The organism is Microbulbifer variabilis ATCC 700307 (assembly GCF_000380565.1).
In the GTDB taxonomy this organism is placed as follows: Bacteria; Pseudomonadota; Gammaproteobacteria; order Pseudomonadales; family Cellvibrionaceae; genus Microbulbifer; species Microbulbifer variabilis.
Genome location: NZ_AQYJ01000028.1, coordinates 403,108 through 460,778 on the forward strand (window position 1 = coordinate 403,108; position 57,671 = coordinate 460,778).

At 48.0% G+C, this 57,671-nt stretch carries 53 protein-coding genes (2 of these 53 only partly in view); 31 read left to right on the forward strand and 22 right to left on the reverse strand.

Features of this window, described 5'->3' with window-relative positions; all coding sequences use genetic code 11:
- The 4 genes from G367_RS0117510 to G367_RS0117525 all read right to left on the reverse strand — a co-directional run.
- Positions 1–481 carry the 5' portion of an ester cyclase gene (locus G367_RS0117510; RefSeq protein WP_020414463.1) on the reverse strand. 50 nt of this gene lie to the left of the window's left edge, so 481 of the gene's 531 nt are visible here — the first part of the coding sequence; its start codon is at positions 479–481; its stop codon lies off the left edge, out of view.
- Positions 482–530: 49 nt separating this feature from the next.
- Complete coding sequence (locus G367_RS27005; protein ID WP_020414464.1) at positions 531–779, reverse strand: DUF6868 family protein; 249 nt, start codon at positions 777–779, stop codon at positions 531–533.
- Between the two features lie 96 nt (positions 780–875).
- Complete coding sequence (locus tag G367_RS0117520) at positions 876–1,304, reverse strand: N-acetyltransferase (protein ID WP_020414465.1); 429 nt, start codon at positions 1,302–1,304, stop codon at positions 876–878.
- 421 nt (positions 1,305–1,725) lie between these two features.
- Positions 1,726–2,337, reverse strand: coding sequence for a TetR/AcrR family transcriptional regulator (locus G367_RS0117525; RefSeq protein ID WP_020414466.1), 612 nt, complete (start codon positions 2,335–2,337; stop codon positions 1,726–1,728).
- 177 nt (positions 2,338–2,514) lie between these two features.
- On the opposite strand from G367_RS0117525, the gene G367_RS0117530 reads away from it, so the two are divergent.
- Both G367_RS0117530 and G367_RS0117535 read left to right on the forward strand, forming a co-directional pair.
- Positions 2,515–3,552, forward strand: coding sequence for an MBL fold metallo-hydrolase (locus G367_RS0117530; RefSeq protein WP_020414467.1), 1,038 nt, complete (start codon positions 2,515–2,517; stop codon positions 3,550–3,552).
- A gap of 42 nt (positions 3,553–3,594) precedes the next feature.
- A complete protein-coding gene (locus G367_RS0117535) occupies positions 3,595–4,389 on the forward strand; it encodes an SDR family NAD(P)-dependent oxidoreductase (RefSeq protein WP_020414468.1) in 795 nt (264 codons plus the stop codon).
- Positions 4,390–4,791: 402 nt separating this feature from the next.
- Here G367_RS0117535 and G367_RS24170 read toward each other — a convergent pair whose 3' ends face one another.
- The 7 genes from G367_RS24170 to G367_RS0117575 all read right to left on the reverse strand — a co-directional run bounded on the left by G367_RS24170 (position 4,792) and on the right by G367_RS0117575 (position 10,910).
- Positions 4,792–5,694, reverse strand: coding sequence for a copper resistance protein B (locus G367_RS24170; RefSeq protein WP_245556714.1), 903 nt, complete (start codon positions 5,692–5,694; stop codon positions 4,792–4,794).
- 298 nt (positions 5,695–5,992) lie between these two features.
- Positions 5,993–6,787, reverse strand: coding sequence for a copper resistance protein B (locus tag G367_RS0117545; protein WP_020414470.1), 795 nt, complete (start codon positions 6,785–6,787; stop codon positions 5,993–5,995).
- The gene (locus G367_RS0117550) at positions 6,784–8,532 is read right to left on the reverse strand and encodes a copper resistance system multicopper oxidase (RefSeq protein ID WP_020414471.1); all 1,749 of its coding nucleotides are present in this window, start codon (positions 8,530–8,532) and stop codon (positions 6,784–6,786) included. The genes G367_RS0117545 and G367_RS0117550 overlap by 4 nt, the downstream gene beginning before the upstream one ends.
- 9 nt (positions 8,533–8,541) lie before the next feature.
- Complete coding sequence (locus G367_RS0117555; RefSeq protein WP_020414472.1) at positions 8,542–9,030, reverse strand: DUF411 domain-containing protein; 489 nt, start codon at positions 9,028–9,030, stop codon at positions 8,542–8,544.
- Between the two features lie 142 nt (positions 9,031–9,172).
- Positions 9,173–9,523, reverse strand: a complete 351-nt coding sequence (locus G367_RS0117565; protein WP_020414474.1) for a hypothetical protein — start codon at positions 9,521–9,523, stop codon at positions 9,173–9,175.
- A 132-nt stretch (positions 9,524–9,655) separates the two neighbouring features.
- Positions 9,656–10,453 (reverse strand): oxygen-binding di-iron domain-containing protein, encoded by a 798-nt coding sequence (locus G367_RS0117570; protein ID WP_020414475.1) that lies wholly within the window; start codon positions 10,451–10,453, stop codon positions 9,656–9,658.
- A 13-nt stretch (positions 10,454–10,466) separates the two neighbouring features.
- A complete protein-coding gene (locus G367_RS0117575) occupies positions 10,467–10,910 on the reverse strand; it encodes a pseudoazurin (RefSeq protein ID WP_020414476.1) in 444 nt (147 codons plus the stop codon).
- A gap of 262 nt (positions 10,911–11,172) precedes the next feature.
- Here G367_RS0117575 and radA point away from each other — a divergent pair, with 262 nt between their 5' ends.
- Positions 11,173–12,567 carry a DNA repair protein RadA gene (gene radA, locus G367_RS0117580; RefSeq protein WP_020414477.1) on the forward strand — a complete coding sequence of 465 codons (1,395 nt, stop codon included), beginning with the start codon at positions 11,173–11,175 and terminating at the stop codon, positions 12,565–12,567.
- Positions 12,568–12,697: 130 nt separating this feature from the next.
- On the opposite strand, the gene G367_RS24175 is transcribed toward radA, so the two are convergent.
- Both G367_RS24175 and G367_RS24180 read right to left on the reverse strand, forming a co-directional pair.
- Positions 12,698–13,798 (reverse strand): YHYH protein, encoded by a 1,101-nt coding sequence (locus G367_RS24175; protein ID WP_020414478.1) that lies wholly within the window; start codon positions 13,796–13,798, stop codon positions 12,698–12,700.
- 42 nt (positions 13,799–13,840) lie between these two features.
- Entirely contained in the window at positions 13,841–14,095 is a 255-nt protein-coding gene (locus G367_RS24180; protein WP_020414479.1) for a hypothetical protein, read from the reverse strand.
- A 635-nt stretch (positions 14,096–14,730) separates the two neighbouring features.
- Between G367_RS24180 and G367_RS25305 the strand changes: the two genes are divergently transcribed.
- Complete coding sequence (locus G367_RS25305) at positions 14,731–15,546, forward strand: alpha/beta fold hydrolase (protein ID WP_020414481.1); 816 nt, start codon at positions 14,731–14,733, stop codon at positions 15,544–15,546.
- 56 nt (positions 15,547–15,602) lie between these two features.
- Positions 15,603–16,217: a cob(I)yrinic acid a,c-diamide adenosyltransferase gene (gene cobO / locus G367_RS0117605; RefSeq protein ID WP_026305216.1), complete on the forward strand. Its 615-nt coding sequence runs from the start codon at positions 15,603–15,605 to the stop codon at positions 16,215–16,217.
- A 163-nt stretch (positions 16,218–16,380) separates the two neighbouring features.
- Here the strand turns inward: cobO and G367_RS0117610 are convergent, their stop codons facing one another.
- Both G367_RS0117610 and G367_RS0117615 read right to left on the reverse strand, forming a co-directional pair.
- Positions 16,381–17,436, reverse strand: a complete 1,056-nt coding sequence (locus G367_RS0117610; RefSeq protein ID WP_083922771.1) for a helix-turn-helix domain-containing protein — start codon at positions 17,434–17,436, stop codon at positions 16,381–16,383.
- Between the two features lie 743 nt (positions 17,437–18,179).
- On the reverse strand, positions 18,180–19,781 hold the full coding sequence (locus G367_RS0117615; RefSeq protein ID WP_020414484.1) for an AbgT family transporter: 1,602 nt from the start codon (positions 19,779–19,781) through the stop codon (positions 18,180–18,182).
- Between the two features lie 331 nt (positions 19,782–20,112).
- On the opposite strand from G367_RS0117615, the gene G367_RS0117620 reads away from it, so the two are divergent.
- Positions 20,113–20,814 carry a GMP synthase gene (locus G367_RS0117620; RefSeq protein WP_020414485.1) on the forward strand — a complete coding sequence of 234 codons (702 nt, stop codon included), beginning with the start codon at positions 20,113–20,115 and terminating at the stop codon, positions 20,812–20,814.
- Between the two features lie 635 nt (positions 20,815–21,449).
- Positions 21,450–24,437: a TonB-dependent receptor gene (locus G367_RS0117625; RefSeq protein ID WP_020414486.1), complete on the forward strand. Its 2,988-nt coding sequence runs from the start codon at positions 21,450–21,452 to the stop codon at positions 24,435–24,437.
- A gap of 123 nt (positions 24,438–24,560) precedes the next feature.
- Here the strand turns inward: G367_RS0117625 and G367_RS0117630 are convergent, their stop codons facing one another.
- Positions 24,561–24,881: a hypothetical protein gene (locus G367_RS0117630; RefSeq protein ID WP_020414487.1), complete on the reverse strand. Its 321-nt coding sequence runs from the start codon at positions 24,879–24,881 to the stop codon at positions 24,561–24,563.
- Between the two features lie 1,503 nt (positions 24,882–26,384).
- On the opposite strand from G367_RS0117630, the gene G367_RS0117645 reads away from it, so the two are divergent.
- From G367_RS0117645 to G367_RS24195, 3 genes are read left to right on the forward strand one after another with little or no spacing between them, the layout of a single operon-like run.
- Positions 26,385–27,485, forward strand: coding sequence for an HlyD family secretion protein (locus G367_RS0117645; protein WP_020414490.1), 1,101 nt, complete (start codon positions 26,385–26,387; stop codon positions 27,483–27,485).
- Positions 27,482–30,238, forward strand: a complete 2,757-nt coding sequence (locus tag G367_RS24190) for an ATP-binding cassette domain-containing protein (RefSeq protein WP_020414491.1) — start codon at positions 27,482–27,484, stop codon at positions 30,236–30,238. The genes G367_RS0117645 and G367_RS24190 overlap by 4 nt, the downstream gene beginning before the upstream one ends.
- Entirely contained in the window at positions 30,228–32,357 is a 2,130-nt protein-coding gene (locus G367_RS24195; protein ID WP_020414492.1) for an ATP-binding cassette domain-containing protein, read from the forward strand. Before G367_RS24190 ends, G367_RS24195 begins: the two co-directional genes overlap by 11 nt.
- A 1,565-nt stretch (positions 32,358–33,922) precedes the next feature.
- Here G367_RS24195 and ettA read toward each other — a convergent pair.
- Entirely contained in the window at positions 33,923–35,587 is a 1,665-nt protein-coding gene (ettA, locus tag G367_RS0117660; RefSeq protein ID WP_020414493.1) for an energy-dependent translational throttle protein EttA, read from the reverse strand.
- Between the two features lie 181 nt (positions 35,588–35,768).
- Here ettA and G367_RS0117665 point away from each other — a divergent pair, with 181 nt between their 5' ends.
- From G367_RS0117665 to fnr (G367_RS0117685), 5 genes are all read left to right on the forward strand, one after another.
- Positions 35,769–36,875, forward strand: coding sequence for an enoyl-CoA hydratase/isomerase family protein (locus tag G367_RS0117665; protein WP_020414494.1), 1,107 nt, complete (start codon positions 35,769–35,771; stop codon positions 36,873–36,875).
- Positions 36,876–36,945: 70 nt separating this feature from the next.
- On the forward strand, positions 36,946–37,854 hold the full coding sequence (gene mmsB, locus G367_RS0117670) for a 3-hydroxyisobutyrate dehydrogenase (protein ID WP_020414495.1): 909 nt from the start codon (positions 36,946–36,948) through the stop codon (positions 37,852–37,854).
- 404 nt (positions 37,855–38,258) lie between these two features.
- Positions 38,259–38,957, forward strand: coding sequence for an OmpW/AlkL family protein (locus G367_RS0117675; RefSeq protein ID WP_040629129.1), 699 nt, complete (start codon positions 38,259–38,261; stop codon positions 38,955–38,957).
- Positions 38,958–39,078: 121 nt separating this feature from the next.
- The gene (gene hemN, locus G367_RS0117680; protein WP_157533605.1) at positions 39,079–40,464 is read left to right on the forward strand and encodes an oxygen-independent coproporphyrinogen III oxidase; all 1,386 of its coding nucleotides are present in this window, start codon (positions 39,079–39,081) and stop codon (positions 40,462–40,464) included.
- Positions 40,465–40,534: 70 nt separating this feature from the next.
- The gene (gene fnr / locus G367_RS0117685; RefSeq protein ID WP_020414498.1) at positions 40,535–41,263 is read left to right on the forward strand and encodes a fumarate/nitrate reduction transcriptional regulator Fnr; all 729 of its coding nucleotides are present in this window, start codon (positions 40,535–40,537) and stop codon (positions 41,261–41,263) included.
- A 63-nt stretch (positions 41,264–41,326) separates the two neighbouring features.
- Here fnr (G367_RS0117685) and G367_RS0117690 read toward each other — a convergent pair whose 3' ends face one another.
- Complete coding sequence (locus tag G367_RS0117690; RefSeq protein ID WP_020414499.1) at positions 41,327–42,349, reverse strand: adenosine deaminase; 1,023 nt, start codon at positions 42,347–42,349, stop codon at positions 41,327–41,329.
- A 212-nt stretch (positions 42,350–42,561) separates the two neighbouring features.
- Here G367_RS0117690 and G367_RS0117695 point away from each other — a divergent pair, with 212 nt between their 5' ends.
- The 3 genes from G367_RS0117695 to fnr (G367_RS0117705) all read left to right on the forward strand — a co-directional run bounded on the left by G367_RS0117695 (position 42,562) and on the right by fnr (G367_RS0117705) (position 44,284).
- Positions 42,562–42,963, forward strand: coding sequence for an SDR family NAD(P)-dependent oxidoreductase (locus G367_RS0117695; protein WP_026305219.1), 402 nt, complete (start codon positions 42,562–42,564; stop codon positions 42,961–42,963).
- Entirely contained in the window at positions 42,941–43,246 is a 306-nt protein-coding gene (locus tag G367_RS0117700) for a hypothetical protein (protein WP_026305220.1), read from the forward strand. Before G367_RS0117695 ends, G367_RS0117700 begins: the two co-directional genes overlap by 23 nt.
- A gap of 300 nt (positions 43,247–43,546) precedes the next feature.
- Positions 43,547–44,284, forward strand: a complete 738-nt coding sequence (gene fnr, locus G367_RS0117705; RefSeq protein ID WP_026305221.1) for a fumarate/nitrate reduction transcriptional regulator Fnr — start codon at positions 43,547–43,549, stop codon at positions 44,282–44,284.
- 101 nt (positions 44,285–44,385) lie between these two features.
- Here the strand turns inward: fnr (G367_RS0117705) and G367_RS0117710 are convergent, their stop codons facing one another.
- Together G367_RS0117710 and G367_RS0117715 are read right to left on the reverse strand one after the other, a co-directional pair.
- On the reverse strand, positions 44,386–44,829 hold the full coding sequence (locus G367_RS0117710) for a SpoIIAA family protein (protein ID WP_020414501.1): 444 nt from the start codon (positions 44,827–44,829) through the stop codon (positions 44,386–44,388).
- A 40-nt stretch (positions 44,830–44,869) separates the two neighbouring features.
- Positions 44,870–45,445, reverse strand: coding sequence for a hemerythrin domain-containing protein (locus tag G367_RS0117715; RefSeq protein WP_020414502.1), 576 nt, complete (start codon positions 45,443–45,445; stop codon positions 44,870–44,872).
- A gap of 506 nt (positions 45,446–45,951) precedes the next feature.
- Between G367_RS0117715 and G367_RS0117720 the strand changes: the two genes are divergently transcribed.
- From G367_RS0117720 to ribA, 13 genes are all read left to right on the forward strand, one after another.
- Complete coding sequence (locus tag G367_RS0117720; RefSeq protein ID WP_020414503.1) at positions 45,952–46,443, forward strand: outer membrane beta-barrel protein; 492 nt, start codon at positions 45,952–45,954, stop codon at positions 46,441–46,443.
- Between the two features lie 182 nt (positions 46,444–46,625).
- Positions 46,626–47,120, forward strand: a complete 495-nt coding sequence (locus G367_RS0117725) for an outer membrane beta-barrel protein (protein ID WP_083922772.1) — start codon at positions 46,626–46,628, stop codon at positions 47,118–47,120.
- 219 nt (positions 47,121–47,339) lie between these two features.
- Entirely contained in the window at positions 47,340–48,608 is a 1,269-nt protein-coding gene (gene glyA / locus G367_RS0117730) for a serine hydroxymethyltransferase (RefSeq protein WP_020414505.1), read from the forward strand.
- 170 nt (positions 48,609–48,778) lie between these two features.
- On the forward strand, positions 48,779–49,246 hold the full coding sequence (gene nrdR / locus G367_RS0117735) for a transcriptional regulator NrdR (protein ID WP_020414506.1): 468 nt from the start codon (positions 48,779–48,781) through the stop codon (positions 49,244–49,246).
- Positions 49,243–50,388 (forward strand): bifunctional diaminohydroxyphosphoribosylaminopyrimidine deaminase/5-amino-6-(5-phosphoribosylamino)uracil reductase RibD, encoded by a 1,146-nt coding sequence (gene ribD, locus G367_RS0117740; RefSeq protein WP_020414507.1) that lies wholly within the window; start codon positions 49,243–49,245, stop codon positions 50,386–50,388. Before nrdR ends, ribD begins: the two co-directional genes overlap by 4 nt.
- Complete coding sequence (locus G367_RS0117745; protein WP_020414508.1) at positions 50,388–51,050, forward strand: riboflavin synthase; 663 nt, start codon at positions 50,388–50,390, stop codon at positions 51,048–51,050. The genes ribD and G367_RS0117745 overlap by 1 nt, the downstream gene beginning before the upstream one ends.
- Positions 51,051–51,150: 100 nt before the next feature.
- Positions 51,151–52,263 (forward strand): bifunctional 3,4-dihydroxy-2-butanone-4-phosphate synthase/GTP cyclohydrolase II, encoded by a 1,113-nt coding sequence (gene ribBA / locus G367_RS0117750; protein WP_020414509.1) that lies wholly within the window; start codon positions 51,151–51,153, stop codon positions 52,261–52,263.
- A gap of 58 nt (positions 52,264–52,321) precedes the next feature.
- Positions 52,322–52,792, forward strand: coding sequence for a 6,7-dimethyl-8-ribityllumazine synthase (gene ribH / locus G367_RS0117755; protein WP_020414510.1), 471 nt, complete (start codon positions 52,322–52,324; stop codon positions 52,790–52,792).
- A gap of 65 nt (positions 52,793–52,857) precedes the next feature.
- Positions 52,858–53,301, forward strand: coding sequence for a transcription antitermination factor NusB (nusB, locus tag G367_RS0117760; protein ID WP_020414511.1), 444 nt, complete (start codon positions 52,858–52,860; stop codon positions 53,299–53,301).
- A gap of 8 nt (positions 53,302–53,309) precedes the next feature.
- Positions 53,310–54,257, forward strand: coding sequence for a thiamine-phosphate kinase (thiL, locus tag G367_RS0117765; RefSeq protein WP_020414512.1), 948 nt, complete (start codon positions 53,310–53,312; stop codon positions 54,255–54,257).
- A 54-nt stretch (positions 54,258–54,311) separates the two neighbouring features.
- Positions 54,312–54,800 carry a phosphatidylglycerophosphatase A family protein gene (locus tag G367_RS0117770; RefSeq protein ID WP_020414513.1) on the forward strand — a complete coding sequence of 163 codons (489 nt, stop codon included), beginning with the start codon at positions 54,312–54,314 and terminating at the stop codon, positions 54,798–54,800.
- Between the two features lie 18 nt (positions 54,801–54,818).
- Positions 54,819–55,454: a retropepsin-like aspartic protease family protein gene (locus tag G367_RS0117775; protein ID WP_020414514.1), complete on the forward strand. Its 636-nt coding sequence runs from the start codon at positions 54,819–54,821 to the stop codon at positions 55,452–55,454.
- 17 nt (positions 55,455–55,471) lie between these two features.
- Positions 55,472–56,089, forward strand: a complete 618-nt coding sequence (gene ribA, locus G367_RS0117780) for a GTP cyclohydrolase II (RefSeq protein ID WP_026305223.1) — start codon at positions 55,472–55,474, stop codon at positions 56,087–56,089.
- A gap of 125 nt (positions 56,090–56,214) precedes the next feature.
- Here the strand turns inward: ribA and G367_RS0117785 are convergent, their stop codons facing one another.
- Both G367_RS0117785 and pulA read right to left on the reverse strand, forming a co-directional pair.
- Positions 56,215–57,489: a metal-dependent hydrolase family protein gene (locus tag G367_RS0117785; protein WP_020414516.1), complete on the reverse strand. Its 1,275-nt coding sequence runs from the start codon at positions 57,487–57,489 to the stop codon at positions 56,215–56,217.
- A gap of 152 nt (positions 57,490–57,641) precedes the next feature.
- Positions 57,642–57,671, reverse strand: the 3' portion of a protein-coding gene (pulA, locus tag G367_RS0117790; RefSeq protein WP_020414517.1) for a pullulanase-type alpha-1,6-glucosidase. It continues 3,297 nt past the right edge of the window; the window shows 30 of its 3,327 coding nt (coding positions 3,298–3,327); the start codon falls outside the window, past its right edge; it ends in the stop codon at positions 57,642–57,644.

Consider the following 57,671-nt stretch of genomic DNA (forward strand, 5'->3'; position numbering starts at 1 on the left):
CTACGGCATCTGCGCCAACAACCGGAAGACCTTCTGGGTTTAATAGGCCAAGCTGGACCAGAACACTTGCCTGGTCCCACAGAATATGCTCGTAAGCTACCTTGTCATTTTCAACGCCCACAATAACAATAAATATTACTTCAACTCGCCTTCCGGTTGGTTCAATTCCCGGTAGCATGTGGTCCATCTTTATAGTATGAGTGAATGATATGATCAACTCATCGACGAGTCGCTCTTCGCTGTATGTTCTAGAAATAGTTTCGAAAGTAACATCGGGTGGAAAAAACTGCCCTATAAGATGTTTGGAGTAAAATGTACGGATGCTCTGAGGGCCTTGACCACCTAGCATGGTTGGTATATTTACGATATGAGGATTGGGCGCCATAGTGGACAGGGTTCCATCGAGATCGCCGGCAAGTTCAGCCTGTACATGCTTGTCGAATATCGCGTCAAGTTTTGACTTTAGATCTGTGGTAAGCATTTTATTGGTTCTTTAGGTTTAAATGAAATTTGGCAGTTTGTTTGGATAATTACTGACCCATAATTTTCAGAGCGATATATGGCGCCACGATAAATACCAGTGTCACGATTTTGTAAATACTTAGGAAGTCAAAGTACTTGGAGTTCAACTCCCCAGCCTTTAATCTAAATAGCTTACTATGAATAGAAGATAACCACTTATTCATAAAAGAAATAACTATTGTTGCCAGGAGAAGGTAGGCAATATTGATTATTGATGCCCAGCCAAGTAATTCTGTTAACTGTGGAAGTGTAATCATAGCATCGTCCTTGTCATTGCTTCATTTTTTTCGTATTGGTGCAATAAATAGAAGCTATCCGAAGTGAGGCTCAAAAAAGGTAGACAGTAGGGTGGCTTATTGTGCTTTATTACTCATTAGATATTCAATATGTCCCGTATGTTTATCTAGCTGTTCCTTTATTGGTAGGAAACCTTGAGAGAGATAAAAATGATAACTGGGTGTATTTTCTTTATAGACGGAGAGTGTCAGATGAGACCGTTGAGACTTTGCATGAGACAGAAGTTGCTTTCCTATACCTTGACCCTGGACGTGTGGATAAACAAAGATTGCAGCCAATGAACTACCATTGAGGGAATAAAACCCAGCTACTTTTCTGTCTCTCTCAAAGACATAGGTTTCTGAGTTTGGGATATAGATATCGCGCATATCTTCCAGCTGTGATTCCCAGAACTCAGAAGAGATAAATCTGTGTGAATTGATCGAGGCTGTTAACCAAATATCTAAAATGATGTTCAAGTCACTCAATTTGTACTCTCTGATCATATATGTCTATTCCCTTTGTTCGTAGAAACTTTATATCGAATACATAGGCCGTATCTAAGTTTATTAATCTAGTAGTGGGTGGAGTAGGCGGCCTTATCTAGGTGAAATGTTAATACATTTTTCCCACTATGAATTTTAGGGGCTTCTAGATTTATTTCATGAAAAGGCTGATTTTAATTATTGATATCAATATCTTATCTTCCCGTTGTTCATAATGAAATAATTTTCATAATCAATTTAGATCTCGGGAAACTTCCAGTGCCACATTTATATTGAAGCGGGTTTCTGCCATAGCGCCTGCTCTTGCTTCAATAGCGAGAAACTAAGCCACTAAAATTTTTACGATTAGTGGGTTAGATAATTTCTATAGGCGGACCCAGGAGGAACTAAGTGCTTTCATTGATATTTAACACTATACCTTTTAAGCTCGATAATGACTCAAAAACATAGCTGTAGTGCGCTCGGCCAGAGCTTCTTGCTCAGTAGGGGTCGGTTGGCCAGAAAGCTGGAGCAGCTGTGGCCAAAAGCAACTTCCCTTTATCAAATTGTGTATCTGGCCGCTGGCGATCTCTAGATCCAGCTGCCTCAAACGGCCATCGGCTAAAGCAGATTTTATCCAGCGCTGTACGCCGGTTTCATTAGCTTTGAACTTTTCCATCTCTTTGCGCAGGGCTTCCGGTTGGTGGAAGAAGTAGTCGAAAGCCATTCGGTTCAATTCAATATACTGGGGGTTGCAGATGGTTTTAATCTCCAACTCGAGCAGGGCGCGCAACTGTGTATGGAGGTCGCTGTTCGGATTGTATTCGCAGCCAGGGGGTTGGGTTGCCTGCTGCCAGAGTTCGCCAATCAAAAACATAACCAGCGCTTCCTTGCTGGCAAAGTGATTGTATACAGTGCGCTTGGATACTTGAGCACGGGCTGCCAATTCATCCATGCTGGTACCCTGAACACCGAGTTCCTGAAAAGCTTGTTTAGCGGCATCAATAATGGCCTGGCGCTTCAGCTCACTTCTGGTTGGCTTCTTTTCGTTCATATGACTCTCGGTACTTCTGATTGCACTAGGAAATCCGCCTGGCGGTGAATCTTACTTCACAATTAATTTTACACTAATTAGTTTACTTTTGTATCTTTCGGCAATAAACTGCACTGTATAGTTTACTTGGTGGTATCTATGAAAAAACACTGGTGGTTATTATTAGGAGTGGTAGGTATGTCCGTTGGTCTGTTTAACAGCTGTGCTACTCAGCCGAATAAGTTTCAAAACTCAGAAGTCGACTATAAAGCCGGGATGGGTAAGGTTGTTGAGATTATCGGTGCCTACATTCGCGCAGAGAGGGCTGCGCCGTTACCGAAAGCGCCCCTTCCTCTGCAGCCGATTACAAAGGAAGTACTTACCAGTAACGAGAATCAGCCTACAGTCTATCGTTTGGGACACTCATCAGTACTGATCCGTCTTGATGGAGAATACGTGCTTACTGACCCGGTATTCAGTGAGCGAGCCTCACCAGTGCAGTGGATGGGACCGAAGCGTTTTCACCCGCTACCTCTGTCTCTGCAGGACTTACCAGCACTAAAAGTCGTAATAATAAGCCACGATCACTACGATCATCTGGATAAAGCCAGCGTGCGTATCCTGGATGAGAGAGTAGAACGATTTCTTGTTCCCACGGGGGTTGGCAATTATTTGCGGGACTGGGGGGTTGCATCAGACAAGATTACCGAGCTTGACTGGTGGCAGTCATATGCTGTTGGCAGCTTGCAATTTACTGCAACTCCGGCTCAACATTTTTCCGGACGCGGCCTTACTGACCGTGATAAGACTCTGTGGGCCAGCTGGGTGATTGCCGGGCGCGATGCCCGAATTTTCTTTAGCGGTGATAGCGGCTATTTCAGTGGTTTTCGGGAGATAGGTGAGCGCTTGGGCCCGTTTGATCTGACCTTGATTGAAACTGGTGCCTACAACGATCTGTGGAGTGAAATTCACATGATGCCGGAAGAGAGTGTGCAGGCTCACCTGGATCTGCGTGGTCGCGCTATGGTGCCCATCCATAACAGTACTTTTGATCTTGCCCTGCATGATTGGTTTGAACCTCTAGAGCGAGCGCTAGCTGCTGCAGAACCCCATGGGGCGGCGATCCTGACCCCCATTATTGGTGCCCCGGTTGATGTGCGTATGCCGGCTCCGACTCTTCCCTGGTGGAGGAAGTTTATTGCAGAAGGACAGGTTGAATTGGTTGTGCAACCGTGATTATGGCAATTCAGTTGAATTTCTTACAAGGGGAACATACAGATGGATAAAAAAGTTGTATTGATAACCGGCGCCTCCTCTGGTATCGGCGAAGCCTTTGCTTATGAATGTGCAAAGAAAGGCGCGAACCTCATTTTAGTTTCCCGTAACTATAGGGCTTTATCGGAGATAGCCAGGAAGATTGAAGGGAGATATTCAGTTAAAGTGGATATTATTGAAATTGATTTAAGCGTGGAAGGTGCCGCACAGAAACTATATATCGAAACCCAATCGCGGGGATTGGCAATAGATATCTTAGTCAACAATGCAGGATTCGGTAAATGGGGGAATTTCCAAGACTTTGACTTGAAGACATACAGAAGTTTACTTCAGCTTAATATTAATACCTTAACTGAGTTATGCTATTTATACCTTCCTGAAATGAAGTCAAGAAATACAGGGGGGATTATCAATGTGGCTTCCAGTGCAGCTTTAACGCCAGTACCCTATGCAGGGGTTTATTCTGCATCTAAAAGTTATGTGTTAAATTTCTCAGAAGCTCTACATAATGAACTGCTTGGAACGGGAGTCACTGTTACCTGCCTCTGCCCCAGTGGAACCAAGACAAATTTTGCTGAGGTGGCAAATAATAAGGTAAGCGTTGATGAAAATTTATATGAAACCGCTGAGCACGTTGCTCTGGTTGGAATCAATGGATTCTTGGCAAAGAAAAGTTATGTGCTTTCGGGTAAGCAAAAGTGGACGCTTGTTTTACTTCCTAGACTATTGAGCCGAGCGATGTTGTTGAAGCTATCGGGCAGAGTGTTTAAAGGTATTGTAAATAACAAAAAGGCTTAGCTTTTAAGGATTATTTTGATAGTGGTATTATAGGTTTTTTTGGGTTTCCAGCAATTGATGACTTTCGTTGCTTGGAAGCAAATCGCGCGCAGGTAAGAGACGCGTAATTTCCCTTGCCTTAAACTGTCAAAGAAAAAATACAATGACGAAAATCACTGAAGAGTTCCCGCGGTAGGATACAGCATCGGAGTTAGAGAAATATTTAAGGTAGATTAGAGCGTCAATTGGCTGTCTGTATTCTGGTCTATTGATTTCCTTTGGGTACCCTTAAAAGTTCTTCTTACTAGCAACTTAGTGTGGGGCGGTTTGAGTTGATGCTGGGATATTCGTGAGGATGAGATTTTAGAGGGCTTATTGGTTTAGTGTAGATACTAGGCATTCGGAGAATAGTACTCTTCGGCCTTATAGCCAAGCCCTAAATCCAAGAACCCATACAGTATCGTATACCATTTCTCCTTCTTCGCGTTCAAAGTCAGCCGTATTACCGGTATTTCGATATTGATGAATGCCAATATAGGGGGAAAACTTGGGGTGAATTTCATAACGTAAGCGCACGCCGATTTCTATTTCGGATAGACCAGAACCGCCGTCCACACTCGCATCATTTTGCCCAAAGAAATCTAGCTCAGCACGTGGTACTAAGCTCACTTTTTCTGAAATTTTGAACGTATACTCCCCTTCTATACGAAGGGCTGTGCTACCACTTCTACCAAAGAAAAGTACAGCATCCATTTCGAAAGAGTAGGGCGTTTCGCCAATAACTCCAATGGCAAACCAGTTACGGCTGGTGTTCTCTAACTGAAAATCATGGCGTATTCCGGTAAGAACATTCCAGTTGGCAGAAACTGAGCGGCTATAAACTCCCCATAATTCATTTTCATCAGTTTCTCCATTGGTGCGTTCATAATCAACCTCTATTGATATCTTACTTTCATCTGTGCCATAGCTGAAGTCACCTTCGATGGTGGCTCCGTTATTGCCTTGTAATTCGAATTGGTCAAGACTGAGCTTGGCTATCGGCTTGTCTTCTCTTATGTTCGTATCATTCAGTGTGGAGCGGTACTGGATAGAGTGATGTAAATCTCCTTGAGACTGTCCTTTGGCAGGCTGCATTCCTATTAGTAATAAAAAAATAATTACTGGTGTTATTGGTGCTTTATGTGAAAGAGGTTGTCTTATATCTTGGCAGGACTTCCATATGAGGGTCAGATATCTAGTTAAATCTACGGTGGTGAGTGCAAAAAAATCTTTGCAAAGGTGTGATGAAGGAATATGGCACTGAGCTGTAGGATTGAAGTGCGACACCTTTAGCCCTTTTTAACCTCATTTTGTCTGATATGGAATTTTCGTTCATCCACCGCAAAAGATATTTATGACGCTGATAATTTACAGATTTTAGGTTTGTAAATTGTAGGGAATTAATAATGATTATAAGTATATTGCCTGTCTAAACTCTCGATTTTACTGAGGTCTGTCTGTTAATCCACTATGAGTAAGAAAATGTCGTGTATTTAAACTACCATGATGAATTATTTAGAATGTCTATTGAATTTTCTCGACGAACAGTAGTTTGTTGTGAAAGAAATTATTGGTAGGGTGGGGATTAAAACCAAGCACGAATACCGATAACCCACACGGTAGTATATACTTTTTCTCCTTCTTCACGGGCAAAGTCCGCTGCATTGCCCACTTCTCGCTCATGATGAACCCCAACATAAGGGGAAAACTTGGGATGAATCTCATAGAGAAGGCGCAAACCTAATTCTGCTTGAGATAATCCCGTACCACTACCGGCGATTTCGTCATTTTGACCGAAAAAATTCAGTTCTAGGCGCGGAATCAGAGTGACTTTCTCTGCGAGTTTGGCCTCATATTCCGCTTCCAGACGGAAAGCTGTGCTGCCACTTTTCCCAAGAAATAACACCGCATCCATTTCTAATGAGTAAGGTGTTTCTCCGATTAAACCAACCGCCAGCCAGTTACGGCTGGTACTCTCTCTCTGGAGGTCGTGACGTATGCCGGAGAGGAAATTCCAGTTTTTGGAAATAGCGCGGCTGTAGACCAGCCATCGCTCATTTTTTTCTGTTTCACCTCCTCCCCGCTCGAAATCGATTTCCAGCACCAGCTTATTAATGTCGCCTCCATAACTGAAATCCCCTTCAATTGCTGCGCCATTTTGGCCGCGCCGCTCGAACTGGTCGAAACTGAACTTGGCTGTAGGTTTATCTTCTTCCCCAGCGATGCCATTACCTTCTCCAACGGTAGTTTCGTTGGAGCGAGACTGGATGCTGTGGTGCAGATCTTCCTGATTTTGGGCTAAAGCTGCTTGAAAACTCGGCTCGGAGCATAGGGCAATGAGGGCTGTTGTTGTGGCTTTTATTATTGTGTGGTGGTTCATACCACACGGACCTCACGGAAAATGCCGTGAGCGCGATAGAGCATTTGGCAGTGTAATGCCCAGCGCCCTCGGGTATCGGCATTTACCAGAAAACTGATTTTGGCGCCGGGCTGCACTATCACCGTGTGCTTGCGTGGCAGGTACTCTCCATCGCCGGTTTCCAGCTCACTCCATAAACCATGCAGGTGCATGGGCTGGGTGAGCAGAGTGTCGTTTACCAGAGTGATACGAATGCGCTCGCCATAGGTTAATAGTATCGGTGTGGCATTCCTATATTTAACGCCATCAACTGACCATAGATAACGTGCTGGATTACCGGTGAGGTGTAACTGCAGTTCCCGCTGCGGTTCGCGTTGGCCTAACGATGGAGTGAGGCTGCGAAGATCCGCGTAACAAAGTACGCGGCGGTTGTAGCGCTGCTGATGTTTACGCAGTCCCACGCCGGGATCATACACTCCATTTTTTGGAGTGAGCGCGCGCAGGGCTACGCCATGACCTTTTTCTGTTGGTTGGTGAATGATAGAGCTATTGCTTCCCAGGCCGGCGGGGGCCAGTTTGCCACTGTGTTCTTCAGCGGAAGGCTGTCTGCCGGCGGCTTTAGCGCCACTGGCAGGAGTGAATCCCAGATCGCGCTCATCAAGTATTGGGATTGGGTCCATGGAGGGAACTTCGGCAGTGAATTTCTGATTTGGCGTTAAAGTGCCACGAGCGAAACCACCGCGGTCTATCGCTTGGGCAAACAGAGTGTAGGCTCTGTCCTCTTTAGGCCTAACTACCACATCGTAGGTTTCCCCGGTGCCAAGGCGGAACTCATCTACCCGCAGAGGCTGAATATTCTGGCCATCGGCACTGACCACTGTCATATCCAAGCCAGGAATGCGCAGGTCGAAGATTGTCATGGCTGAGGCGTTGATAAAACGTAGCCGTACTTTTTCTCCGGGGGCAAATAGGGCAGTCCAATTGTCCTCCGGGGTTTGTCCATTGATCAGGTAGCTGTAGGTATCGCTGGTGATATCAGATACGTCCCGATCAGATATGCCAGCGAAGTTCCATGGATGACGTTCGCGCCAGGTTTGCTCTATACCTTTTGCGCGTACATCTCGCCAAAGATCTGTGGTGGTGCGGCGGCGGTGGCGGTTGTAATAGTGGCCATCTTTCTTCAGGTTAGAGTAAATCCGCTGGGGGGAATCGTCGCTCCAATCGGAAAGCAACACCACATAGTCCCGGTCATAGGCCACCGGGTCTTCGTCAATTGGATCAATGACGATGGCTCCATAGAGTCCTTGTTGCCTCTGGAAGCTGGAGTGGCTGTGGTACCAGTAAGTGCCGCTTTGTTTTACCTTGAAACGATAGCGAAAGTTTTCCCCAGGCCTAATTCCAGGAAAATTGAGCCCCGGCACTCCATTCATATTGCTCGGCACTCTGATACCGTGCCAGTGAATCGAAGTATCCTTGGGTAACTGACTGAACACATTCAGGGTGACAGTTTGCCCTTCACGCCAGTGCAGAACTGGGCCGGGAACTGAACCATTAACTGAAATAGCGTTGCGTCGTTGGCCGGTGAAGTTGACCGGTCTTTGGCCCACTTTCAGGGAGAAATGCTCGCCACTTAGTATCGTGGGTGGAGGCACCCTCGTTCTGGCGGCGAGGGGAAGACTAGATAAGCCTAATAGAGCTGCGCCGGCGGTAAGGCCGGTCACAAAGGTGCGGCGCGAGATCGCACCACACCATGGGGGGTTTGTCATCGACAGCCCTCAGAACTGTTCTCCGGCAGAGTTAATCGCGGCATAAACCACGCTGCTGCCATCTTTGTTTATTTGCATTACCTGGTAGGGGGTAAAGCGATCGCCTACCTCCATGCCAGGACTTCCCAGGGGCATACCGGGAACTGCCAGCCCCAGGGCATTTTTCGGTGGATTCTCCAAAAATTGGTGAATCATTTTGGCTGGCACATGCCCTTCGAAAACATAGCCTTCCTTGGACACACTGGTGTGGCAAGACTGGTAGCGGGGTTCAATTCCATGCTGCTTTTTGACGCTGTTAAGGTCATCGACATCTTTCGCTACCACATCGAAGCCAGTTTCCCGAGCGTGATCAACCCAGACTTTGCAGCAACCGCAAGTGGCTGACTTGTAGGTGGTCAGGCTGGGGCTTTGTGCCGGTGATTCAATAGACTCGGCACAGGCGCTCAATGCCATGGGGATAAAGATAGAGGCTATAGCAGCCAGGAAAGTTCGGTACATGGAGAGTCTCCTTGTTTTCAAAATTGATTACGCGTCATGTGAAAAATGCACGGGGCTCTGGGCACGCGGAGATCTGTTCGCGCGTGAAAAATTTCCTGGTGGATTGTCTGGGTCAGGAGAGCCCTGTGGTGCCTGTTGCAATTCAGGAGTGAATAGGAGGTCGCAACTCGGTATCTGGCTCTGGAGGGGAGTTGAAACGGAAATAGGCTGTATTACATGAGCCCTGCGTAATAAAAATGGGCTTGCTATCAGAAGGGGCAGCGAGGTTATTGCCAAGCCCAGGACAGCAGCCGCACTCAATACTGCAATTGCCGGCGTGCTCATTGCTACAGTCGTCAGGCTTCTCTGAGGAACAGTGACTCTGTTCGTTGGAATCAGCGCTCATTAAGGCCGGTGCTACCTCACCACGCTCAATACAAGGTACCGCCGAAGCCAAGCCGGCAAAGGCAAGGAGCAGTATCAGTAGCAGTGAGCGTAAAAATCCGGGGTTCATGGCTTCGGCCTGAATAAGTACAGGGACGCAGTGTATGAGCTGACACTTAGGGGCGCAACAGTGACCGGGGTGTTGGTTAATGAGGTGAAACACTGGTGGCGTTGCAGGCGCCACCAGTCAATATCTCTGGGTTCAGGACTTGCCGAGGGGCAGGCGGAAATCTTGATGGCGCAATAGATCTGGGCCGCACTCCAGCTTCTCCAGCCAACCTAGGAATCGGTTTTTGGTTTCGTCCGAGGAGAAATAGCCGCCGTGCTGAGGCACGATCATAGACGGGTTTAATTCACGCACCATCTTGGCCCAAAGCCGGCAGGCCCAATTGCCTCCCATATAGCGCTGGTGAAAACCTTCCATTGATGGGATATGTGTGTCGAAATCTAACACCTCTCCCTCTTCGCCACCGAGGGAGGCACCAATATCTCCGGAAAACAGGATACGGCTAACCGGATCATAGAAGCTGAAATTGCCACATGAATGCAGAAAGTGAGCGGGCAGGGCCCAGATTTCACTATCGGCAAAAGGCAGTACTTCGCCTTTATCATTGAGCGGTACTATGCGGTCCTGCCATTTCTCACTGCCCGCCCGAGAGGCTACGAAGCCAGATACTAAATGTGGCAAGAAGCGCGACCAAAGTTTTGATACTGCCACCTTACAGCGGGAATGCAGCATCCAGCGCGGCAACGAGGCGATAATATCCGGATCCTGGTGTGAGGCCAGAATGTATTCAAGATCGCTCAGGTTAAGGTGGCGGCTGAGCTCGATAGTCAGGGGTGTATAGGTTAGATCGCCGCCGGGATCAATGAGCGCTCCCTTGGTACCGCGGCGAATTACAAACTGGTTGGCCTGAACGCCGTCGCTGCCATTCTGCTCATTGACCAGATCGCAGAAACGCGCAACCAGGTGGTGGCCTTTTTCAAATAGGATGTCCACGCCGCGGCTCTCCTTATTTCACCAAGCCGAGGTACTGTTGCAGTCGCTCCTTATTTACAGCAATACGATCATTCATCCCTTCGGCGTGTTTCTTGGCCTCCTCAAGGTTGCCGGCTTCGCCGACCTGAATTACCCCAACCATACCCAGTGGTAGATGTGGGTCACACTGGTATAGGTAAACACCCTCTTTGTTCAGGGTTACAGTCACTTTTTCCCCCATAGTGCCGTTCCAGGAAGCGCCCTCTGCTGGGGAAAATACGGAGCGGGTGTTGTGGGCCATATCAGTGGGAAGAAAAGTTACTGTGTCGCCCAAGGCAACGCTTAGGAAGGCTGGTTCAAAAGTCATCATGCCATCCTTGCCCTGGTTCAACATTTTAACTTCGTGGTCTGCTGCCAGGGCGGAGGTCGAGGCCAAGGCGAGCGCTAGAATTGCGCCGCGAAGAGAAATAGACGACATGCTTACTTCCTGTTTGGTGATTGGTCAGTGTGAATGAATGCCTCCCCATTAGTGGGTACAGGCAGCGGCGGATATTATCTCGGTGGAGACCCAGGGAATTGATCTAGATCAATCGCGTAGACGGCGTAGATTAAGGAAGTAAGTGCCATTGCGTTGGACCGATACAGGTGAGTCATTTATGTCTGCTCAGCGCTGCCCGTTGTTCCCTGATAAGGGGTAAACTGTACGCCAAATTATTCGGGCAACTGTTCGGGAGATAACCTTGGCCGCAAAACGCAAAACTGCCTATGTATGTAATGAATGTGGTGCGGACTACACCAAATGGGCAGGGCAGTGCAGTGCCTGTGGTACTTGGAATAGCCTTTCAGAGGTACGGCTTGGGCCTGAACATAAGGACAGCCGTGCAGCCAATTTTACCGATGCGCAGAGCGGCTATGCCGGCACTGCTGGTGCTGGCAAGGTGCAAAAGCTCTCGGAAATTGACCTGAGCGAATTACCGCGAATTCCCACTTCCGCCTCTGAGTTAGATCGTGTGCTGGGCGGGGGTCTGGTGCCGGGCTCGGTAGTGCTGATTGGTGGACACCCCGGAGCCGGTAAATCCACGGTACTACTACAAACTCTGTGTCATTTGGCTATCTCCATGCCAGCGTTGTATATCACCGGGGAGGAGTCCTTACAGCAGGTGGCTATGCGGGCCAAGCGCCTGGGCTTGCCTACAGACTCCCTGCAACTACTTAGCGAAACTGATGTAGAGCGCATCTGCCTGGCGGCCAGGGAGGTGAATCCGCAAGTGATGGTGGTGGACTCCATCCAGGTCATGCATATGAGCGATGTACAGTCCGCACCAGGCTCGGTAGCTCAGGTACGGGAGAGTGCAGCCTACCTGACCCGCTACGCCAAGCAAACCGGCACGGCACTGATTCTTGTGGGCCACGTCACGAAAGATGGCAGCCTCGCCGGCCCCAAAGTACTGGAGCATATTATCGATTGCTCCATTTTACTTGAAGGTACTCACGACTCCCGTTTCCGCACTTTGCGCGCGCACAAAAATCGATTTGGTGCGGTCAATGAGCTGGGGGTGTTCGCTATGACCGAACAGGGTCTTAAAGAAGTCTCCAACCCCTCCGCTATTTTTTTGCAGCGCGCAGAGGAAATCGCCGCGGGTTCGGTGGTAACTTCTGTTTGGGAGGGTACTCGCCCACTTTTGGTGGAGTTGCAGGCGTTAGTGGATGACAGCAGTTTGGGTAATCCGCGCCGTGTGGCGGTGGGGCTCGACCAAAACCGTTTGAACATGTTGTTGGCAGTGCTGCACCGACATGGTGGTGTATTGGTGGGCGACCAGGACGTATTTATCAATGTGGTAGGTGGGGTTAAGGTCATGGAAACCAGTGCTGATCTGACTTTGTTATTGGCTGTGGTTTCCAGTTTCCGTAACCGCGTTCTGCCCCGAGATTTGGTGGTGTTCGGTGAAGTGGGCCTGTCTGGCGAGATTCGACCTGTGCCTTCAGGCCAGGAGCGTTTGCGTGAAGCGGCCAAGCACGGTTTCCGCAAGGCGATAGTGCCCGCCGCAAACCGCTTAAAAAATGATATCGAGGGGATGGAAATGCACTCGGTAAAAACTCTGGCGGAAGCCCTTTCCGTTATAGATATGAGCTGAAACTGCTAAATTTTTTCAGCAAATCATTGTAATTTGTTGTTTGAGGAGAAACTGCTGTTGATTCAACTGTTACCCGGTTAGCGATCGCCTTTAAACGTATTGTTTAAATAAATTGGCAGGTTTGGTTGAGTCAGCCGAATCTCCTTCCCGCTCCTCTGTCGCGGGGTGTTCTCTGTGGGCCCCGGCGAAAATCTTCTGAAGGCGTACCCTTGTAGCAGCGCGGAATAATTGGCCATTCTTCAGTGAGGAAGTAGGCGTAGGTGCCCTCGGGAAAGTTGGGGGAGCGCACGAAACGGCCGTTGCACTCATCAAGGGAGCCTGAGCCTTCCACATACTCGTAGTCAGCTACGAAAGTACCATCATAGTAACCGCCTGGCTGATTGCTGCCAGCAGGACGCTGCCCAGCTTTCACTTGATAACTGGACCGCATTTTTGCGATACCGGATTCACTATTTTGGCCATCTTGAAAACCGTACAAGGCATAAATTGGGAAGCCATCTGCAGCCCAACCAATTAGCGGTGAGTGGTGCTCAGAGGTTACTTGCAAGCGTGCCAGAAGTCCGGTCGGCAGGCCGTGGTAGTGGTAGGCTCCGCTAGGCTGCACATGCGCAAAGTTATCATCCACACCTAAGGAGACTGCACCTGATAACGCTTCATATCGCCAAGGGCCACGATTACCCAGATACCATTCTGCTGCACTTGGATCAAAAGGCACACCGTTAATGCCGATGCCGAAATTCTGCAGTGTGACGGGTGTGACTTGTGCTGCCACTTTGGGGGTGGCTGGAATTCTGTATTTATAGCGCTGGGTTTCAATTCTGTGTGGATTACCTGCGTTGGGAAAAGCGCCTGTTTTATGGGTTGAGATACCATTGGCTTCAATCACTCTCCAGGGGCCCTGCACAGACACCGTCACCACACTGGAGGCGATAGGCGTACGATTTGCAGGAACAGTGCTTTGCAACCCATCTGACTGTATTGCTAGGTGTTTGCGAGTGGGAGGTCTGCCTGCAATACGGTCTTTGGAGGGGGCCTGGGCAATATTCAATCTCTCCGGTAGGCAGATGAGTGTCTGGGACTCTGTTAAGTTAAAACACTGGCCAATACTATGCCCGACAGCACAACTGGCACCGGGAGTGAGGCTATGGCAGGCTTCAGTTGCTGTTTCTGGTAAATGACCTAGAGCAGTCGGGGCAACAAAGACAAGAGTTAGTAATAACCACTTTTTCATACGACAACCTAAAACTGCACGGCCCCTGACAGATCGGAAAATTTATTCGGAATCCGCTTCTTTGTCCCTGCGCGGTCTGTGGCCCTCCATTTTTGCCGGTACGCAGACCAGTTGCTCTTCCCTGGGAGGGATACGGCAAGTGCCTTCCAATGTACCTCGTGGAGTTTCAACGGTGCAGGAATCCCCTTCCGACATTTCATTACATGCATCAAAGGCCTCCTGAGGCGGTTTGCGAGGTTGTGCCGTTGCTGTAGAGGCGATGGCTAGCATAGCGATGGGAATCAGAATTTTATTCACAGTGCTCTCCTTTTTGGATTCGACTGAGTGGATTGTTGCTATCAGTATTTCATAACTGGTGTGGAGCCTTATCTTGGGAAGGAGGCTTTTTTCACTAACCGATGAGAGCCAACATAGTTCAGGAATGCGTAAGGAATGTGGAATTTATGTAAAGAAATGTGGAAGTAAGCAAGGGCGCTGGTACCAGGTAGAGCTTCATGTTTAACCGCGTGTTTGACCGGCCTGTTCATTATGGTCGGACTGTCGCGCTATCATACTTGCTGTTGCTTTGTTACCCAGTAGTGGATGTTTCACTTTATTTGGGTAAAGGAGGCTCGTTAATATTTTTGAAACAGAATCCAGTCTGTCTTTATAGTGGCCAGCCATTTCACGTCGCAGTAAAAGTGGAAAGTCTCACATCGGCTTCATTACCGATTCTGGTGTGTATATGGTGGAGAGCAGGTAAATTTATAAAAATGAGGTGAAGTGGTTTATAGCTGCTATTTCAGGCCTTTCTTCCTTTTCACCCGGAAAAGGTGCCATTTCCCTATTTATTGGGATTAAGGTGAATCTCTTTGTCACTCACTTTCTGCTGCTGAACTATACCTTTGTAGTTATTCTTACTACAGCTATCTGGTATTTGATGGTGGAACTGTATGTCGGTATTTAGCCAGGATGGCGTGAGCCTGTACTTTGAGCTTCGCGGGAATGGTCCTCGCCTGGTATTCCATCCCGGTACTCTCAGTGATCTCAGAGTACATCCGACTGTATTTGATTCTCCATTGGCACGACATTTTGAAATACTGAGTTTTGATCCACGAGGAATTGGGCAATCCAATTCTCCCGATGCGTCTCCTACGATGTTTGACTATGCCCAGGATCTCAAGCGTTTAATGGAGCATATAGGTTGGCAGGATGCACTGTTTATTGGCGAATCTTTTGGTGGAATGGTATTGCAGGAGTTTGCGCTTCTCTATCCACAAGCTGTGCAGAGACTCGTTTTGATAGTCACCAGTTCTGGGGGGCCGGGAGGAGCTTCATTTCCTCTCCATAAATATGATATCGAAGCAATGAACGTCGAGGAAAAAGTTAACTTTTTCATCTCGGCTGGAGATAGCCGTATGCCGAGTTCCAATAATGAACAAATAGAAACGGCGCTCTACACACCTCTGCGGAATTACTACAAGCAAGTTTGTGAGATTTCTATAAATAAGCCGGAAGGGGCTTTATGCCGTTCTCGACAGCTCCAGGCAAGAAAGGGACATGATACCTTTGAACGCTTGCCTGAGCTCAGGGTTGGGACACTTATTTGTGGTGGTCGCTATGACAGAATCGCTCCTTTTGAAAACCAGAAGGCTTTATTCCAGCAAATAAATGAATCTCGCCTGGGAATTTTTGAAGGTGGGCATCATGTACTATGGCAGGACACTTTGATTTGGGGTTTCATTTTGAGTTTTCTTAAGTTGACTTAAATATTGCTATCAATTTGTTTACATAGTTATGTGCCTAAATATTTATTGGTTTTTTTATGAGCTCTAAATTTCAGGATGAAAGTAGACAATACAAGGAGCGTATGCGGAATCGCAAGCAGATCGTTGATGAGACGGTATCTAGAGCGCAGGATGAGCGTGGAACTGTAATTTTATATACTGGTGATGGTAAAGGTAAAACCACAGCAGCTATGGGGTTGGTAACAAGGGCTCTGGGTTATGCTTTCTCTACGGTGGTCATACAGTTTATAAAAGGTACTTGGGAGTGCGGGGAGAAGAATTTATTGATGGGATCTTCCCGCCCTTTGCAGTGGTACCAGATGGGTACGGACTTTACCTGGGAAACCCAGAACTTTGATGCAGATAAGGCCGCAGCACAAGCGCTATGGGAGAAGGGGTTGATGGCCATGCGTGATGAAAGCGTGTACTTGGTTGTTTTGGATGAATTGACCTATGCATTAAATTTTCACTGGCTGGATAAGGCTGAAGTATTGGCAGCTATACGGGATCGCCCCAAGGAACAGTCAGTTATTATTACCGGCCGTGGAGCTAAACAATATTTGAGGGATATTGCGGATACCGTTAGTGAAATGCGCGCGGAAAAGCATGCCTTTGCTAGTGGTCTCGCAGCACGTAAAGGTATTGAATGGTAATGAAGCAACTGCAGGCATAGGCCTAAACCTTGCGGGTAAGGATTGAGCCAACTGGTTTTGATTATTAGCACCTACTGATTATATATTTACAGCTTAATGCGCTGAGGCCGACAGGGTGATGTTATCACAATAAGCACCCTGCCATTTTTGGTGAAGGGTCCAATTACTCGGTTTCTGCTACTTCTCTGGCAGCGATGCTGGCTATCATTTGGCGTCTCACACGCATCGGCGTGGTTCCAAACCAACGATAACAGGCGCGGTTGAAAGAGCTCTGCTCACGGTATCCCAACATATTGGATATCTGTGACATGGGCGGCTGTTTGGTACTCAAGTAGTATTCGGCACGCTCACGGCGAATGCGATCCAGTAAATCTTCAAATACGAGATTGCGGTCACGCAGCCTCCTTTGCAGGGTGCGCTTGTGCATGCCAAGTTGGTTAGCAACTTCTTGCAGGCTGCAACGCTTCAGCGGCATCAGGCAATAAATAAGCTGCTGCACTTGCTCTATCAGACTGGCTTCCCCCTGTTGTAGGAGCTCTTCAATATATGTCTTTAGCAGTGGACGTAGGCTCGGGTTACACTTTTCAGTGGGGTGTAATAGGGAGCTACTGCTCAGGATAAGTGCATCTTTTTCCCGCCCAAAGTGTATCGGGACACCGAAGAAATTTTCATACTGGTCATGCAGGGGGCGCTCTGTTTGCAGATGCACGGCTTCCAATTGGAAGTTTTCTCCGCAAAGATTCTGTAATGCGACCATGGAGACCCCGAGGAGAAATTCTCGGCACTGTTCCAGGTCAAAAGCGGGGGCTCCCCGCTCCTCTGTTTGGAGGTCGTCTATGCAATAAAAATAAAGATATGTGTGTTTGCCTTTTTTCTGAAGTTCCACACGCAGGTTATAGGGTGGCTCTCCGAGCTGCCTAATTGCTGCGTTGAGGAACTCCCCCAAAGTTAGGGACTGCAGTACCGCTGCTCCCAGCGATCCCAATGCAGCCGCCCCCTGGCTGTAAGCAAGGCGCAGTCCAAAATCTGCACAGTTGAGTTGATGCGTAGCTCTGTTCATCAGGTCGTTTACGGATCTCAAGGGTAGGTAACCCTCAAGGCTTTCAACTTGCTGGGGATTTATTCGGGCATTTATTAGCAAGGCCTCAGGGCTGCCATTAAATTGGCTCACCAACTCATAAAAGCCCGTTAACAGCGTAGTTCTTATTTGTTGAGTCAATTTCTTAGAATCCTGTATACCACTCGGATAAATGACGTTATGAACTTGTTCCGAGTTAAATAATTCAATCTGGCGTTAGTGAAACGACTGTTAGCAGAACCCAGGGATAATAAAAAACGGAGCCTTGTGGCACGTTATTTATGGTTTTCTTCTAAGGGTTATTACTGTGTCTGTTATAAGGACAATCTTGTCGGCGGAAGTCTGCTCTGTTTTGACGTCCGGATATGTCAATGGATGGATGGGCAATAACAGTCACTGCCTTATAAGAATAAGGTCAGTGCAGGGCACAACCATGGTGCTCATCCTGAGCGGATAGTGAATGATAGTTCGATCAGGGCAAGGCGCTGGTGGCGATAATCCGCGTATTGATCTCCGCTTAACGTTATTACAAGTATCTATATTACTTGTTTTTTTTAGGTCTTTTGAAGACTGTTAATCGATATGTGGATTTAAACCTTGTCGCCTAATGAAAAAAAATACCCGTATGCTTGGTCATTTAAGAAAAATATTCCTTAAATTCTTATAAATGCATTTTTTGTTTTATGGCGACTAAGCGATTGGGAATAATAGTTTTTCAGAAAAATTTGTCAGAAATCGATTTTCGTTAAATATGTTCTCTGCAAGAAGCCTTGCCCGCCCGAAATTGGGACATACGTACTTTCTTTGGTGGCTGTAGTTAGGATTAGGACAAAGGGTTGTAAAAAAAAAAGAGCCCGCATAGGGCGGGCTCTGGAGTGTATGGTTTAGCCGCCGTAATAGGTTGCGGCTCCTGGACCAACAGGGAGGCCCAGGGCAAAAACCCAAATGTAGAAGAGGGCAGTCCAACCGATAAAGAAGAAAATAGAGTAGGGGATCATAGTGGCGATCAAGGTGCCCATGCCTAGGTCTTTTTTGTAGCGGGCGGCGAAGGTGATGATTAGGCCAAAGTAGCTCATCATTGGCGTAATCACATTTGTCACAGAGTCACCGATACGATAGGCCGCTTGAATAACTTCGGGGGCATAACCGAGCAGCATCAACATGGGTACAAAGATCGGGGCGGTTACAGCCCATTGGGCAGATGCGCTACCGAGCATCAGATTTACAAAACCGCACATCATGATGAAGAACAGGAACAGCAGTGGCCCGGTCAGGCCAATGCTCTGTAAAGCGTCGGCGCCCAGTACAGCAAAGATAGTACCGAGATTGGTGACTTTAAAGAAGGCAACAAATTGTGCTGCGAAGAACACCAGCACGATATACATGCCCATGCTATTCATGCTCTTGGCCATGGCATCGATCACATCGCGGTCATTCTTCATGGTGCCAACCACTTTGCCGTAAACAAAGCCAGGGATGGCGAAGAAGACGAGGATCAGGGATACAATACCTTTCAGGAATGGGGAGCCGGCTACCAAGCCGGTTTCCGGGTTACGCAGAACTCCCCACTCAGGTACAACAGAAAGAGCAAATAGAGCGGAAACGGCTAAGACAGCGAGACCCGCGTATTTAAGTCCCCGTTTCTCGTCATCGGTCAAAGTGCCCAGCTTGTCCTGGCTTAAATCTACCGAAGCTTCATTTGGGTCATACTTACCCAGCTTGGGTTCTACGATTGCCATTGTGACCCAGCTGCCGACAAGGGTAATCAGGAAAGTACTGACGATCATAAAGAACCAGTTTACTTCCGGACCGACGCTGTAGGTCGGGTCAATCATATGGGCTGCTGATTCTGTTATGCCTGAGAGTAGTGGGTCCACAGTGCCCAGTAATAGGTTGGCGCTGTAACCACCAGAGACGCCGGCAAAAGCAGCAGCCAAACCCGCCAGGGGATGACGGCCCAGGGAGTGGAAGATCATGGCTGCCAGAGGGATCAGCACAACATATCCGAGTTCTGAGGCGGTGTTAGAGATAATACCGGCGAAGACCACGATCACTGTGACAGTACGCTTGGAAGCCTGCAATACCAAGCCGCGTACTGCGGCACTCAGCAGGCCTGAATGCTCAGCAATCCCTACTCCGAGAAGAGCGACCAATACTGTTCCAAGAGGGGCAAAGCCGGTGAAGTTTTTCACCAGGCTGGTGACGATCATCCTAAGGCCGTCACCGCTCATCAAGTTGAAGACTTCAATGACTCCATCTGGGTCACGGCCAGCTGCGCCCACAGGGCGGGGATCGGCGACGGACAGGCCAAAGTAGGAAGCTATGCCACTAAGCACTACCACCCCAACGGCAAAAAGTGCAAACAGGGTAATGGGGTGGGGAAGCAGATTACCAAGCCACTCCACTACATCTAGGAAGCGAGTAAAAGCCGTCTTGCGCCCAGGCGAACTATCCTGCTGATCGCTGGGGGAGGTCGTTGTGGTCATTGTTTGTCCTCAATCATTTTGGTGTCGGCTGCTCCTAATTGCCTCTGGAGCGTCCGTTAGCCGAATAATTGGCTGAAAAATGTGCTAAGGCGCGATCATACACAAAAGTCCTTTGGGTAAGAATGCCTGAGGGGGGAATGTTCCCTACGGGTGGATCGGTAATCACCAGTCAGATATACACTGGGGAGGGTGTTTTAAAGAAACGGCACCTCTATTTCGGTCACCAAAACTGTGAGTTTGTGACAGTCTTTTAACAGGTCAGCTTAAGAGACCTGTCATTCTTGAATATGCCATAATCCCAACACTCAGCAGTCAACTCAGCGGTGAAATAATGAAAATTGGAGTGTTAAAGACCGACGATGTGCGCAAGGAGCTGGTGGGCGAATTCGGCGAGTATCCGGAGATGTTTGCCGAGCTATTGCGCAGTCAGGATTCAGGGTTGGAGTTCGCTACCTACGAGGTACAGCACGGTCAATACCCGGAGCAGATAGATGAAGTAGATGCATATCTGATCACTGGTAGTAAAACCGGTGTTTATGATGATAAAGAGTGGATTCCGCCGCTGATGCAATTTGTGCGCAAGTTACACGATGTAAAGAAGCCCACTATTGGCATTTGCTTTGGACACCAGCTGATTGCTCAGGCTCTGGGAGGAAGAACCCGCAAGTCTGACAAAGGTTGGGGATTGGGAGTGCATACCTATGAGATGCAGGAAACTCCCTCCTGGATGTCTGAGCCGCTGAATAACTTTAGTTTGTTGGTTACCCACCAGGATCAAGTTGAAGCGCTTCCCCCGGGCGGCCGTGTGCTGGCTTCCAGCGATTTTTGCCCTATGGCTATGTTGCAAGTGGATGACCATATGCTCAGCTTTCAGGCTCACCCAGAGTTTACAAAGCCCTATTCCAATAGCTTGATGGAGTTGCGCCGGGAAGCTTTCGGCGAAGAAGTTGTGCAGAAGGGGCAGGCTTCTTTACAAAATGATATCCATGAGAATGTCGTTGCCAAGTGGATGTTGGAGTTCTTGCGCAAATAATATATTTCAAGAGGGCGGGTTTCTCGTCCTCTTATCTTGCCTCTTCATCACTTTAACCCTACCGCAGAATTTTTTATTTTCATCAGTCTTGGTCAAGATATATATCCTTTGATTGCAAAATCAAATTTGGGTTTTGAATAAGAAGATATTGTGTAAGCAACCTTGCCAGTAATGTATTGATTTTGATGTAAATAATAATTTTTTAATTTGATAAGAAATAATCATTTTTAATTTGTGGTGATTGTTAGGGTTTTCATATCAAGCTTATAAATTCCAGAGTCTTTTTAATTTTTCTGGGACAAATTACATTTTCAGTTATCTATTTTATTTGGTTATTGAGTGGTTAGCACGTTCTTGGCGTGATTCTCTCTGATTTCTAACAAATGCAGAGCTAAAGAGATTGTTTTACAAAATATGAAGGAATAATGTGTGTCTCAGTCTCTTCAAAGTGGACGTTTGCTTTTGATCCCATTTTAGGATTTCTATGGGTCGGATGAGTTTATAACTGGTTGTTTAGAAGGAGTGGAACGTCTACTTGGTTTGATATTGGAGGCTGTGGTAGCGGGGTAGATATTTTGAGCCTGATATAAAAGCCGATAAATTATAAATAAACTGACAATAAAAAGGGTGGCTTTATGACCTTATTCAAGAAGACAATAGTAGCTGCATCTATTAGCCTGTCGATTTTGGGCAGTCAAGCCATAGCTGCAGGAAATGTTAATGGAACGATTGATGGTTCAATTTTAGGACATAATGGAGCTGAGATAACTGACGCCACCATTATTATCGAGAATGAGAAAAATGGATTTAAAAGAACAATATCTACTGGGGTGAATGGGGATTTCAGAGTTAACCTTCCCAGTGGGGCCTATAAAGTTACGGTGCAAAAACGTGGTTATCAACCTACGGTTATTGAGAAGGTTTTAGTCTCGATTGGTAGTTCGGCCAGCTTGGATATACCTTTGTCACTGGGTGATCTTGAAGAGGTTGTAGTCTTTGGGGAGGTAGCTCCGCAAATACGTAGGGGAACAGCGGAATCCTCACTTAATATTGGGTTGGCTGATATAGAGATGCTGCCTGTTTCTCGTAACATTGAATCGGTAGCTTTGTTGGCGCCTGGGACAGTTCTGGGGGATTCCGGCTTTGGGGAAGATAAGGATCTGATTTCTTTTGGTGGCGCCTCTGTAGGGGAAAATGCATATTATATTGATGGTCTCAATGTTACAAATTTCCGAAATGGACTTGGTGGTTCTTCAGTCCCCTTTGAATTTTATGATCAGTTTCAAATAAAAACTGGGGGATATAGCGCTGAATTTGGTCGTTCACTTGGTGGGGTACTGAATGCTGTTACTAAAAGGGGAGGTAATGAATTTGAATATGGAGTGGTTGCTTATTACGAGCCTGCGGACCTTCGCTCAACTAGTCCTAATACAATATCCACTGATGGCACTCTTTATGATTTAAATTCCGAAAACGAAAAATCAAGATATACGACTGACTATTATGTCAGTGGGCCGATAGTTCCTGATAAACTATTTTTCTATGCCTTATATGAGCAACAGGAAACGATTGAAGAATTTACAACAAGGGCTGATCCGGGTACTTTCAATGATAGAGAGATTGGTGATGATTTCTGGGGAGTAAATTTAACCTGGAATATTACTGATAATCATATATTTTCCTACGTACATTTCTCAGATGAGCGCACCAGAGAGAACAGGCAATTAAACTATGACCCTTACAATAAGGATGATCAAGGATATAAAGGTACAGTATGGGATGAGCGAGGAGGAGAAAACTGGCTTGTTCGATACGACGGGCAAATAACTGATAACTTTAGTGTATCACTTCTCCATGGTGAGAATGAATATTCCCTAACCACTACGAGCACTACCGATACAGAATGCCCATATGTTGTTGATACAAGTGATGGAGCAATACCGGGGAATTCTTCTACATTTCCTGGCTGTGAGGCTAGTGCCAGGCCTCAAACTGGTGGTGATGAGCGCGTTGCTGATCGTATAGATTTTGAATGGGTCTTAGGGGATCACACCTTACGATTTGGTTATGATCAAGAAAATAACTCCTCAAGTTCTGCAGAAACTTATTCGGGTACTGGGTTGCGAGCAGATGGAGGTGTCTACTATAGATATTATACTTTTACGCCAGGTGCAGAACTATCAAATGGGGGGATCGTTCCCGATATTCATGGGGATGGATCAGATGTCCACATTGTTCGATATCGCCTGGGGGAAGTGTCAGGTGACTTTGAAGTGGAGTCTAAAGCATTTTACATTGAGGATACTTGGGATATCACTGACACCCTTACTATAAGTGCAGGGCTTCGCAATGAGACCTTTTCTAATTATAACGGTGAGGGAGATGTATTTATTGAAATTGATGATCAGTGGGCGCCCAGGCTAAGCTTTTCTTGGGACCCCTTTGGCGATGGTGAATCTCGTTTGTTTGGTAATTGGGGGCGGTACTTTATGCCGATTGCCTCAAATACCAATGTGCGTTTGTCTGGTGGTGAATTAGGGATACAGCGCTACTTTATATTTGATGGGGATTATGACCCCGTCACTGTTGCTCCATCTAATGTAGGTACCGATGGTATCCCTCTCTCTGAAGAAATAGGCTCCACTCAGATAACTTCCAGTGGCGAAGTTCCTGATAGCGCGCAGCTATCGGATCGGGATCTAGAGCCGATGTATCAGGATGAAATTATTTTTGGTTATGAAAAGGTTTTAAACAGTGATTGGACTGTTGGGTTAAAGGCCACTTACCGTGATTTGAAATCCCATATTGATGATGTGAGTATTGATCATGCTGTTGATGCTCTGGGTTATGAGCATACTGGAGATGCTCATGGATATGTACTAGCTAATCCAGGTAATGATATTACTATACCTTATGATAGGTACGGAACTGGCGAGCTGGAGATGACAACTTTTCCTGCAGAGCTATTAGCTTACCCTGAGGCAAAACGAAAATATAAAGAGTTGGAGGTCTCGACCAAGCGAGGATTTGATGGGGTCTGGGGAATCAGTGCGAGCTATACCTGGTCTGAAAGTAAGGGGAATACTGAGGGTTATGTAAAGTCAGATAATGCACAAGATGATGCGGGAATAACTCAAGACTTCGATTTCCCTGAGTTAATGGATGGAGCCGATGGCTTTCTTCCTAATGATCGTACCCATAAGTTTAAAATATATGGTAATTATCAAATAATGGAAAGCCTACTCTTAGGGGTCAATCTACTTTGGCAATCAGGGCGACCTATTAACTCTTTTGGTGCGGGGCATCCTAATGGAACTCCTTCCTATGGGGATACTTATTATCTCACGGATTCCGATGGTAATTTGATAAAAGCAGAGCGTGGCAGTAGTGGACGAACTGGTTGGGTTAAACAAATAGATTTATCATTGGTTTATACTACTCGAATTGGTTTAGCTGATCTAGAATTAAGAGCTGAAATTTTTAACCTTCTGGATGCAGATGCTGAGACTGAAGTATATGAATTTGCCGAATTGAGTCCAGGGATTGCTGATCCGAATTGGGGTATCAATCAGGTTTATCAAACTCCTCGTTACTTACGTTTTGGAGCAAGTGCGCGCTTTTAAAATAAGAGGAGTATTTTTAGTAGGGGCTGTCTTCAGCTGAAGAGGAGGCGGCCTCTGATGTTGCTATTTATAGTTTTGGCTGATTGTTAATTTTTTCTAATGGTTATTTTTGTGGTCAAAATGTTAGTTGATTCCCGACATTAAGTCTTCATCAAACAATAAAATTCTTACTGTGATAGGATCTTCGATTTGAAAAATCCTTCTTGCTGTTTCATCAATCCGGATAGCAAGTTTTTGCAATATTTCATGTGTGCGTGCAGGCTTTTTACTGCATATTATTTCGATATAACAGCCAGCGGGTTCTACATAATTTGATTCAACCACCGCTGTAACTGCATGCTCTCCTTTGGCTTCAAGCCCCTCGATAAGAATTTCATTAAATATGGCTGGCACAGAATCTGGAACCAGTTTTGAGGACTCTATAAATATCTTGCAGCTGGGCATGTGCTTCTACCAGAAAGGGTGATGTTGATTAGATGCTTTAAGCTGATATAACTTCATGACTGGCTAGCCGATAGATACATTTCTCAATAATTCTCAATATGAAAATCTCAGCTGATTACATTATAGCTGTTGACCTTGAATGCTGCTTTGGCGCTCTCGGAAAAAGAAGAGGGTATCGAACAGGTGAGAATATAGGTGTTAAAAAAGCATGGCTATAGGCTTAGTAAAAGACTGCTAACAATGTCAGGATTAGTAATAGGGGCGCTATGGCCTGTGGTGATTTCTATCATTTGCCAGCCAGCCAGCCAGCCAGCCAGCTTTTTGCCCATGTTCGACTTTGTGCGCGAGAGGAGTGTACAGGATTTGTACAAGTAACATATACGCAGCCCAGATCTTTCCGGCTTACTTAGATGTATTGGGTCAAGATAGATTTTTACCGGATGGGGAGTCAGGTGGCGCTCAACCCAGGCTATATCCTTGGGTTTTATAATATTAAATGACTGGGCAGGTATGGTTAGGAAACACTCAGTACCCCTTGCCAGCTTAGCTTGGGCCAGCCTCATAGCCCGGTTCGGATCTGGTCACTGTTCATAGAAGCAGTGCCCATTATGGGCAACTGCTGCATCTAGGTAGCTTAGCTTTTTATGCGCTTCCTGACTCTGTCTGCCTCAGCTGTACCAGTAATACAGGCAAAGCTATGGCCAACCAAGATGATATTGTCAAGCTCCTCCCATTCAATGACGCTGACTATATATTCAATAAAAGTTTCGATACCAATACCGGGGTGGATTAGATGGTGCTTTTCATCCAAACCTGTCGGGGTAGAGCTGAAGGTGCGGTGTCAAGTTGCGACCAGCCTTTGGGCAACCCGCCACCAGCACCAGCCACCATGGAATAGCCCGTGTACTAACGCATAGGTTTTTTTGCTCTAAAGATTCCATGACGATTAATTTAGTGAGGTGTAAAAAATATACGTGTTTTTCTGTTCTATCGATTTCATTTATGTATTGGTTGGGGAGAAATTGTTCGAGTAGGGGAGCGGCATACAAGTTAGGAAAATGACTGTAAGGTTAGGTATTAATAGGCTGCTTTAGATTAAAAATATAAAAGTAAGTTATGTTTTTTAATTTCTAACTTTAATAACAGTTCTTCAGTAGGTCGTCTCTATAAGAAATTTTTAGAATTTTACTAGTTGATAAATGTGAATTTATTTTTGTGCAATGTTGGATTTTTGATCATATAGGCAAGAAAGACAGCGATAAGTTAGTTGAATAGTTCAATATTTATCGAATTTGACTATCTGTTATAGGGCATTTAGATTTGGTTCCGCGATAAACAGCCAAAGGCTGTACGCATATAAAGGTGAAATATAAATAGTACTGGCCATAGTTGGTACAAATTAGGTGAATCGCATTGCCAACCCCCTTCATTAATACAACTCGATCTATCTCTGCGGATACTTTTTACTCGTTAGCATGGGCTACAGCTCTTGGTATATCGCTGATGGTGGCTTGGATAGTTTGGTTTCTGACAAAAGATATCACTACATACAGCGTTAGTGATCAAGCCAGGCTTGAGCAGGAGCAAAATACCGTACATGTGAGCACCCAAAGAACAGGGAGAGTAGTGTCTATCCAGGCTTCTCTGGGGGATATCCTCAAAAGGGGAGATATATTGGTACAGCTTGATACTGCTGCGTATGATCTTGATTTGGATGGGAATAATAAAATTTCCCAGAGCCTTGCAATACAGCTTGAGGCGATCGGGCGGGAACAAACCCTTCTGGATAAAAAGTTTGAAAAAGATAATAAAGCTCTCAACGGGCAGTTAAAACTCATTCGCCAGCAGTACCAACTTCAGATAAGTAATCAGAGGATACAGGCTGATGTGGCAGATCGTTATGAGCGATTATTGAAAAAACAGCAAAGCTCTGAATTGGATTATTTGGCAGCAAAGCGAACTTACCAGCAAATGGCTATGGCAACTCTGGCTTCAGAAGCCCAAATTGAGGCGACCGTTGATCGGTCTGAGGAAATTGCCAGTGAATATCAACTTGCTCTTAGTGGGTTAAAGCAGCGTCGGGCGGATATTCAAAGTAAGCTTGCAGAGGTGGATACCCGCATACAGCGGAGTAACTTGGCTGTGGATGAGCAACAGTTACGTGCTCCAATTTCGGGTAAGCTCGCTTCTTTAGCGGATATTCGTGAGGGAGAGGTTCTGGTTGCTGGCCAACAGATTGCCACAATGCAAGCAAAAGGCATGATTAGCGTGCAAGCCTTTTTTCCTCCGGCCATGGCTTTAGGGCATATTCGTGAAGGGCAAAGTGCCCGGGTTAAACTAGATGGCTTTTCCTGGGCGCGCTATGGGCAGCTTCATGCTCGTGTAGAGAGGGTTGCCAGTGCTGTTCATGGAGATCGAATTTTGGTCGAGCTATCTCTTCAAGGCGAAGTGCCCCAACAACTACCATTAATGCATGACCTGCCCGCGAGAGTAGAAGTTGCTACCGGGATAAAAACTCCTTATCAACTGCTACTACAGCGAGTTGGAGATATGTTGACAGGGGAGCCAGATAGTAAGCTAAACAATGCGAGGTTTTCTCAGTGAGGCAGAAAATCCGCTGGCTAGTACCTGAAATTGTACAGACATCTAATATGGACTGTGGTCCGGCATCTCTGAAAAGCCTGTTGGAGGGGTTTGGAGTCAATGTCCACTATGGCCACTTGCGCGATGCTTGCCAGACCGATGTGGATGGTACTTCTATAAATACGCTGGAAAAAATTGCTGTTGAATTAGGATTAGATGCGGCTCAAATGGTCGTACCAAAAGACCACTTGCTAATGGATATTCCTGGTTATTTACCTGGGCTGGTGGTTGTGCGTTTACCTAATGGGAATACTCATTTTGTTGTTGCCTGGCGTAATCACGGTAGTGTTATACAGGTAATGGACCCAGCCAGTGGCCGACGTTGGCCCAATGTTCATCGCTTCCTCGAAGAATTGCATATTCATACTATGCGTGTTCCCCCCCAGGGGTGGCGCGCCTGGGCGGGAGGAGATGACTTTATGAATCCCCTTCGCACAAGAATAGTTCGCTTAAAAATTTCCGAATCACTCTGTGCGAAGTTTTGTCAGTTTGCACTGAAGTCAGACAGTTGGCTACCTTTAGCGTTTCTTGATGCATCTGTCCGTATGATGACCGCCCTGGTGTCCTCCGGGGCATTACGCAGAGGAAGCGAAGTTAGTGGGATACTACAAAAGCTGGTGGATGAATTTTCTGAAAGCTCTGCTGATGCTTTTAATTTGGTGCCAGAGAGTTATTGGTGTGCCCGTCCTCATTGTCCACCTGGTACTGACTTAAATACACCTTTCGAACAGTTTCCAGAACAATTGGAGTTCAGCGGTGCAGTAATAGTAAGTGTTAAAGGCTTACGTAAAGATGCTGAAGTGAAACCAAGCTCTGAGAACTTATCCAGAGCTTTAGAGGAGCCTCCTGTTCGTCCATTGCAGGAGCTGTTTGGAATGTTGCGGGATGATGGCTTACTCGCTCCACTCATAGTTATCCTGGCGATGATGGGAGCCGTATTTGGCTTAATGGCCGAAGCGTTGCTCTTTCGGGGGCTGATCGATATCCATAGTGAGCTGGGTACTGAAATACAGCGGACGGGTACTGTGGTGCTATTGCTGGGTTTTATGTTGACTGTAGTTCTCATTCAGTATCCTGCAGCAAAGATTCAACTGATGATTGGGAGGCACTTGGAAAACCGTTTTCGTATGCGTTTTCTCACAGCATTGCCGCGTATCCCGGATCACTTTTTTCAGAGTCGCCCAACTTCAGATACTGCCGAGCGCAGTCACCGTATTAGTGCATTACGAGAACTCCCTGTGCTGGGAGGTGGTATTCTTTTTAAAGTAGTTTCTTTGTTTGCTACGGCTGCTGGAATTATATGGATTGCGCCGACTGCTGCGCCGCTTGTAATTCTGATGGTCGCTGTCCAGGTATTGATTCCCCTGGTGTTCCAGCCTTTACTTAACGATCATCACATGCGTGTCCAGACACATGCGGGTGCCTTAGCTCGATTTTATATGGATGCGCTCTTAGGGCTTGTTCCGATTCGAACTCATGGTGCTGCCGAGTCAGTGCGCAAAGAGCATGGGAGCTTACTTACCGAGTGGGTGAAGTCCAGTTATCTTTCTCTGCGTTTGCAATTAAACAGCCAGGCGGTGCAGATGATTATAAATTGTGTACTTGTCTGTACCCTGGTGGCTTACTGCATCCAAGTTCGTGGAGCGAGCCCTGATCTATTGCTATTGATTTATTGGGTTTTAGCCCTTCCACCTCTGGGAGAAGATATTGCCGTATTAATGCGGGAGTATCCAAGACAGCGAAATACTTTACTGCGCGCCTTAGAACCTTTACTGGCGGTTAATGATAAAACAGAGGAAGGAGTAACGGATGACAATGAGAAAGAAGAGAGCTTTTGCCTGACGCAACCGGCACATTTCTGCTTCGAAAATGTCAGTGTCCAGGTCAGCGGTCGCACCATTCTTGATAGTATTAACCTGAATATTGTTCCAGGAGAACATGCCGCTATCGTTGGTGAGTCCGGCGCGGGAAAGTCCAGTCTTGCTGGCCTTTTGTTAGGGTGGCATAAACCTTCCAGTGGACAGTTGCTCTTGAATGGCTTGAAACTGCAAGGCCAGCTTCTGGCTCAATTTCGCATGCATTGTACTTGGGTAGACCCCGCTATCCAGCTTTGGAATAGTAGCCTCCTTGATAACCTGAATTACGGCAACAGCCCTAATAAATCCTTGTATCCAATTCTTGAGCAGTCGGATCTACTCAAGCTAGTGGCTTCGCTGTCAGATGGATTACAAAGTACCCTTGGCGAAAGTGGTGCACTTGTTAGCGGTGGAGAAGGCCAACGCGTACGCCTGGGGCGAGCCCTGGGAAAGGAAAACCCCTGTTGCGTAATCTTGGATGAGCCTTTTCGAGGTTTGGATCGTGAACAGCGTCAGCGACTTCTTGGGCGTGTGCGACAAATTTGGAAAGATACCACTTTGATCTGCATTACCCACGATATTTCTGAGACGCAGGATTTTCCCCGTGTGCTGGTAGTAAAGGATGGGCGTATTATAGAGGACGGCGCACCTAAAAAGCTGAAATCCCGTAGGGACTCCCACTATGCGCGGTTAGTAGTTTCTGAACAAAAGGCATGGGAAGAGTGTTGGCAGAGTAGTGATTGGCGCTACTTGCGCATGGCTGCAGGAAGCCTGTCAGAGGTAGAAAGGCCCATTAAGAAAGAGGAGCTGATACAGCCAAAAGAAAGGCAGTCCGAGGAGGTGGTCCATGAATTCTGAAATTTCAAGCGACAAACTCCGCTCCCGTTGTTGGCCTGCCTCTCAACTAGATTCTGCCTTACAGGCGTTAGCCCGGCATTGTGGATTGGAGCCGGAAATACTGGATTACTCTTCAACAGATAATGAGTTGGACACGAACACTCGTCTACAAGCGAGTGCGGAAGCTCTAGATATACAGGTCGAGCAAGTTAGTTGTAGTTATAGCGAGTTGAGCCAGATGTTGTTACAGGCTTCACCTGCATTGGTTCGCTTAAATTTTGGTGAGGGTGAGTATTTTGCCGCCTTATGTGGGGGGAATCGCCGTCAATTGCGTTTACTTACCCCAACGTTGCAAGTGGTTCAAAATTCTCTTAGTCAGGTGGAGGCCCAGTTCAGTCATAGACAAGTGACCTTCCAGCGTGAGCGTATAGCGCGTTTACTTGATGGTATTAATATTGGGGAGCGACGACGCGCGCGTGCGACCGAGGCTCTACTTAAAGAGAATCTGGCAGGGGTGCGCATTGAAGGTTGCTGGTTACTGCGCCAGCCTGCACATCGCTCTGTTTGGAAACAGTTACGCTTGCGAAGCCAGCACTGGCAATTTTTAGGCATGCTGGCCTGCCACGCAACACAAATGGTTTTTTTCTTGGCCAGCTGGTGGGTCATTGGACGTGCCGTATTGGGTGGCTATATCGATACGGGCTGGCTTGTTGCCTGGATATTGTTGATGGCTTCTCAAGTTCCTCTGTCATTGTTTACCTTACATCTACGCGGTTCTATATCGATAGAAAGCGGAGCACTCCTAAAACGACGATTACTTGCTAGCGCCCTGCGTATCAACCCAGACCGTTTGCGCCATATGGGCACTGGCCAAGTATTAGGGCGTGTTTATGATGCAGAAAATATTGAGTCTAACGCGTTACAGGGAAGTTTCCTTTTGGTGTTAGGGGCTACAGAGCTACTTATGGCTGTCTTTGTATTGTTGATAGGTGCAGGAGGGCATATATATCTATTGCTTTTGCCTTTGTTTTTCATTGTGGCGATTGTCCTGGGGAGTGCCCAGTACCAAAGTCGTCGCAGCTGGGTTGTCCAGCGGCTATCAATGACAGATCGCTTAATTGAAAAGATGTTGGGTCATCGCACTCGCCTTGCCCAGCAAGCTCCGGTGGATTGGCATCGTGGTGAAGATCGGGAGCTGAGTAATTACCTACAAGCTTCTACAGACGTAGATAGTACCATGGTGCGCTTAGTAGCTCTTTTACCGCGCATGTGGCTCTTATTTGGGGTAGTGGGATTGTTACCGGTATTCATTAGTGGTGATGTGAGTAGTGCTCAGCTAGCAGTGGCCTTTGGTGGTGTGCTACTCGGCTACCGTGCAGTGCTTAAATGTATGAGTGGTTTCACCAGTGCTCTGAGTGCCCTTTTAGCTTGGGAAAACGTACGAAAGCTATTTGCCCTTGAAATACCACAACCACACACTTTGTTTCGGACCGTGCAAGCAAATAGTGTGAAAAGGCTTACAGCTAATCAACCTTTCATTTCCATGAAGGATTTGTGTTTCAGCTATTCTGGAAAAGGCAGGTCAATACTGGCCGGATGTACACTGAATATATATTCTGGGGATCGTATATTACTGCAAGGCGCTTCAGGGTCAGGAAAATCTACTTTAGCGAATATTATTACAGGTATCCATGAGCCAAGTGACGGACTGATGTTATTAAATGGGTACGATAGAGCCAGTTTTGGTTTGAATGAATGGCGTCGAATCGTAGCTTCCTCCCCTCAGTTCCATGAAAATCATGTACTTGGTGACTCGTTCCTATTTAATTTGTTGATGGGGAATGAGTGGCCACCAACGCAAGAGAGTTTGCGAAAGGCCTATGCAGTTTGTGATGAGTTGGGCCTGACTCCCCTGTTAAATAAAATGCCTGCGGGGATACTGCAGACCGTAGGAGAGATGGGATGGAAGTTGTCACATGGGGAGATGAGTCGGTTGTTTATTGCTCGAGCTTTGTTACAGGATGCCGAGCTGGTTATACTGGATGAAAGCTTGGCTGCTCTAGATCCTGGTAACTTACGTAAAGTGATAAACTGTATAAAAAAATATTCGAATACATTAGTTGTGATCGCTCACCCATAATTATCGATTAACATTGGCCTAAAAAGCTAAATTCGAGTTAAGCTTGCTATAGTCCATTGTTCAGTAATGAATGATGGCAACTTTGACAAATTAAAGAGTAAAAGGAGATATGATATGCATAGTCAGACAGATATAAAAGCTGGTCCAGAGGCAAGTCCAGAGCCGCCAACAGATCAGGTTTAGAATATTTAGCAGTTTTAGGGTTAGAGGCTTAGCTTTCGGTCCGTACCATTTGTGTATCGGTACATGGTTATGCCTCTAACCAATTGTAATTTAATGTCAATTCCTAGATGGAGTATAATAATGCTTTTTGAAACTGATATCCAAGCTGGTCCTGAGGCTATACCAGAGCCCCCTCCCAATTAGGGAAGTAACTGCGGTTCAAATTAAAGTTTGCCATATGAGACTTATGTTCAGGCTTTTTGGTGTGTTCAGCGGCATCACAGTGCTGTCACAACATCTCTAGTCTAGGTTTCTGACTTTGTGGATGACTTTTAAAGATGTCTTAATTCTAAGTTAGACCTAAGTGATCAATGCACTTTGAATTAAGTGTTTCTTCATGGCGTTTAGCTTGCCGATGCGACTGAATACTCGTTGAAGTTCCTTCGGTCGCCAATATAATTTTTGGATTTATTGCAGTTTTTATATATTAACCATATTTTCTTGCCGACAAGGTCTTTCTCTTGGTGTTTCTGCTGACTCTACATTAAATTTTAATTAAAGGTAAATTTTTAGGTTCGGTTAATCTCAAAGAGTTTTTTCTAATAATCTTGGTGTCATCCTTACCTTTATTTTATAAGGGCTCATAAAGGGGGCAGCCAAAATATTATCGAGTTTATCTAATTAGCACTAGAATGACAAACTCTCGTTATCTCTCAGATCATGACTTGTTTATATATGAGAGGTTATTTTCTAGAGTTTTTTATTCTATCTTGAAAATTCAAAATAGTATTGAAAGTGTAAGTATGATTCGTTTAGTGTTAAATGTATTGGTTTATTCTCAGTGAACAATAAGTGGGAAACTGGTTCTTTTTATATGAGTTGGTTTTTCAAGGGTGTGGTGGTTACTAATTTGGTAAGGTGGTTTGTAAGTTTTTATTTATTTCTGGGAAAGATAGTAACATTCCAGTAATTTTACATTTTAAAAATATAATTTCGGTTATCTTTTTGGGTGCTGGATCAGATGTGTCCAAATCTTATATATATTTTGAGCTGATATAAAAAGTACAGAATTGTAAGGTTTTTTTGATTAAATGGTCGGATTTTTATTTTAGGCTGGTAATGCTTTCTCAATATCATGCGTATGTTAGAGTTGGCGGTTGAGCCATAATTTTAGCTAACTAATAGTACTTTAAACAGAATTATAGAGTTGACAATGTTTAAATCTTATTTAGAGGTCGACAATATGAATAAGGCAAGGTTTATATATCTTCTCATGAGCGGTTAGTCACCAAAAAAGGCGCCTATATTTGTTGATGTATGGCCAGAATTTTATTTTACTTGAGTATATGTTGCACTTCTTGTATGTGAATTAAAAAAGCCCGCAGAAGCGGGCTTTTTTATTCTCAAGTCTTAAGCTTTTTATAATGCATCCGATGAGGTGTTGCATCCTCACCTTTGCGCTGCACAAAGTCTTCGTGGTACTCGGTGTAGTTACCTTCGAAGAAGACCGCTTCACTCTCACCCTCATAGGCGAGGATATGGGTGGCGACGCGGTCTAGGAACCAGCGATCATGCGAGATTACCAGAGCGCAGCCGGGGAAGTTGAGCAGGGCTTCTTCCAGGGCGCGTAGGGTTTCGATATCCAGATCATTGGAGGGTTCGTCCAACAGCAGTACGTTGGCGCCCTGCTTGAGGGTGTAGGCCAGGTGCAGGCGTCCGCGCTCACCACCGGAGAGTTCGCCTACGCGTTTTTGCTGGTCGCTGCCCTTGAAGTTAAAGCGGCCAACATAGTTGCGTGAACCCACTTCATAGCTGTTGATCTTGAGCATATCGTGGCCGTCTGAGATGGCTTCCCATACGGTCTTGCTGTCGTCCAGATTCTCACGGCCCTGTTCAACGTAAGCGACCTTAACGGTTTCACCGATTTTGATTTCGCCGGAGTCCGGCTGCTCGGTGCCGCTGATCATACGGAACAGGGTGGACTTACCGGCACCGTTACCGCCGACGATACCCACAATCGCGCCCTTGGGCACGCGGAAAGACAGATTGTCGATTAGCAGGCGCTCGCCGAAGCCTTTGCTCACCTCTTTAAACTCAATCACATTATCGCCGAGACGCTCACCGGGCGGAATGTAGATTTCGTTGGTCTCGTTGCGGGCCTGGAAGTCCTGAGACTGCATTTCTTCCAGGCGGGACAGACGGGCTTTGTTCTTGGACTGGCGGCCCTTGGGATTTTGGCGGGCCCACTCGAGTTCCTTTTGCATGGCTTTGGCGCGCGCCTGTTCGCCGCGCTGCTCCTGCTCCAGGCGTTTTTCTTTCTGTTCCAGCCAAGTGGTGTAGTTACCTTCCCAGGGGATGCCGTGGCCGCGGTCCAGCTCCAGAATCCAGCCGGCAACATTGTCGAGGAAGTAGCGATCGTGGGTGATGGCTACCACAGTGCCGGTGAAGTCGTGCAGAAAGCGCTCCAGCCAGAACACGGATTCCGCATCCAGGTGGTTGGTGGGCTCGTCGAGCAGCAGCATATCCGGGCGGGACAGCAACAGTCGGCACAGGGCCACACGGCGCTTCTCACCGCCGGACAGGTTGTTGACGTCTGCATCCCAGGGCGGCAGGCGCAAGGCGTCTGCGGCGACTTCCAGGCGGTGCTCCAGGTTGTGGGCGTCCCAGGCCTGGATAATATCTTCGAACTGTTGCTGTTTCTTAGCCAGGGCATCGAAGTCCGCATCGGGCTCGGCGTAATCGGCGTAGACCTGTTCCAGGCCGGCGAGGGCGTCGATGGCTTCGCGTACACCGTCTTCTACGTTGCCGCGCACGGTCTTGCTGGCATCGAGTTGCGGTTCCTGGGGCAGGTAGCCGACTTTAATACCCGGCATGGCGCGGGCTTCACCGTTAAAGTCCTGGTCGACCCCCGCCATAATGCGCAATAAGGTGGATTTACCGGCGCCGTTGAGGCCGAGTACGCCGATTTTGGCGCCGGGGAAGAAAGACAGGGAGATGTCCTTCAGAATTTCGCGTTTGGGGGGCACTACTTTGCCCACCCGGTTCATGGTGTATACGTATTCAGCCATTTGGGGTTCCGTAACTGGGTGTTGCAATCGCTCAGATTTTGCGCGCAACTTATCAGTTTGCGTAAAAAGTGCAACTGCACCTTAGTACCTGTCACCGCTGTACTCGCGTGTGGCTGACGTCGAATCTGATATGTGCTTAACTGCGACGCTAACTAGTACAAGAGCAATAAGACGGATAACAATGGATCAGGATTCCCCGGTATTGTTTTCCCGGCGCGGCGCATTGGCGGTCGCGACCCTAAACCTGCCCAAGGCACTGAATGCCTTGAATCTGCAGATGATTGATCTGCTGTCCACCCAGTTGGACGCCTGGGCTGAAGACGATGATATAGCGGCGGTTTGGATTGAGGGCCGTGGCGATAAGGCCCTCTGTGCCGGTGGTGATGTAGTGGCGCTATATCAGCAGTCGACATCTTATGGTGAAGTGCCGGATTATCGCTATACCACTGATTTTTTCTCCCGTGAATATCGTTTGGATTACAAGATACACACTTATGCCAAGCCGATAGTGGTCTGGGGTGGGGGTATTGTGATGGGAGGCGGTATTGGCATTATGGCTGGTGCGAGCCATCGCATTGTGACTGAAACTACGCGAATGGCGATGCCGGAAATTACCATTGGCCTGTTTCCCGATGTGGGGGGGAGCTGGTTCCTTAATCGTATGCCCGGTCGTCTAGGGCTTTTCCTCGGCCTGTCCGGTGCCCAGTTTAATGGTGCCGACGCCCTGTTTGCAGGGATGGCGGACCGAATTATTGCCCAAGACCAGCGTGAGTCGGTTTTACAGTCCCTATCGGTGCTGGATTTTGTTGCGGATTGCACCGTGAATCATCAGCTGGTGGGTGATTGCCTTAAAGAGCTCGAACTATCTCCTCTGCAGCGGCCGGAATCGGCGTTGCGCGAGCATTATGATCAAATTCAACAGCTCACGGATTTCTCGACTCTGCCGGAGGTCTGTGCGGCTGTCACTACGTATCAGGGAGTGGATAAATGGTTACAGCGCGCTGCTGCTACCCTGGCGGGAGGCTCGCCATTAACACCCTGGATAGTGTGGGAGCAGTTGCGCAGGGCACGCCATTTGTCTCTTGCCGATGTTTTCCGTATGGAGTTGAATCTGGCAGTTAATCTTTGCGCTAGCGGACACTTTAAGGAGGGGGTACGTGCCCTGTTGATTGATAAGGATCGCGCACCTAAATGGCAACCGGCATCCCTAGGGGAAATGAATTCTCAGCAAGTGGCAGATTGCTTTGTGGGTCCCTGGGATAGCGATCATCCGTTGATAGATTTATAGAAAGCCTGTTAACAAGCGTCCTGGCCGCTTTATGCCCGGAATATAAACAACAAAACACGGAGTGGCTTTTATGGAAAAAATAGCCTTTTTGGGTCTGGGTAATATGGGTGGCCCTATGGCTGCCAATTTGGCAAAGGCAGGCTTCAGAGTAGCTGCTTTCGATTTAAATTCCGCGGCATTGGTTCAAGCCCATAAGGATGGCTGTATTCCTTGTGATACAGCACTTCAGGCCGCTGAAGGTGCGGATGTTGTGATTTCGATGTTACCCAGTGGTGAGGCTGTCAAAGGGCTCTACCTCGGTGATCAGGGCCTTTTGCAACAACTTCCGGTTGGCACTCTGGTTATTGATTGCTCAACGATATCCGCGGAAGATGCCTCTACTGTGAGTAGCGCTGCGCATGAGCGAGGATTACGTGCGATTGACGCACCTGTCTCCGGTGGGACTGCGGCAGCGGCAGCTGGCTCACTGTGCTTTATGTGCGGTGGCGATGAGGTAGTTGTGAATTCGGCCCGGCCAGTTCTAGAGGCTATGGGAAAGAAAATATTTCATGCGGGTGGGGCTGGTGCGGGGCAGGTAGCCAAAATCTGTAACAATCTGCTGTTGGCGATTCATATGACCGGCACCGCAGAGGCTTTACAGTTGGGTGTGGATAAAGGTTTGGACCCCAGGGTCCTCAGTGAGATTATGCAGGAGAGTTCAGGCAATAATTGGTCGCTCTCCAATTACAACCCCTATCCTGGCGCCATGGAAAATGTACCTTCAGCAAAGGGGTATGCAGGTGGCTTTAGTGTAGCGCTAATGTTGAAAGACCTGGGGCTCGCAATGGATGCGGCTTCCACCAGCGCCTCTTCTACGCCTATGGGAGCGCTGGCCAAAAACCTGTATCAGCTTCACGGGGCGAGTGAAGAAAATCAACAGCTCGATTTCTCCAGTATTCAGAATATGTTCCGCAGGCCCGCTGGAACCCTGACCTGGTAAATTGTGTGTTCAATTGATATAGGTTTTCCGTGCCCCAGCAAGACCCGGAAACTATATCAAAATGACAGGCGCACCGGTGAGGTATGCCTGTCACCTAACGCTAAAAATTGGTACTGGTTCGCAAAATAGAGAAGAGGTATCAAATAGCTCAGTTGTCACCATTCCTTAGCCGCGCCGCTCTCGCTATCTTCCTCCGCCCGCCTTGGGACGTGCCCTGATTTCAAGCCCGGTTACATGACTGCAGCTGGTGAACTGCTGGTTTTAAATCTACTAAATTCGACAGCTTGATTTGGATCAAGCCCGTTTTTGTAGCCAGGGGTTAACCTTCCTGCGACTTGTGATTGTGCCTGGAGGGGGCCCTTCCTGAGTCGGGAAAAATGCCAAATCGCTATATGGAGAAGTTGATGAATCGTAAAACTGCTTATGCAGCAGCCGCCTTGACCGCCGTACTCTCTGCCCCAGTACTGGCCTACGAAGAGGGTAGCTTTATTTTGCGTGGTGGTATGGCCACTGTAGCGCCCGACACCAGTTCCAGCACACTTTTTGCCAATGGGGATGCTGTCCCGAATACTGGTGTTGATGTGGATAATGGCTCTGCATTGGGCCTGACCGGTGTGTATATGTTCCGCGATCATTGGGGTGTGGAGCTGGTAGCCGCAACTCCTTTCACTCATGAAATTCAAGCTGAAGGCCTCGGAGACACTTTTGAGCTGGGTGAAACCAAGCACTTGCCGCCGACTCTGTTAGTGCAGTGGTACCCGATGGATACTCAGTCCACAATCCAGCCCTACGTTGGTCTCGGTGTGAACTACACCGCTTTCTTCGATGAGGAAATTAGTAGCACTGCAGATGCGAAGTTTGAAGAGCTGCTTAATGCCACTGGGGACGCCAAGCTCTCCCTGGATAACTCTTTCGGCCTGGCTGCAGAAGCTGGCGTCGACTTCGCTTTTGGCGCTGACCAGCGTTGGTTGTTCAATGTTTCCGTGTTCTGGATGGATATCGATACCGATGCCACCGTCAAGGTACCGGGTGTGGGTAATATCACCGCTAAAGTGGATATCGATCCGCTGGTTTATATGGCGGGTCTGGGCTACCGCTTCTAAGGTAGCGACACTCTAGTTTGGGATGGGGCAGTCGCTGCGGTTTTCTTAAAAGGAACTCGGTGGCTGCCTTTTAGTTTGTGCGGGGGGGCTGTCGCAAACGATTGATTGAGGTTGTAGGAATATGATGCAGGAAACCAAAAGTAACATGGGTGGCTTGTCAGAAGAGTTGCTGTCCCGCTATAGCGGGCCCTGCCCCCGTTATACATCCTATCCTACAGCAGACCGGTTCAAACCACTGGATGGCAATATTAGGCCTTGGGAAGCTTTGCAGGATATTCGCAGCCTCTCTCTTTATGTTCATATCCCCTTTTGCCGTTCACTCTGCTATTTCTGCGCTTGCAATAAAGTTATTACCTCTCAATATGGCCTCGCCTCCAGCTACCTTGACAACCTGCTACGAGAAGCTCGTTGGTATCGAGACAAGGTAGCGCAGGTACCGGTAACCCAGTTGCACCTGGGGGGCGGGACTCCCACCTTCCTCAGTGATGGAGATATGCGGCGTTTGATGGAAGGGCTGGGTGAGGTGTTTAACCTCCATCCTGGCGATGGGGTGGAATACAGTATTGAGGCCGATCCACGTACCCTGGAACTGGAGACGCTGGATACCCTGCGGGAACTCGGATTTAACCGCTTGAGCCTGGGAGTCCAGGACTTTGATATCGAAGTACAGAGATCAATTAACCGTATTTGCAGCGCTGACCAGGTTACTGAATTGACAGTTGCGGCGCGCGAACGGGGTTTTGAGTCTATCTCCTATGATTTGATTTACGGCCTGCCAAAACAAAATCTTTACAGCCTGCACAGTACCCTGGATAAAGTATTGGATTTGCAGCCTGACAGAATTGCACTTTATCACTATGCACACCTGCCCCATCGTTTTAAAGCGCAGCGCCTGATCGATACTGACCTTATTCCATCAGCCGCAGAAAAAGTGGCTATGCAATTGGCCGCAGTAGAGCACCTGGGACGCGCTGGATATGAATTCTTGGGTATGGACCATTTTGCTCGCCCGGGAGATGAGCTGGCAAAGGCTTCCCATAGCGGGATGCTGCAAAGAAACTTCCAAGGCTATACCTTGATGCCTGCCGACGCCTTGGTGGGGCTTGGGGCCTCGGCGATTAGCTATAGCCGAGATGGTTTCTGGCAAAACCTGCATCGCTTGAAAGAGTATGCCCAGGCTATAGGAGAGCGGGGTAATGCGTCTTGCAGAGGATGGTTTTTGAGTGAAGAAGACCGTTTGCGCCAGTGGGCTATAACAGAGTTAATGTGCCGTCTGCGCCTGGACAAAAACGAAGCCGGGCGTCGGGTGGGGATTCCTTTTGATGATTATTTTTATGAAGAGCTCCAACGCCTGCAGCCTATGTTTGAGGATGGTCTAATTTACCAGGATAAAAACAATATTACTGTTACTGATCAAGGGCGGTGGTTTGTACGCAATGTGGCTTCAGCTTTCGATATTTATTTACATAATCAGCATACCGATGCGCAATATTCCCGGGTTCTTTAAGTAACTACAGGAGACGATCGCTTTTACAGCGGGTACAATTGCCGCAAATTAGTTTACCGGCTGGTTTAGTATGATTGACTCCTCAGTAGCGGTTAGTTGCGGTAACTGCTCCGTTAAACGTTTATGCCTGCCCGCGGGATTATCTCAAGCGGATATTGATCGACTGGAGCAGGTTACTCGCCGAAAGAAAATAGTAAAAGCAGGGGAGACCCTCTATCGCTCTGGCGACCCTTTTGCCAACCTTTATGCGATTCGCTCCGGTAGTTTTAAAACGGCTGTGATTGCTGCTGATGGTGATACGCAGGTGACTCACTTTGCTTTACCAGGGGAATTGCTGGGACTTGATGCCTATAGCAGTCGGGTTCATCCGAGCTACGCTGAGGCACTTGAGGACAGTAGTGTTTGCCTGTTGCCGTTCACCCAGTTGGAGTTATTGGCCCATCAGGTGACAGCCCTGCAGCAGCAAATCTACAGTATTTTTTCCGAGGAGCTACGTCAGGAAAACGATATTCTGATGTTACTCGGCAAGCGCTCAGCCGATACTCGCCTGGCGGCTCTACTGATTAATATTTCCAGTCGCTATTCCCGTCGCGGTTATTCCCACAGTGAATTCGTTTTGTCTATGCCAAGAACTGATATAGCGAATTACCTGGGATTGACTGCAGAAACAGTTAGCCGACTTTTTTCACGTTTTCAGCGTGAGAATTTAATTAAAGTGAGTGGTAGGGCGGTGGAGATATTAGATTTGGTTGGGCTCAGTGAATTGGCTGGGACCCATTGCGGTTACGATGAGGATTAATATGAGTGGCAACTGAATATTCGGTTGCCCCTCAAGAATCCCTTAATTGGAACAGAAAATTAATTAAAGCTCTGCAACTGTCTCAATTGAAGCAATAGCTTTCGCCCATTTCTGTTTTTGTGTTTCGGAAATATAACTGGCTTTAAAGCTATTTAGAGCCAGTTGTTTTGCCTGCTCCCTGGTCATCCCCAGACTTTCGCTTAGAGCCAGGTAGTTTCGGTTGACATAACCGCCGAAGTAGGCCGGATCATCGGCATTTACAGTAACGCAGAGCCCTTGATCAAGCAGATTGAGGATCGGATGCTCGCTCATATCATCGTAGACGCAAAGTGCAGTGTTGGACAAGGGACATACAGTTAGTGGAATTTTTTCTTCTTTAAGGCGATCAATCAAAGCCTTATCCTCCACACAGCGAACCCCATGGTCTATACGGCTAACATCGAGTATATCGAGAGCCTCTTTAATATATTCTGCCGGCCCTTCCTCCCCTGCATGGGCGACACGCTCCAGGCCCAGTTCTTTGGCCATAGCAAAAACATTCTGGAATTTAACTGGTGGGTGGCCAAGTTCTGAGGAGTCCAAGCCAACCCCCTTAATGAAATCGAGGTAAGGTTTGGCTGCTTCCAGGGTTGTGATAGCTTCCTCCTCACTCAGGTGGCGAAGAAAGCAGAGAATCAGATGACTGCTTATACCCCATTCATTTTCCGCATCCTTGAGGGCACTGTGGATTCCACGAATGACCACGCCGATATCGATCCCCCTTTCTGTGTGGGTTTGTGGATCAAAAAAAATCTCTGTGTGTACAACATTATCCTCCTGACAGCGCTCGAGGTAAGCCATTGTCAGGTCATAAAAGTCACGCTCATGAATCAGGACTGAGGCACCCTGGTAATAAATATCCAGAAAGGACTGCAGGTTATGGAATTTATAGGCAGCCCTGATTTCCTCAACACTATTGAATGGGATTTCAATATTGTTCCGTTTGCTCAATTCAAACATGAGTTCTGGCTCCAGGGAGCCTTCAATGTGCAGGTGAAGCTCTGCCTTGGGCAGGGCTTTAATAAAATCTGGATCAGCGATGCTCATAGAAATAACTTTACCTGGGCAGGGATTTGGGACATGGACCATAAGGCATGCCGTTTCAATTGCGGCTAATGGTATCAGCTTCTCACTGGTAGCTGAAAAGTGGAGCAGTGGTCTCTGTTTATTTAAAAGGTAAACGAATCGGTTTACTTTTTTGGTATGCCATAAAATACACTGGTTGGTTTACATTTGTATTAAATTCTAGGAATCGATAAATGGGAAAGGTTACTTTGAATAGTGGGACATCTACCGGGTTGGGTTTCAATCTGGCTCTGCAACTGTCCGCGCAGGAATGTATCGTTTATACAACCATGAGTAACCTCACCAAGGCAGGCTTCCTGAAAGAGAGGACTGGAAATAGAGGGAATCTCAGGGTCTTGGCACTGGATGTTCTGAGCATCGAGGGCGTGCAGCGCTGTGTTGAGACTGTTGTCAGGGAGCAGGGCCGGATTGATAACCTGGTCACTAATACTGGCGCTGGGTCTGTCAAAACGACTGAAATGGCCAGTGACGAGGAGACCCCAACGGATAATGGATGTGAATTACCTTGGGTAGTACCCAGTACCAAGGCGGTTCTATCTTATAAGTGCTGTAGTGCCAGGTGGTATCCACTCTGAATTTGCCAATAGTATCCTCTCGCAGTTGGAGTTGGATGAAGGAGTGCCGGAAGGGGGCTATGGGGGGGAATTCGAGCCGTACTTCTCCCGTATCCACAAGCGGACTCCAGAACAAACTGCAAGGCGTTACCAGAGCGCTGACCAAGTTGCACAGGTAGTTTTGGAGATCATAGAGAGTAAGAAGGCAGCGGTGCGTATTCGCACCTCTGCATGGGCAGAAGAGTTTTGTAAGCTCAAAACCGAAATAGATCCAACAGGGAAAAACAGCAAGGGATGGTTGTGAATAGCATGCCATGCTGTCTGGCTGGTCATCAGTTCACTGAAAGTGGTAGTTCTAGTAGCGGGTTTTTTTATTAAACGACAGAAAGGCTAAGCATACAGAAAAGATATTAGTGGTCAGCCGTGATTCTTTTGTGTAAAAAATAATTCTTAAATTTTTACACGCTATTTTTAAGGAAATTGAACGCTTGACTGAATGTCCGATAGGAAATTTTTTTCACTTTTTGTTTTTTGAAATTCAGCTAAAGACGCTTGTTGGAGGAGTGGGTACAATTGCCGCAAATTGTTAACCGGTCGCTTAGGCATGATAGATTCATCAGTGGCGGTAAGTTGCAGTAACTGCTCAGTCAGGCGTCTATGCCTTCCTGCTGGCTTGTCTCAGACGGATATTGATCGACTGGAAAAAGTCACCCGCAGGAAAAAAATCGTCAAAGCTGGTGAGGCTTTGTTCCGGTCAGGCGATCCATTTCAAAATCTTTACGCAATCCGTTCCGGTAGTTTTAAAAGTGTCGTAATAGCCTCAGATGGGGATACCCAAGTCACCCATTTTGCTCTTCCTGGAGAGTTGCTTGGTCTTGATGCCTACAGTAAGCGTCTTCACTCCAGTTATGCTGAAGCTTTGGAGGATAGTAGTGTTTGTCTTTTACCGTTTGCGCAATTGGAAGTACTCGCGCAACAAGTTCCGGCATTACAGCAACAAATCTACAGTATTTTTTCCGAGGAGTTACGTCAGGAAAATGATATTTTGATGCTGTTGGGTAAACGCTCGGCGGATACGCGTCTAGCTGCTTTACTGATCAACATATCCAGTCGTTATGCCAGTCGTGGATATTCTCACAGCGAATTCATCCTCTCCATGCCGCGGACAGATATTGCCAATTACCTCGGTCTTACCGCTGAAACAGTCAGCCGGATTTTTTCTCGCTTCCAGAAAGAAGGGCTGATTAAGGCGGATGGCAGAGTTGTAAAAATTGTGGATTTACTTGGGCTTAGTGAAGTAGCCGGAACTCATTGTGGCTTTGATAATGAAAATGTAGAGTAGTTATTCCTAGAGGGTTGGGTCACTTTTTCATGCACGAGGTGGATAGTTAAAATTAGTGACAAAAAAAGGGGGGCGAAAACGCCCCCTTAATCCACTACTTATCAGGAGTGTGTGGAGAAAGCTAAATCTTCCCTGGCCTCACTTTTTTCAACTTTTTCTTCTGTTGCCTGTGACAGCCAATCCATGGCCTTGTGCTGCTCCTCGAAGTAGCGCACTTCACCACTCATAAACCATCCTCCTACTTTGGTGGCGATTTCCTGCCACTCTTCATCCCCAAGTACGGCGATCCGGGAGAATTCATTGCCGTGTTTTAATGCCAGTTGGAATTCGTCCCAAATTGCATGTAATCCCCACCCCTCGAAATCCCTGAGGTCAATTAGCATTTGTACTTGTGGGCTTTTTACGCCTTCGAGGGCGTACTCAAGTAATGGCGTAATATGCTCATAATCTTCATGGGTCAACTGGCCAATTGCCTTGATATAGAGAAAGAAATTATTGTCAATACGCTCCATGCCAATTGAAATGCCGTGGCGTTTAGTTTTCATGCTTCCTCCTTTGATTCATTAGTAGTAATTTTTTTACACCTTAAGCGAGGGCTTTCTCTGCGGTTTCTGGTTGTACCAGGTAGTTACGCAAAGATTCGTAGATTTTTTTTGCATTCTCATCAAAAAGCGGGTCTTTGATTTCCGCGACTTGTTTGTTTATCTGCTTCCAATCTTCAGCGTCTAGGTATTGTTCTATCTGGGGAAAAATCGCTGAATTCTCCAGGCTGATATGGCTGCGTTGAAGTTGTAAATAGTTGTTACTGGCGCCCTGTAATACTCTTCGCTCTACCATCGCATCATTCGCAACAGCATAAAATAGTGCGCACATATGTTTGGTTGCAGCTGCAATTTGCTCGTGTTGCATTTGTGCCTCATAGATGGCATCCCGCCCATGTATTGGTTTGGTCAGGAGACGGGCAAGTATCAAGTCCTCAACTGGATGGTGGTATTTATCTGGGTAGACCGAAAAATAATCCAGCGCATCAAGTATTAACGTCAATGTGTTAGGGTCGCGGTCGCTGCGTCCAAATAGATCCAGCAATAACTGCTCAAAAGCGTTGAGCATTTGCTGCATATGTTTGTGGTCACAGCACAGTTGCCGATAGATGGTATTCATCCCAGACCTCCGCGATCAGTTTCTGGCTATATTGTTGCTGGGATGAGCAAGCGAGAGTTGATTTGGATCAAGTGAGGAAAAGTTTGTAGGATGAAGAGAGGAATATAATGCAATATACCTATTCTTTTACTGCTTCCCCCGCTCCTTATGTGTAATGATTGAAAGCAATATTAATTTGGAATATTGTTTTTGTCGGTTAAATCTACTGGTTAGTCAGTCATTGGTATTATTTTGAATAATATTGATGGATATTAATTTGACCGTTTACTAATCCACGCCTACTTTCAATTCAAATCCGCTCTTTTCTTTTGCGCTAATCTTCGACTGATTGTTCTTCATAAGAATTTGAATAGATATTTTATGTTTTTCATGAGTATGACTATTTATTTCATGCCGCTTGTATTGATCTAAGTGACATATAGTTATAGATATTTGGATGGTGGACAGGATAAGAGTGGTTATTTCACTATTAATTAGTTAAGCGTTTGGCAAATTTGGGAATATCCATGGAAAAAATTACAAAATTTATAGTCGCCGGTATTCTTTCACTATTGTCTTCTGCGGCATTATCGGAAGGGGGTTATTGGGGGGCTGCTGTCGGGACAATGAATTTTGACTTCAAGGGGGTTGATAATCCCACGGGGGTTGGATTGAGAACTGGCTACTCCCTGGTATCAGGCTGGGGAGTTGAAGTTGAATATATTGGCTCCTTGATAAGTGGTGAGGTAGAAGTCCTTGGGGAAGAAGTGGATGTGGATATGTATAGTCTGGCTGGCTATGCAACTTATCGAACACTTGGTGATATCTACTTCAAAGGGCGTTTGGGGCTGCTATATGAGGATGTCACCGTGGGCAGTGATAACAGTGACGATTTTGGTATTACTGCTGGGGCAGGTATTGGATTTCTTCTTGGTGCCAGTAGTAATTTTGAGCTGGAGTACACCATCCTCGAAAAAGATGTAGGATTTTTGTCCGGGGCTTTTAGTTATCGCTTTTAATTTTTCAACAGGTGACATTGTAGCGAGGCCTAATTTTACATTTGGCGCCCGCGTCTTAAGTACTTCTAGTGATTTTTCTATTTCACACTTGGCTTTTTATAGTGCGTTTAAGTAAGTGCTTGCATACATTGCATGCCCCCCTATAATCCGCCCGTTTTTATATCTTCAGAGGTAGGGGGAAGATGATGCGTTTTAATTTTAAGGTTTTGGCTGTAGCTGCGGCTTTGGTTTGTTCAGCGACTACACAGGCAGAAGGTGCATATGTCGGTGGTGTTTTCGGTGTGATGAATACTGATGCCAGTGGAGATAGTCCCCTTAATGCCGGTATCCGCGCTGGTTACACCTCGAACTCAGGCTGGGGAATTGAAGTTGAGCTTACTGACTCTCTGGTTGAGGGTGAGTATGACTATTACTGGGGAGATGAGAACTACTCCCTCGCCACGCAGGCGCTATATGCTACTTATCGCACGCAAGGTGATATTTACATGAAAGGGCGTCTGGGTTATCTCCATGAGGAACTGGATGTAGACTACTTTGGTGAGTATTCCGACAGCGGTGCCTCTGCTGGTATCGGAGCTGGTTTCAAGCTGTCAGAGAAAGTCATCTTTGAAACTGAGTACACTTTTATTGAGGCGGATGTGGATTATTGGTCTGGCTCCCTGATTGTGAGGTTCTAAGCCGATATGGCTAAAAGAAAACGCGGCCAAATGGCCGCGTTTTCGTTTTTGCGCAATCCCTTTGCCCTTGGTGTACAATGCGCGCCTTTCTAAAATGCTCAGGATTCTTTGAGTAGTCCATGTGGCCCGATTGGCGCCAGAAGCCAAGCTGTAAGACCTGAGCAAAGTGGTACCGAGCTACACAAAACTCTACTCAGCCCGCATTACCGAGGGAACACCATGTTTGATTCATCAGTCACACTCGCTTCTTACGATCCCGAAATCTGGGAAGCCATTCGGGAAGAAGACTCTCGCCAGGAAGATCATATCGAGCTGATCGCCTCCGAGAACTACACTAGCCCGCAAGTCATGGAAGCCCAGGGCAGCAGCCTGACCAATAAATACGCAGAGGGTTATCCGGGTAAGCGTTACTACGGTGGCTGTGAGTATGTGGATAAGGTGGAAACTTTGGCGATTGAGCGCGCCAAAGAGCTTTTCGGTGCCGATTATGCCAATGTGCAGCCTCACTCCGGCTCTCAAGCTAACTCTGCGGTTTACCAGGCGTTATGCGCGCCAGGAGACACCGTTTTAGGAATGAGTCTGGCCCATGGTGGTCACCTGACTCATGGTGCTCGAGTCAACTTCTCAGGCAAGATTTACAACGCGGTCCAATACGGGTTGAACCCGGAAACTGGCGAAGTAGATTATGAGGAAGTGGAGCGTTTGGCTCTCGAGCACAAGCCTAAGATGATTGTTGCCGGCTTCTCTGCATACAGCCGTGTAATGGATTGGGCCCGTTTTCGTGAGATTGCGGATAAGGTTGGTGCTTACCTGTTTGTCGATATGGCACACGTTGCTGGCCTGGTTGCTGCTGGAGAGTACCCTTCGCCGATTCCCCATGCGGATGTAGTAACCTCTACGACTCACAAAACCCTACGCGGTCCACGCGGAGGCATTATCCTGGCGCGCGCCAATGAAGAAATTGAGAAGAAGCTGAACTCCGCCGTATTCCCCGGTGGTCAGGGTGGCCCGCTGATGCACGTTATTGCAGCCAAAGCGGTTTCTTTTAAAGAAGCGATGAGCCCTGAATACAAGGCTTACCAGAAGAAGGTGGTAGAGAATGCTCGCGCAATGGCGGAGACCTTCCTGGATCGTGGTATCAATATCGTTTCCGGTGGTACCGATGACCACTTGATGCTAGTGGACCTGATTGGTAAAGAATACACTGGTAAAGATGCTGATGAGGCCCTGGGTAATGCAAACATTACGGTGAACAAGAACGCAGTCCCCAATGACCCGCGCTCTCCATTTATCACCAGCGGCCTGCGTGTTGGGACCCCGGCGATTACTACCCGTGGCTTCGGTGTGAAGGAAACCCAGCAACTGACTCATTGGATTTGTGACATTCTCGATGCCTTGGAAAAGGGTGATGCAGAGTCCACTATTACCGAAGTGAAGCAGAAGGTTCTTGAAATCTGTGCGCAATTTCCTGTGTACAAGAAGGCCTGATAGCTCTTCCAGTTAAAAAAGCGGCTTGTTGGCCGCTTTTTTTATGGAAGTACATGCCCGTTCTTAATCTGTCTGGCCGACTGCACCGGTGCGGTGCGTCGCGCAGACACACAGTGCAACGGCTGTGGTAAACTGCGGCCCATTTTCCACTCCCCTGGGGACGATCCCACATGCACTGTCCGTTCTGCAGCGCAGAAGAAACCAAAGTAGTCGATTCCCGCTTGGTGGCCGAGGGCGACCAAGTGCGCCGCCGGCGCGAATGCCTTGAGTGTCACGAGCGTTTTACCACTTTTGAAACAGCGGAATTACTTCTGCCGCGGGTAATCAAACAAAACGGTCAACGCGAACCGTTTAACGAGGATAAGCTGCGTGCGGGTATTCAGCGTGCGGTGGAAAAGCGCCCGGTCAGCACTGAGCGGGTAGAATCTGCAGTATCTCAAATCAAGCATGCTTTGCAGGCGACTGGTGAGCGCGAACTGCCGGCGCGCGCTATTGGTGAACTGGTTATGGAGCAGCTGCGGGAATTGGACCAGGTGGCCTATGTGCGATTTGCTTCGGTCTATCGGCGCTTTGAGGATGTCAGTGACTTCAGTGAAGAGATTGAGCGCCTGACCAGTAAGGAAACCCAACGGAAATGATTCAAGTGGCTGTAAATACACCCCAATCCCTGATGGCCCGAGCTATTCAACTGGCGGAGCGTGGGCTGTATACCACTATGCCCAACCCCCGTGTGGGTTGTGTGATCACCGATAGTAAGGGTGTTGTTGTCGGCGAGGGCTGGCATCAACGTGCTGGTGAGCCCCATGCAGAAATTGAAGCCCTGCGCGATGCAGGAGAGCGAGCCCGGGGTGCTACGGTCTATGTGACCTTGGAGCCCTGTAGTCATACTGGTCGCACTGGCCCTTGTACAGAGGCCTTGATCGAAGCTGGTGTCTCTCGTGTGATATATGGAATGCAGGATCCTAACCCCAGGGTGGGTGGCAAGGGGCTACAAAAACTACGCGATGCCAATATAGAAGTGGAGGGGCCTCTTTTAGAGGATCAGTGCCGAGCGCTCAATCCGGGTTTTATCAAGCGGATGACTTTGGGTCTTCCTCTCGTGCGCAGTAAATCTGCGATGAGCCTGGATGGACGTACGGCGATGGCCAGTGGTGAGTCCAAGTGGGTGTCCGGACCTGCGGCGCGTGCCGATGTACAGCGTTTACGGGCACGCAGTTGCGCAATTGTGACCGGTGTAGAAACAGTGCGATTCGACAACCCAAACCTAAATGTGCGCGCCGATGAAATGGCCCTTGAGCTGCTCGCTGCTGAACAGGCAGCTGAGGTACAGCCACTGCGGGTGATTGTTGATAGCCAGCTGCGCACCCCGGCAAAAGCCTTTATTTTACAGGGCGATGCCCCCACACTGGTGTGCACCACCGAGCGTGCGGACCCGGAGCGTCGCGAGCGCCTGGAACGGGCAGGTGCTGAAGTCATCATTCTGCCACAGGACAAAGAGGGGAGGGTGGACCTGCTCGCTCTGCTCGAGGAGCTGGCGCGACGCCAATGTAATGAGATCCTGGTGGAGAGTGGTGCGACCCTCTCCGGTGAGTTCCTGTATCGCGGCCATGTAGATGAGCTGATAGTCTATTTGGCTCCCAAGCTGCTCGGCAGCACGGCGCGGCCGCTATTCGAGCTGCCAATTGAGCGTATGGGCTCGGTGCTGCCGATCACGATCACTGATATGCGCGCCGTCGGTCACGACTGGCGTATCACTGCAACTACCGATATTGAGCGCTGATGTTTACCGGAATTATTGAAGCTGTTGGTGAAATCGCCGAGCTGCAGCCCCAAGGGGGAGATCTGCGTGTGCGCGTCAGGAGTGGCAAGCTGGATCTTACCGATGTCGGGCTTGGGGACAGTATCGCAACCAATGGCGTATGCCTGACAGTAGTGGATCTGCCTGGCGATGGCTACTGGGCGGATGTCTCTGCAGAGACACTCGACGTCACCAGTGTCAGTAGCTGGAAAAAAGGTGACCGAGCTAACCTGGAGAAAGCTCTCACCCCGCAAACCCGCCTTGGTGGGCATATTGTCAGTGGCCATGTGGATGGCATTGGTGAGGTTGTGTGGCGCAAATCCGAGGCCCGGGCCGAGCGCTTTCGTTTGCGCGCGCCGGAAAATCTGGCCCGCTATATTGCGCACAAAGGGTCGATCACTGTTGACGGCACCAGCCTCACAGTCAACGCGGTGGATGGTGCAGAGTTTGAACTGACGATTGTGCCGCATACGCTGCAGGAAACCATTATGGGAAGCTACAGCGCAGGTACCCGGGTCAACCTCGAGGTAGATCTTATTGCACGCTATCTGGAGCGCTTGTTACTCGGTGATAAAGCAGCCAAATCCAGCGATGAGGGTATGACTCTTGAGTTTCTCGCCCAGCATGGGTTTTACAAGCGCTAGCCGGTTTCATCCCGGCATACCGCGCCAGTGAGGGCGGGTGGGAGTGAATAGCAGGGATAGCCGCTCAATTAGCAATTGATAAATTTATCCAGAGTTAACAATGGAATTAAATACGGTTGAAGAACTGATCGATGATATCCGCCAGGGCAAAATGGTGATCCTGATGGATGATGAAGATCGTGAGAATGAAGGTGACCTGGTGATGGCGGCGGAGCAGGTACGCGCCGAAGACATCAATTTTATGGCTACCCATGCCCGCGGACTGATTTGTATGCCCATGTCCAAGGAGCGCTGTGAGCAACTGGACCTGCCGCTGATGTCGCGGGAAAACGGTGCCCAGTTCAGTACAAACTTCACCGTATCTATTGAGGCTGCTGAGGGAGTTACTACCGGTATTTCTGCTGCAGATCGAGCGCGCACCGTACGCGCCGCAGTGGGTAGGAATGCCAAGCCCAGTGATATCGTACAACCCGGCCATATTTTCCCGATTATGGCCCAGCCTGGTGGCGTATTGAGCCGCGCGGGCCATACCGAGGCAGGCTGCGATCTGGCGCGTCTGGCGGGCTTCGAGGCCGCCGCTGTGATCGTTGAGATCATGAATGAAGACGGCACTATGTCGCGCCGCCCGGATCTGGAAAAGTTTGCTAAAGAACACGATCTCAAGATCGGTACTATCGCCGACCTGATTACCTATCGCGCTTTGAATGAAAAGACCGTTGAGTGTGTTAATGAGCGCAAAGTGCGTACCGAATTCGGTGAATTCAAATTGCGCACCTATCTCGATAAAGCACGACGGGAGAGACATTTCGCATTTATTAAAGGGGATCCCACTCCGGAAGAGCCGACTCTGGTGCGGGTGCATGTGGGCAATACACTGCGTGATGTACTCACAATTCGCCGAGGCGACGAAAAATTTGTCCCCTGGACTTTCCGCCGCGCAATGCAGCGTATTGAGAAAGAAGGTAAAGGCGTTGTGGTGCTTATCTGCCACAACGAAACCACCGAAGAGATTGAGGAAAGTATCGACTGGCTGATCAGCGGCAAGCAGCAGCGCCCCAGCCAGGACCTGGTCTACAAGCAGGTGGGCACAGGTTCTCAGATACTGCGTGACCTCAAGGTACGCAAGATGCGCCTGATGAGTGCACCGTTTAAGTTCAGTGCCATTTCCGGATTTGAATTGGAAGTGGAAGAGTATCTGAACGCCGAAGAGTAAATAGAGCTGTAACGTCGACAAGTACCGGCGTTATAGAAAGAAATATGGACTGGAAATTATGAATAATATTCAAGTGATCGAAGGGGATTTTGTCGGCAGCACTGGCAAGTATGCGCTGTTGGTCAGTCGCTGGAATAGTTTTGTCGTTGAGAGCCTGAAAGATGGTGCACTGGATACCCTGCGTCGCAAGGGCATCAAGGATGAAGATATCACTATCTACTATGCGCCGGGTGCTTTCGAATTCCCATTGGCCGCTCAAAAATTGGCTGAGACTAAGAAGTTCGATGCCATTATTGCCCTGGGAGCGGTGATTCGTGGCGGCACCCCACATTTTGAATATGTGGCTGGCGAGTGCACCAAGGGCCTGGCCCAGGTATCACTGAATACCGGTATCCCGGTAACTTTTGGTGTGCTTACCGTGGACTCTATCGAACAGGCGATTGAGCGATCCGGCACCAAGGCTGGTAACAAGGGTTGTGAGGCTGCCGAGACGGCTCTGGAAATGGTTTCCCTGCTCGGCAAAATTTAAATTGCCGAAGTGCCGGCCTATTTTGCCGGCACCCCCATTCTGTGAAGTATCTACCGGAAAAAACAATGACCGTAACTGCATCCGCTCGCCGCAAGGCGCGTCACTACGCCATGCAGGCGCTCTACCAGTGGCAGATTGCCGGCGCCAGCCTTAATACGATTGAAGCTGAGTTTCATGCTGACAATGATATGAGCAAGGCCGACGTGGAATATTTCCGCGATATTTTCCACGGTGTTGCCAAGAATCTGGACGAAGTTGAGAGTGCTTTCACTCCGCACCTGGACCGTAAAGTGGATGAGCTCGACCCAGTTTCCAGAGCCCTTCTGCGTATGTCCACCTACGAATTAAAAAATCGTATTGATGTGCCCTACAAAGTTGTCATTAACGAAGCTGTAGCTTTGGCGAAAAAATTTGGTCCTACCGATGCCTTCAAATTCATTAACGGCATCCTGGATAAAACAGCTGCGGATCTGCGTGCGCCAGAAGTGGCGGCGGACAAGAAAGCCTGAAGCAGAAAATGGGAGCTGCTCCGGGCGAGTTTGAAATTATTCGTGACTTTTTTGCCAGTGCTCCGCAAGGGCAGGGTGTGGTTCTGGGAATTGGTGATGATTGCGCTTTGCTACAGGTTCCCAGCCAGGGCCAATTGGCTACGTCTATGGATACTTTGGTGGCGGGTCGACATTTTCCCGCCGAGGCCGACCCGGCGGCGATAGCTGCCCGAGCGCTGCGGGTTAACCTCAGTGACCTGGCTGCCATGAATGCCCGGCCACTCTGGTTTACTCTGGCGCTTACCTTACCTGAAAGTGACGCTAACTGGTTGCGCAAATTTTCCAGTGGTTTACTGCAAACCGCTGCGCAGTTTGGCGTTTCCCTGGTGGGAGGAGACACTACAGCCGGTCCTCTGTCGATTACTATCCAGGTGATTGGACAGACTGCCCGGCCATTGCGCCGTGATGGTGCCGGTTGTGGAGATTCTATTTATGTTAGTGGCCCTCTGGGGGCGGCAGCTGCTGCCCTGCCGGTAATTCTCGGTGATCAGCGGGTGCCAGCTGAGGTGCAACATCAGGCTGAGCACGCCTTTTATTTTCCCGAGCCGCAATTCGCCACTGCGGCAGCGATTTCTGACTTCGCCAGCAGCGCTTTAGATATTTCCGATGGCTTGATAGCAGACCTGGCCCATATTTGTGAGTCCAGCCACGTCAGCGCTGATATTTATCTGGAGCGCCTGCCTGTTTCTCCCATAGCGCAGTCACTTGCTGGTGCGAATGCCCTTTCTTTATCTGCTGGTGGTGGCGATGATTACCAGCTTTGTTTTACTGTGCCCCCGGAAAAGGTGGAATCAGTGGAAAAGCTGGAGCTAGGAGTGACTGCTATTGGGACTCTAAGTGCTGGCGCTGCCGAAGTGCGTTGCTGGCACAATGGTGAGCCCTGGCAAGCGCCGTCAAAGGGCTACCAACACTTTTGAACTGGCACTTTTAATGAGTAGAGAACGCCACTAGAGGCCTTGGATACAAACACTATGAGTGGAAAGAACCCGACTTTTCCCCAGCTCCTGCGTGACCCCACCATGCTACTGGCCTTTGGTTTTGGTTCCGGCCTCGCTCCAAAGGCGCCTGGCACCTTCGGCACTTTAGTTGCGATTCCATTTTGGTGGTTAATGCAGGGGTTGTCGCCAGCCTGGTATTTAGGGATTGTTCTTCTGGCGGGCCTGCTGGGCTGTTATTTATGCGGTGCAGCTGCTCGCAAGCTGGGTGTCCATGATCACGGTGGGATAGTCTGGGATGAAATGGTGGGTTACTGGCTTACCATGTTTTTGGCCCCTGCAGGTTGGGCGTGGGCCCTGTATGGCTTTGTGCTTTTCCGCATATTTGATATTGCAAAGCCCCCACCCATCAATTGGGCTGATAAGAAAGTGCGAGGTGGCATCGGGATTATGCTGGACGATATACTTGCTGCCGTTTACGCAGGTCTGGTGTTGCAACTGACTGCCTGGATACTGGGAGCCTAGCGGGATAAGGAAGACGCGATGCGCAGCTACATACTGTTCTTATTTGGCTTTCTGATTACCGCCGAGGTAGGAGCACAGCAGGTACAATTGAGAGGCCTGTTCGGCGATAGAGCCTTATTGGAAATCGATGGTCGCCAGCGAATTTTGAAAAGTGGTGATAAATCCCCTGAAGGCGTCCTTCTCCTGGAGACAACTAGCAGCCACGCACGTATCAATGTTGCTGGTCGAGAACAGAAACTCACCCTGGATGCACCTATAGCGGCGAGCTATGCCAAAGCGGATAAGGCGGAGGTGCGGCTCTCCGCTGATAGCCGAGGTCACTACAGTACAGATGCTTGGGTGAATGGAATGCGGGTGCCGATGATGGTGGATACTGGAGCAACCAGTATCGCAATCAATTATCCTACTGCGCGGCGCCTGGGTTTGAACCTCAGCTCAGCTAGAAAAATACCCATTTCTACTGCAAATGGGATGACGAGTGCATACCTGATAAATCTCAGCAGTGTCACTATCGGCGGTATTAAACTGCACAATGTCGCGGCCACTGTGCACTCTGATGATTTTCCCCGTGTCGTCCTTTTGGGAAACAGTTTTCTGGGGCGGGTAGATATGGAACAGCAGAGTGGCGTACTGATATTGCGTGCTCGGAACTGAATTGAAGAGGTATTAAGTTGACCATTCGATATGTAGAGTCCTCAAAGCTGCCCACATCCTGGGGAATGTTTGAGATGCACGGTTTCGAGGAAGTGGAAACCGGTAAAGAGCACGTGGTGCTCACTATGGGGGATTTCGACACCAATGAACCCTTGTTAGCCCGCATTCATTCAGAGTGCCTGACCGGAGATGCGCTCTTCTCACTGCGCTGTGATTGCGGTGCCCAGTTACAGCATGCGATGCATCGCATTGCGATGGAAGGGCGCGGAGCGATTTTTTACCTTCGCCAGGAAGGTCGTGGCATCGGCCTTTTAAACAAGATTCGCGCTTACCACCTACAGGATTGTGGTGCGGATACGGTGGAAGCCAACGAGCAGTTGGGCTTTGGTGCTGATATGCGGGATTACTCTATTCTGAAAGCGATGATCGAGCACCTGGGAATCCATGCTATTCGTCTGATGACCAATAACCCGCGCAAAGTAAAAGCGTTGGAGGATTTGGGGATTAATGTGACTGAGCGCTTGCCGCACCAATCCGGACGCAATCCCCACAATGCCAAGTATTTGTCCACCAAGAAAGGTAAGCTTGGTCATTTGATTGAAAATGAGGATGAAGAAGGAAAAGAGGGAAACTAACTTTCACTTCTCTTTAAGTATCCCAATAAAAAAGGCCGGAGTTATCCGGCCTTTTTTATTTTGTAGAAATTATTTAAAGCTGAGTTCGGATATTTCAAACTCGGTTTTAAACTATTCAGAGGCTTTTAATTCTTAAAGACCTTGCCCCCTTTCATCACAAAATCCACATCTAAAAGTTCATCGATATTATCCAGTGGCGAGCCATCGGTGGCGATAATATCGGCATACTTACCGGACTCAATGGTGCCCAGTGAATCGCTCATATCGATCAGGTCGGCGGCGTTAACGGTAGCGGATTGCAGGATGGCCATATTATCCATACCGGCTTCACTCATCAGGACCGCCTCGCGGGCATTGATGCCGTGTTTGGATACACCTGAGTCGGTGCCGAAAGCAATTTTTACTCCGGCATCGACCGCTTTACGGAAATTGCCGCGCATGTCCGTGCCAACACGTATGGCTTTTTCCTTCTGAGCCTCAGATAAAACATCGGTATTTTTTGCCAGCTGTACCACGGTATCACCGGCGAGAAGGGTCGGAACCAGGTAGGCGCCGGTTTCTTTAAATAGCCTATGGGCGCGGGGGCCCGCGTAGGTGCCGTGCTCAATACTGTCTACACCAGCCTCCAATGCGGCAATAATGCCTTCTTCCTGGTGCGCATGACTGGCTACCTTGCGCCCCATACGCTGGGCTGCCAGGACCACCTCTTTTAGCTCATCCATTTCCATCTGCTGGCCGGTACCTGTAGCGCGATCGGTAAGTACACCACCGGTAGAGGTAATCTTGATAAAGTCAGCGCCGTATTTGATCGCATGACGGGTCGCACGGCGGCAATCGTAGGGGCCGTCGCATACAGTTCTGGTTTTGTCGTCATGCAACGCCATTAACTCGGGGCTGACCCCACTGATATCTGCATGCCCTCCGGTAATACCCACTCCGCCGGCTGCAATAATACGTGGGCCATCTACCCAGCCATTGTTGATTGCATCGCGCATTGCATACATTTCTTCACCGCTATTACCCGCATCGCGCACAGTGGTGAAACCAGATTTCAGAATACGCATGCCAAACATTTGCGAGCGCATTTGGGTCAGTGGCATGGACATCTTAAGGGTTTCGGAATCATTTTGGGGTCCCAGCTCATTTTGCAGGTGAACGTGCATATCCATTAAGCCCGGCATTACGAAGCTTTCCCTAAGATCAATGACTTCGGCATCATCTCTGTTCACATAACCAGGGCTGATGGAAGTAATCCTGCCATCCTCGATTATTACGCTTTGCTCTTTTAAAGGTTTTTTACCGGGAACAGCGAGGAGTGTGCCTGCGTGGATAATGGTTTCTGCCAGCACTGAGGAAGAGAAAAGAGTCACTGCGATACCGCAGAGAAGGAAACGCTTCATGATTTGTGTACCTATTTATTATTTAAGCACAAGCTAAATCAATCTGCGGAATATGACAATTATGGGTTTATTACTTGGTGAGAGCCGGAAAAAAGTTTCTAAAAAATCCAAAAAAAGACCGGAAAATCCGGCCTTTTTTAATCTGTGGAGAATTAATATCTGCGGCGTGGCTGCACAAATAC

What these genes read in the sequence shown, in the direction of transcription:
- hemN (WP_157533605.1), top strand. Translation starts at nt 39,079, where the DNA reads ATGATGCAGGAAACCAAAAGTAACATGGGTGGCTTGTCAGAAGAGTTG.
- G367_RS0117745 (WP_020414508.1), top strand. Translation starts at nt 50,388, where the DNA reads ATGTTTACCGGAATTATTGAAGCTGTTGGTGAAATCGCCGAGCTGCAG.
- G367_RS27005 (WP_020414464.1), bottom strand. Translation starts at nt 779, where the DNA reads ATGATTACACTTCCACAGTTAACAGAATTACTTGGCTGGGCATCAATA.
- nrdR (WP_020414506.1), top strand. Translation starts at nt 48,779, where the DNA reads ATGCACTGTCCGTTCTGCAGCGCAGAAGAAACCAAAGTAGTCGATTCC.
- G367_RS0117725 (WP_083922772.1), top strand. Translation starts at nt 46,626, where the DNA reads ATGATGCGTTTTAATTTTAAGGTTTTGGCTGTAGCTGCGGCTTTGGTT.
- G367_RS0117565 (WP_020414474.1), bottom strand. Translation starts at nt 9,523, where the DNA reads ATGAACCCCGGATTTTTACGCTCACTGCTACTGATACTGCTCCTTGCC.
- G367_RS25305 (WP_020414481.1), top strand. Translation starts at nt 14,731, where the DNA reads ATGTCGGTATTTAGCCAGGATGGCGTGAGCCTGTACTTTGAGCTTCGC.
- G367_RS0117615 (WP_020414484.1), bottom strand. Translation starts at nt 19,781, where the DNA reads ATGACCACAACGACCTCCCCCAGCGATCAGCAGGATAGTTCGCCTGGG.
- G367_RS0117715 (WP_020414502.1), bottom strand. Translation starts at nt 45,445, where the DNA reads ATGAATACCATCTATCGGCAACTGTGCTGTGACCACAAACATATGCAG.
- G367_RS0117575 (WP_020414476.1), bottom strand. Translation starts at nt 10,910, where the DNA reads ATGTCGTCTATTTCTCTTCGCGGCGCAATTCTAGCGCTCGCCTTGGCC.
- G367_RS0117775 (WP_020414514.1), top strand. Translation starts at nt 54,819, where the DNA reads ATGCGCAGCTACATACTGTTCTTATTTGGCTTTCTGATTACCGCCGAG.
- G367_RS0117785 (WP_020414516.1), bottom strand. Translation starts at nt 57,489, where the DNA reads ATGAAGCGTTTCCTTCTCTGCGGTATCGCAGTGACTCTTTTCTCTTCC.
- G367_RS0117770 (WP_020414513.1), top strand. Translation starts at nt 54,312, where the DNA reads ATGAGTGGAAAGAACCCGACTTTTCCCCAGCTCCTGCGTGACCCCACC.
- G367_RS24195 (WP_020414492.1), top strand. Translation starts at nt 30,228, where the DNA reads ATGAATTCTGAAATTTCAAGCGACAAACTCCGCTCCCGTTGTTGGCCT.
- nusB (WP_020414511.1), top strand. Translation starts at nt 52,858, where the DNA reads ATGACCGTAACTGCATCCGCTCGCCGCAAGGCGCGTCACTACGCCATG.
- G367_RS0117675 (WP_040629129.1), top strand. Translation starts at nt 38,259, where the DNA reads ATGAATCGTAAAACTGCTTATGCAGCAGCCGCCTTGACCGCCGTACTC.
- cobO (WP_026305216.1), top strand. Translation starts at nt 15,603, where the DNA reads ATGAGCTCTAAATTTCAGGATGAAAGTAGACAATACAAGGAGCGTATG.
- G367_RS0117720 (WP_020414503.1), top strand. Translation starts at nt 45,952, where the DNA reads ATGGAAAAAATTACAAAATTTATAGTCGCCGGTATTCTTTCACTATTG.
- G367_RS0117695 (WP_026305219.1), top strand. Translation starts at nt 42,562, where the DNA reads ATGGGAAAGGTTACTTTGAATAGTGGGACATCTACCGGGTTGGGTTTC.
- ribH (WP_020414510.1), top strand. Translation starts at nt 52,322, where the DNA reads ATGAATAATATTCAAGTGATCGAAGGGGATTTTGTCGGCAGCACTGGC.
- G367_RS0117620 (WP_020414485.1), top strand. Translation starts at nt 20,113, where the DNA reads ATGAAAATTGGAGTGTTAAAGACCGACGATGTGCGCAAGGAGCTGGTG.
- fnr (WP_020414498.1), top strand. Translation starts at nt 40,535, where the DNA reads ATGATTGACTCCTCAGTAGCGGTTAGTTGCGGTAACTGCTCCGTTAAA.
- fnr (WP_026305221.1), top strand. Translation starts at nt 43,547, where the DNA reads ATGATAGATTCATCAGTGGCGGTAAGTTGCAGTAACTGCTCAGTCAGG.
- G367_RS0117690 (WP_020414499.1), bottom strand. Translation starts at nt 42,349, where the DNA reads ATGAGCATCGCTGATCCAGATTTTATTAAAGCCCTGCCCAAGGCAGAG.
- G367_RS24175 (WP_020414478.1), bottom strand. Translation starts at nt 13,798, where the DNA reads ATGAAAAAGTGGTTATTACTAACTCTTGTCTTTGTTGCCCCGACTGCT.
- G367_RS0117630 (WP_020414487.1), bottom strand. Translation starts at nt 24,881, where the DNA reads ATGCCCAGCTGCAAGATATTTATAGAGTCCTCAAAACTGGTTCCAGAT.
- G367_RS0117545 (WP_020414470.1), bottom strand. Translation starts at nt 6,787, where the DNA reads ATGAACCACCACACAATAATAAAAGCCACAACAACAGCCCTCATTGCC.
- glyA (WP_020414505.1), top strand. Translation starts at nt 47,340, where the DNA reads ATGTTTGATTCATCAGTCACACTCGCTTCTTACGATCCCGAAATCTGG.
- G367_RS0117535 (WP_020414468.1), top strand. Translation starts at nt 3,595, where the DNA reads ATGGATAAAAAAGTTGTATTGATAACCGGCGCCTCCTCTGGTATCGGC.
- G367_RS0117530 (WP_020414467.1), top strand. Translation starts at nt 2,515, where the DNA reads ATGTCCGTTGGTCTGTTTAACAGCTGTGCTACTCAGCCGAATAAGTTT.
- G367_RS0117625 (WP_020414486.1), top strand. Translation starts at nt 21,450, where the DNA reads ATGACCTTATTCAAGAAGACAATAGTAGCTGCATCTATTAGCCTGTCG.
- G367_RS0117520 (WP_020414465.1), bottom strand. Translation starts at nt 1,304, where the DNA reads ATGATCAGAGAGTACAAATTGAGTGACTTGAACATCATTTTAGATATT.
- G367_RS0117555 (WP_020414472.1), bottom strand. Translation starts at nt 9,030, where the DNA reads ATGTACCGAACTTTCCTGGCTGCTATAGCCTCTATCTTTATCCCCATG.
- ettA (WP_020414493.1), bottom strand. Translation starts at nt 35,587, where the DNA reads ATGGCTGAATACGTATACACCATGAACCGGGTGGGCAAAGTAGTGCCC.
- G367_RS0117665 (WP_020414494.1), top strand. Translation starts at nt 35,769, where the DNA reads ATGGATCAGGATTCCCCGGTATTGTTTTCCCGGCGCGGCGCATTGGCG.
- mmsB (WP_020414495.1), top strand. Translation starts at nt 36,946, where the DNA reads ATGGAAAAAATAGCCTTTTTGGGTCTGGGTAATATGGGTGGCCCTATG.
- G367_RS0117525 (WP_020414466.1), bottom strand. Translation starts at nt 2,337, where the DNA reads ATGAACGAAAAGAAGCCAACCAGAAGTGAGCTGAAGCGCCAGGCCATT.
- G367_RS0117550 (WP_020414471.1), bottom strand. Translation starts at nt 8,532, where the DNA reads ATGACAAACCCCCCATGGTGTGGTGCGATCTCGCGCCGCACCTTTGTG.
- ribD (WP_020414507.1), top strand. Translation starts at nt 49,243, where the DNA reads ATGATTCAAGTGGCTGTAAATACACCCCAATCCCTGATGGCCCGAGCT.
- G367_RS0117645 (WP_020414490.1), top strand. Translation starts at nt 26,385, where the DNA reads ATGGTGGCTTGGATAGTTTGGTTTCTGACAAAAGATATCACTACATAC.
- ribBA (WP_020414509.1), top strand. Translation starts at nt 51,151, where the DNA reads ATGGAATTAAATACGGTTGAAGAACTGATCGATGATATCCGCCAGGGC.
- G367_RS0117710 (WP_020414501.1), bottom strand. Translation starts at nt 44,829, where the DNA reads ATGAAAACTAAACGCCACGGCATTTCAATTGGCATGGAGCGTATTGAC.
- thiL (WP_020414512.1), top strand. Translation starts at nt 53,310, where the DNA reads ATGGGAGCTGCTCCGGGCGAGTTTGAAATTATTCGTGACTTTTTTGCC.